The following is a 57227-nucleotide window of genomic DNA, read 5'->3' on the forward strand; positions in this document are numbered from 1 at the left end:
TTTTTTTACGTCTGGCGCTTGGATACGCCGCTGGTGCTGTCGGCTTACGCTGCGCTAAGCCGACCTACGCCGGCCTGCGCCGACCTACGCCGACGGACATCGGCCCACATCGGCCAACATCAACCAAGCCGGGTAGGTCGGATTAGCGCGCAGCGCGTAATCCGACAACACTGTTGGCGTCCGAGGGGAGACTTATGCGCTTGCGCGCCAAGCTGACCTACGGTATAATTCGCCTCCTCAGATCAGATGGTTTGCTGCCCCGTTGGGAGCAGGCTGTTGAAAAAGTTATGCCTGATGACCATAGCAAGTTGGTCCCACCCCTTCCCATCCCGAACAGGACCGTGAAACAACTTTGCGCCGATGATAGTGCTGCAACCAGTGTGAAAGTAGGTTATCGTCAGGCTTGTTATATGAAAAAACCCCGCATCAGCGGGGTTTTTTTTCGTCTGCAGCATTCATCGAATCAGATGCCCCAGGTGATGCTTTCATTTTCCGCCTTGGCCGAGCGCAGCATCTCCATCAAGGGATAGGCGCGCTGCGAGAAATGCACTTTTTGCGCGCGCGCATGGGCGCCCGTTTCACCATCTTCCAGCGTTTCCGGCGTATGCGCATCGTGTTCGACGTCATTTTCCGGATGTAGTTTGCTTTCCGCGACTTCTTTTTCTAGCAGGGCCAGGGCATCGCCCGCTTCGGCTGGCGTGATGACGCCGCGTGTGGGGTTCTTGTGCAGGATGTCGAGGATGCGCTGGGCATGTTCCTGGTACATCAGCACTTCAGGGGAGGATTTGGATTTGAATGAGATCAACATAAGCGCTTTCTGAAACTTGTTGTTAGTGTCGAAACAATATCACGACTTGAAATGTCGCACAGGCCGTCCGATTGCCCGGATTGCACATTTGCAAGCCGGATAGGGCCATCTGTTGGACAACGCACGCATTTACAAGAGCTTGCTTGCGGTGAAAACACCCGTTTAAGCGATCGTTAAGTCTCAATCCAGTTTCGCCGAGTCCATGAAAGTGTCGATGGTGTCACGCGACAGCTTGCTTTCTTCACCGAGGATGATGATCTGGAAAATCCGTTTATCCTGCGCCACAAAACGGCCGACCAGCAAGACAGGCTTGCCTTGCTGCGTGCCTTTGGCCTCGATGCTGAGCGAACTGCGCTGGTGTGTCCCGGCCGCCGTGCTGCTGGCCGTCGATGCCGATTTTTCGCTGCGCACGGTGCCGTTAATATTTTTTAACAGGGCAGTCTGCATGGCGGGCAGGGCCGCTTGCGCCTGTTCTGCGCTGTCGAGCAAGGCGCTGCCGATGGCGAAGGTATTGCCATCGACCTCGCTGGCCGTCATGGTCAGGCTGATTTTCTTGCCATCGAGATCGATCTCGCGCGTCAGCACGGCCGGTTTGCCTGGAAACAAGGCCGTGAACTGGGCGTCGGGGCTGCGGTAGTCGCGCCAGTCGAACTTCGGACTGCAGGCCGACAAGATGCCGGCGGCCGCGAGCGTAGCCAGAAAGAGGGCAAGTGATGGTTTTTTCATCAGCAGATGGTAGCAGCGCCGCCAGTCGTGCGCAATCGTGCACGTGCGGCACTTACGGGCCGCCTTATATTTCACGCAGCACGCGCCGGTACTGGATCGCTTCGGCGACGTGCGGCTGCGTGATGCCGGGGCTAGCCTCCAGGTCCGCGATGCTGCGCGCCACGCGCAGTACGCGGTGGTAGGTACGCGCCGACCAGTGCAATCGCGCCATGGCGCCATGCAGCAGCTGTTCGCCATGGGCTTCCAGGCGACAATGCTGTTCGATTTCCGTGCTGCTCAGGCGCTGATTCGCCTTTCCCTGGCGTGCCAGCTGCAGGGCAAAGGCTGCCGCTACCCGCGTGGCGATGGCTTGCGTGCTTTCTCCGGCGCCGGCGTGCCGGCCCAGCGCCGTCGGCGCCATGGCGGCTACTTCAATCTGCAGGTCGATACGGTCGAGCAGCGGGCCGGACAGGCGGCTGTGATAACGGAGCACGGCGTCCGGCGTGCAGCGGCAACGTCCCGAAGCGTGGCCCAGATAGCCGCACGGGCAGGGATTCATGGCGGCGATCAGCTGGAAGCGGGCGGGAAACTCGGCCTGACGGGCCGCGCGTGAAATGTTGATCACGCCCGATTCCATGGGCTGGCGCAGCACATCGAGCACCCGGCGCTGGAATTCGGCGATTTCATCGAGAAACAGCACGCCGCAGTGCGCGAGCGAGATTTCTCCGGGGCGCGGCACGTTGCCGCTGTGATATCCTTAAATAAGTGCGACAGATACTCGTGTAAATCAACTACTTACATGCGATTTTCTGAAATTGATGCGATAGAAATACGCAAAATAGCTGCGACCAGACTAAGAATAATTGATAATAGGTGCGACAAGACCATGCTGCAGCAAACACGAAAAATCAAGCCTACCCGACGTAGCGTGTCGGGCGTCTATCCTTTCCGCAACGACACGTCTGTACCTTACGAATCGACTCTTGAACGAGACTTTCTGATACGGACAGAGTTTTTTCTAGACGTATTGGACGTCATAGCTCAGCCTGTACAAATATCATTCGTCGGCTCGAATGGAAACACGTACACCTATACACCGGACTACTTGGTCTACTACAGGTTAGGTACCCAAAGCTATAACGAATACCCACGACCGTTGCTCGTGGAAGTGAAGCCTGAAGCGGCTTGGCGAGAAAATTGGCGCGATTGGTTGCCGAAGTGGAAGGCCGCTAGACGCTACGCGCATATTCAAGGATGGCAGTTTCATATCTGCGATGAGTCGCGCATACGCGACAGCGTGTTCATGAGCGTTAACTTTCTTGAACAATACAAACGAATGAACTTCTCCAATGAAGAAAGCCAGTGTGTGATTGACAGCGTGCAGGAGATGGGCTCGGCACCTATTCACTATCTTCTCGCGCGACATTTCATGGGCCTATATCGTGCACAAGGCATTGCCCATATCTGGCACTTAATCGCAACACGGCGTCTCGATTGCGACGTTAGCAAGGGTCTCAACGAATTTTCTGAAGTCTGGATCCCCACTTATGTCTATTGAAGAGTACGAGCCGCCCAATGATGCTTTTGAGCCTGTGCGTGAGCGCATCAATGTCTCCGTCGGGGCGCTGGTTCAACGTGAGACGACGATATTCCGTATTGTGCAGGTTCTCGATTTTGAGACCCTTATCGGCATTGACGTTGATACCGGCAAGAGCGCCGCTTTACGTATCGGGGATTTGCGCGTTTTAAGTCGGGCTGCTGACTATGCGCCCAGCGCTCCTCAAGACTTAGCGGACATTGCCGACGAGGACTGGCGCATAGCCCAAGAGCGCCTTGCTGCAATCAAGCCACTTCTTGAGGTAAGTCGCATTGGGCGCGACATCGTTGAGGCCAGAGCACGCGAACTCAATATTAATGCAGCTACGCTATACCGTTGGCTTCAACGGTATAAAGCTTGTGGTGTGATATCAGCGCTTATTCCTCAAAAGCGTGGCTGGAGGCCGGGCAATGGTCGTATAGATGAGGACGCAGAAGCTGTGATCGAGCAGGTCATCCGGGAATTTTACTTGACGCCACAGCGGCCCACAGCGCAAAAAGCGATAACGGAAGTGCTGCGTGCGTGTCAGTCAAAGGGCATTGCTGCTCCTAGCGCTACAGCCATCCGGGCGAGAATATCTCGCATCGCTGAAAAAACACAGCTCCGGGGCCGAGGTCAGAAAGAGAAGGCGAAGAACAAGTTTCTTCCAGCCGCGGGCAGTTTTCCGAATGCGACGTTCCCGTTGGCAGTGATGCAGATCGATCACACTCCAGCCGATATCATTCTGGTTGATGATGTCTATCGTAAGCCGATTGGACGCCCTTGGATTACGTTGGCTATGGATGTGCACACTCGCATGGTCACTGGCTACTACCTCTCCTTCGATCCGCCTTCCGAGACGTCTGTGGCAATGTGTGTTGCTCATTCCATGTTGCCTAAAGAGGAGTGGATGCTCTTGCATAAGGTCGATGCTGAGTGGCCCGTGTGGGGTGTACCAAGAACCATTTATGTCGATAACGGGGCAGATTTCCGGTCGAACAACTTTAAACAGTCCTGTCTGATGTATGGGATCAGGTTAGAGTTTCGGCCAGTAAAACAGCCGCGTTACGGTGGCCACATCGAGCGCATGCTTGGCACGTTGCTGCGGGAAATTCATGACCTGCCTGGCACCACATTTTCGTCGATCAAAGAGCGTGACGGGTATGACTCGGAAAAGCACGCAGCACTGACAAAAACGGAGTTTGAAGAGTGGCTTGTGACATTGATCACGAAACTCTACCATCGCCGCCTCCATTCTGCGATTGGCTTGACGCCGACACGTAAATGGGAAATCGGGATCTTTGGTAATGCTGAAGTCGCTGGCATTGGTGTGCCACCACGGCCAGCCGATCGCCTCACGATTTTGCTCGATTTTCTTCCCTTTTTCCGGCGAACAGTACAAACCTTTGGCGTTACGATCGAAGGTCTCACCTACTATGCAGAAGCCTTGCGGCCTTGGATTAATGCCCAAGATGAGGAAACAAAAAAGAAAAAGGATTTGATCTTCCGACGTGATCCGCGCGATGTGAGCACGATCTGGTTTTTCGATCCCAAGCTTGAGCACTATTTTAAGATACCGTTGGCGGACCTGGCTTTGCCATCGATGAGCATTTGGGAGTACCGTCAGGCGAAGGAGCAATTAAAGCGAGCCGGCATTGCGAGCGTCAATGAGCATCAGATATTGGGCGCTATTACCGAGCTGAGAAGCCGGGTCGATGAAGCCTCGCAGAAGACTAAGGCGGCACGACGGCAGGCGCAGCGCAGAAAGGAGCATGCCAAGAACGTGTCTCCCGCCCAGCCGCTCGCAAAGCCGGCCGCTCCACCTCCGCCAGTAGCGCCCCACGCAGCTGGGTTGCTCGACACGGAAATTAATGATTTTGGGGATATTGCATGAGTACGTACGAGCACATTCATCCCGACTTTCGCCACGTTATGGCGCTCAGTGCTGAGGAACGAATCGAGTTTTTGGATCAGCCTCGGTGGATAGGCTATACAGTCGCCCAAAACATCTTGGATACCTTGCAAGGTCTGCTCCACAAGCCGAAGCGGCCGCGTATGCCAAATTTACTGATCGTTGGCGATTCCAATAATGGTAAAACTACTGTCATCGAGCGGTTTCGTCATCTATGCGGTGTGTCGTATGTCAATGCTGATTCGGAGCCGGTAAAGCCAGTCATCGTCGCCGAGGCGCCGCCTAGCGCTGATGAAAAAGGCCTGTACATCTCCATCCTAGAACAGTTTTTCTCGCCATACCGGGCAACGGATCCAACCTCGAAACTTCGGTACCAAGCAATCCATCTGTTCAGGGCGTGCCATGTGCGCATGCTGGTGATCGATGAATTTCACTCGCTGTTGACAGGGTCACCAGTGAAGCAGCGAGAAGTGATGAATGCCATCAAGTTGATGTGCAACGAACTGGCCATCCCAATTGTCGGGGTCGGCACCCGTGAAGCAGTACGTGTACTGCACACTGATCCACAACATGCGAGTCGATTCGACGTCATGACACTGCCGTTGTGGGAGCTCAATGTAGATTTCCAGCGGCTTCTTGCTGGCTTTGAAAAGGTCTTGCCGCTCAAAACTCGGTCTAACATCCACTCACCTGATTTGGCTTCACTTTTTTACACCATCTCAGAAGGGAACACCGGAAACTTGCATCGCCTTTTGATCGCGTGCGCCCAAGAGGCGATTCGTTCTGGCAAAGAACAGATTGATCGAGCCATTATAGAAAAAAAAGCATGGTTACGTCCCACTCGCGGTATTCGAGAACTGATTGGGTAACGCCTAGTTGGCCAGTTCCAGTACGCCTGGAAACAGATGAGCTGTTTTCAACCTGGTTAATTCGTGTGGCGTTCGCTCAAGGCTGCGAGCCGTTAGTGCTCACGGGAGCTTTGTGGCCTGCGTGGCGGGCGTGGACAATTGATCTTGATAGACGCATTACCCTAGATCGATTGTCTGTTTTGGCGAAAAGGACCGGGGAAGAGGTTGCGACGTTGGACGCCGCAACGCTCAGGCCGATCGCTATGGCGATGGGAAATGGATCGGACAAGGCGGCTATCCTGCCATGGATTCTCGCACTTGGCTCCCGCAATCGGCGCCGCTGCGGCGGCCTTCAATTTTGCCCTATCTGCCTTCAGGGAGATCGGTTTCCTTACTACCGGCGCCATTGGCGCTTGGCGTGGCACACTGCTTGTAGCCGGCATGGTATCGAGCTCCTCGACCGGTGCCGCCAATGTGGGGCAATTCTCGAACCTCACCGCTTGTCATTGTCCCAAGCCATTTTGAGCACCTGTGCTACATGCGGCAATGATTTGCGAACTTGTTCTGCAGCGTTGGCAGGCGCATCTCTTATGGCATTCCAGTACAGTGCTGATGATGTAATAAAATGTGGGTATGGAAAAGTTCACGATACCTTGCTGCCCGCAGCTGAGTGGTTTGCCCTCAGCCGATATTTCCTGATGTTGGTGCGGACTGCGACACGCTTCCAGTCGGGTAAGCTCGCCGGCTGGCTAACTGCATTAGGTATTGACATCGCTGCGATGCAACCTGCTGCCACCGGCCTAGCTTTTGAACTATTGCCACCTCACGAGCGAGCCGTGATTTTGCCGGCCGTCAGCAAACTGCTGTCAACAGACCCGCAGCGTTTGCTGGAATTCGCATGCGCACTCGCCGTTGCCGCAGAGGCATTTCAACAAGGTCGTCAGGATTTGCCGTTCCCGATGTGTGATGTAGTCGCTTCGCTGCCTCTGCATCATCGGCGCCGTCGAGCCAAGACCAGCAGCCAAAAGAACATGCCGCTGCCACCAATATCTGTTTTACGCAAATGGGCTCGGCTTCAACGGAAAATGGGACGTATTTTATGATCCCATCCCTCTCCCTCGGTCAATTCTGCGACCAGTGCGCCCAAGACATGCAAAAGGCCCAACGGCTTTATCGCGGGAAGCGTTATTGCTCGCATTGTTACTTCAAACTATTTAGGCCTCGCCAATGCCCGCAGTGCGATCAAACTGCACGCCTCCTTATCACCGACCTGACCTCAGTTTGCTCAGCATGCGAGAAGAGCATGCCTTGCACCAGGTGCGGCAAGATCAATTATGCTGTTGGGAAGATGACGGCTTACGGGCCTGTTTGTAACGGCTGCGCGATCTATTTTCGCATTCCATCAACGGCGAACCATGCCGCCAGGCCGGCCCAAGAACTGGCCGTCTCCACTACCGGCAGTAATACCAGTTACGCTACATGTAGATCCTGTCGGCGCCACCGACGCATTGCCAGCCAAATCGATGGTTTTCCTTTGTGCAAGGCCTGCAGCGAGAACGGTTTCATACCCTGTCCATGTTGCGGTAGCGAAATGCCTGCTGGGCGCGGCGAACGTTGCGAAACCTGTTACTGGTCCGCCACTTTCTTCAAGCGACTGGCAATTGATAAGGCAGGAATATCGTCGTCTGGAATGGAGTCTATCTTTCACGCGTTTGGGGATTGGTTACTACAGCAGGTCCCCGCGAAAAAAGCCGCTCAGTCGATTCATCGATATTTTCTATTTTTTTACGAGATGGATAAGCGGTGGGGTGCTGTCCCAAGCTATGACGATTTGTTAAGATACTTCACCGCTGAGGGTCTTCGCCGGGTGCGTCTGCCAATGCGCTGGTTGAGCGAGGCTGAGCTAGTGGCTGTGAACGCGGTCAGTCGAGAGCAAGCATCCGAGAATCGACGTATTGAAGCGATTGCGTCGCTACTTCAGCCTGGCAAAGCCACAACCGCTATTTTTTTTGCATACAAAGAAGCGCTATTCTCTCGCAAGGCTTCAGATAAAACTACCTTGCGCACCGTTCGCCTTCTGTTGCAGCCAGCGGCTGCGTTGCTGGACCAATGTAGTAGCCATGGGTTGCTCACCCCAGACCAGACGTCAATTGACCGCTATCTCGCAGCGGTACCAGGTCAGCGCAATAATATGTCAGGCTTTGTTTCATTTCTTAACAGCACGTATGCACTTTGCTTGCGGATTGATCACGGCGGCAAGCAAGCAGCTGCGCGTAGAGCTAAAAAACTTGAAATGGATATCATCCACCTACTCAGTGAAGATGATCGTGATGATAAGTTCATACGTCAGTGGCTATCACTCACGCTTGCGTATTTCCATGGATTACCGCGCAAAGCCGGGGTCGAGCTTGACCAAAAAAAAGTACTTTTTTTTGGTGCCGAAGGCTTTAACATTACAGTCAACACGAAAGAGTACTGGGTACCGCATTGGGATACTCGCGCTATATCTGATAACTTGAGTCACCACGACAAAACGCGATTGATCAAGAAAGAAACACTCATTCGTTGATTCGGACCTTAATCAAATCACGCGCCACGCATACTCCCTCCTTGACAACGTAAGCTTCCACAAAATGGTCACCGTGGAAATCGGTTTTCTCGTATTTCTGCTTTTTTCCACCATCAGGCTCGATTTGCCTGCGGATCATGTTGCGGCGCTCTGCCTCGAACCCAACATTGCGAACTTTCCACATGATGTCGTATGGCAAAGGGACGTCGCAATGCTCCATGTGGAAGCGAAGCGACCTTGCTGCCCTTCGCCAGACTGGCTGAGACGGGTCGTTCGACGCTAAAGCCCAGGTGTCGCATCCCGAGCTGAAGCCTCGTCCCAATCACTCGGCCGCTCCAGGCTAAGGGTCGTCTACAGCGAGTACGAACGTCTACGCTGCAATCGCCAGATCCTGCTTCCAGTCTCTGACTGTAGTATTTGCCACCGACTCGCCATTTGCCGTGCGCCCTAGCTCTACTGTGATCAGTCGGTCACCATCGAACGCTGGGCTGAGTTCCAGGCACAGGTAGTCGAAGAGCGGCTTCTCGTGCACGGCGATGATGACCTGACGGCCATGCTGCTTCGAGAGTGTTCGCAACAAAGCAGCGAACTGCGAAATGTGAACCTCATCCATGCTTTGCACCGGGTCGTCGATGATCAGCCATGGCAGCTGCGGCTTCATGGACAGATGGAGTGCGAAGAACAGCGTTAGCGCGGCCGTGTTGAGATTCCCGGCACTGAGCATGGCCCTTGGATTTCCGCCTTTACTGCCATCTCGGTAGAGGGTCTCCAGCCTCGCTTCGACTCCACCCTTTGTCGTCTGGGGCAAAGCAAAGGCGGGGATAAAAGGCTCGTCCGGTGCCAAGCGAACGAATAGGTCTCGCCATGCCGCATTCAACGAATCATTAAACACCTGGCCCACAACGCGGGAACGCTCGAGCTGAGCAAGCTTGAGAAGCTCGCGCGCCTGTTCGATAGTGCGCTCCCCCGCTTCCTTCGCAGCTTGTAGGCCTTGACGAGTAGTTCTCCGCTCCAACTGCCGCGCCTTGATAGCTTCAATGTTTTGCTGCTTCAGCAGAAGTTCCCTAAGCGCTGCTTGGCCATCGCGGCGTGCCGACTCTTTCGCCGTCAGCAGCTCCAACCGAGCAGTCACCTCAGCCAGGAACCGCTGCAGAGCCGCTTGCAAAGACTCGCTGTCACCGATGGGATCGACGGAGAGCACCGTGGCGTACCGACCAGCAGTGTCGCGAATGGCCGTTGATTGCTGATCGACAGCGCGAATTGATGCCAGCGCTTGCGCGGCGTTGGCAGCTTGCCCAAACAGGGTTTCGCCAGCCTTAGCTTCCCCTTCCAGGGACGCCAAATCCTGCAAGGCCTGCTCAAGGGTTGCAAGCCTTTGCTCGTACTCCGTTCTCACTTCGGCCGTGTGGACTTGCGCCTGAGCGACACCGATCTCTCGGTCTCGGGCCGCGACCGCGCTCCCAGTGTTCGCCCGCTCTTGCGACAACGCTGAGAGCAGGCCAGCCGACTGAGTTAGGGACGCGATTCGAGCCGTGAGATGACCCAGCAGCGGCGAAGACGAAACCTCACGGAAGTCCCGACTACAGACGGGACATTCTTCGGTGTGCATATGCGGCACCAAGGCGGAAAGCGTCTGAGCAAACTGGCCGGCCTCGCGCGAATGCTGCACGATCTGTTTGTCGATATCTTCCAGCCGCGTGGCGAGGCCTTGCCGGTCAGTCTGAAGCTTCGAAACCTGCTGTTGCGCTGTTTGATCCTTAGCTTGAACCTGTTGGCATCGCGCCACCTCATTGGAAACAGCCCGATGGGCATAGGCACGAGCGTACTCAGGGCGGTTCTGAATGGGGGACGGCAGATCAGAGAAGTAGCCACCGAGATTTTCGAACAGCTCGGTCATGCGCTGGCCGCTTGTACCCAGCCAACTGTGTAGTGCCGCATCTGCGGCGACGGCCGCCGTTTCGATGGTAGAGCGCCGGTCGGCTGCCACGGCGGATACCGCCTTCTGGCTCTGCGAGACCGTGTCGTTGAGCTCTCGCCGGAGCTGAGTCAAACGTTGTTGCTCCGGCTCATGTGACTGCTCCTTCAACAGGTCAAGCATCGCCTGCGCCGAGAGACTGGCAACGTCTGGCCAATGTGGTATTAGTCGCTCCCGTGCCGACTGTGTGAGCTGCATTGCCTGCCCCTCGGCGGAGGTGAGCTCTTTGGCCAGGCGGCTCAATTCGTCATCCAAACTCGGGAGTTGCTCACGCATGTCCCAGAAGCTCACGGCATGACCACGAAGCCGGCGAACATCGCCAGCGTCGTGCAGGCCGTCAATGAGGGCATCCAGTGCATCCAGCCCGAGCAGCTCCTTGACGAATCGCGTCAGTTCCGTGCCATTCGTTGATTTGTCCTCGTAGAACTCCAGCAGCCTCGTCAGTGTGGATTGCGCGAGGTAGCAGCGCTCCGAGAAGTGCTTTGTCAGGACAGGATCGAGCGCCGCCTTGCCGGTGAACTCGCTTCCATGAATGTCGAAATTCCCTGCAGGAAACTCGGCGCCAAGCCCGTGAACGCCGATCGACACCGATGCCGTCTTGGACACCGCTTCCTTATGAACCAGATGCTCCCGAAGCTGCGGGTCCAGCCGAGATAACGATGCCAGATGGCCGGTCAGGCCAAGTTCCATCGCCGTCAACAAGCTGGTTTTGCCAGCGCCATTGCGGCCATGGATCAGCACGATAGGGCTGTCCATTGGGATCGTGACGGTCCCACGAAGACTGCGAAAGTCGGTAGCTATTAGGGACGTGATGCGCGGCGTCATATGGTCTTCTCCTTGGCCTGAACGGCAGCGGCGTCGATGATCGAGTACAGTTCCTTGCTGACGGCGCCTTTCCCTAAAGACGCAACATCGATCAGCCTCCTGATGGTCTCGTCCAGGTTTTGTGCGGCGACGTGGATGCGGGCCAAGGAGTTACCCGCCACGGACTCAGGCTTAGGTAACGATAGGGGCAACAGCACAGCCAGCCAGTTCTTCAGGACTTTGTCGCCGTCGTCCCCCGCGATGGTACCTGTGGGGAGGACTCGGCAGACCCGGCCCAAAGCTTCCAGGGCAGAAGCACTGGGACGGGGGCCGGTCACCACCAAGGTAAGCGACCGTGTAGAGGATGCGATGTCCAACGCGCGCGCCACGCCGTCGACCTTACGTGTCAACTGCGTCTCGCTCTCGCTTGCGATGTCGGCGACTACGATCAGTTCGGCCGAACTATTCGCCTTTACGAACGCGGCTGGAAACTGGAACTTTAGCTCGCCGACCCGGAGTCCATTAGCGATTCGCTGGTACCCAGCATCCTCGAGCACTGCCGCGACCCGGCCCACCGGTGTTGAATCAGTCATAGCGCAAGCTCCTGTCTGAATGCTTCATAGAGGTCATCAGCGGTAGCGTAGGTTTGCAGCAGCGTCGATATGCTTACCTCGCGTGCTTTCGGGAGTCCAGTCCGCCCGGTGGCCCCCCTTGGAGATCGGGACATTGGCACTGCTAGCTTCTGCGACTGAATCAAGATGGGGTTTTCTGTCTCCACCAAGTGGCCCTCGCTGTGAAGCAGCGCCGCGCCGGACGCGCTTGCTGTCAGGTAAACCTTGGTGCGGGCCGCTGCTGCACCTTTTCCTGTGACCGCCAGTACGCCTGATGCCCTGTCAAGAGACTCGGCTTCCACTACCCAGTGATTGCGGCTCAAACCCATCCCCACCAGGCCGAGTGCTACGGCGGCCTCGCGCAATCCGAGAGCCCCCAAGGCGGGGTTGCCAGTGAGGGCTGTCACGACGTCACTTGAGATCGGCTCAAACTTGACATTCGGGTGTTCGATTTGGCCGTCTCGCAGCAGCTTGCAGGCACGGCCGAATCGATCAAGGAGCGCATCAATGAAGTCGAGCTCAGGCTTCGCCACATCTGCTAGGTGGTTGCGAAGCGACACGATACCGGTGCACAGGTGTTGACGCTCCGCAAGCTGAAGCGTACCTGGAGCGAGAGAAATCAACGCCTGCAGCTTTCTCGACCACACATCCAGCAGCAGCGCGGTGAGCAACCGCTTTGCGTATGCTTGGATTCGCCCCGCCTCAAAGACCGACGTCAGGTTCGCAGGGGTAATCTGGTCACGATAAACATTTTTCAGGAGCGATCGTTGGTCCATGCCCAGCTCTTGCTCTGAGAACACGTAGCTAGGTGGAGGATTGCCAAGCTGCCACGTCAATTCGTTGGCCGCCTTGTTGAAGATGCCCTGAATATTGGCGTCCTGGGCCGAAAGGCCCAGCATAAGCGTGCGCTTGCTCCCGACGATGTGCGTCAATGCTGTCACAAGCCCTTGATTGTTCGCCTGGGTGCAAAACGCGGCGACCTGATCGTTTGAAGCCACTAACCATTGGCGGTACTGGCCGGGGTCATCTTGAGCCTTGACAGCACAGCCGTGGAACTTGATGAGGCGGGTCTTATTGCGGGGCAGTTGAAGGTCGGCGGGACGCGCGACAACCGTCGGGCTGAGCGCGGCATTACCGTCCGTAAGGGTTTCCACTGCTCTTTCGATCAGTGGGTCCCAGTTGGCGGAGAGCATTTCAGGGGTTGTACCCTCCAGACTCAATGCCGCCAGGCACAGATGCTCCACGTCGGGCGTCATGGAGGAATCGGCGAACGTCGCGCCGACGTCGATGACAGTCCACAACAGATAATCCATGTCCTCGCCATCGACCGTGAGGCCAAGCAGCTTAGAATAGTTGTTGACCAAGCGCCAAGACATGGCATCCTGATCCGGCCAGCTGGCAAAGGGCTCATCGAACTTCGAGCGTGCACGTTCGTCCGCTGAAGCGCTGGCCAAGCTGAGAATCTCTCGCAGCGTGCGGATGAACTTGCAGTTCGGATCCGTATGGTCAATTCGCGAGCGTACGAACTCGACAACTTTGCCGACGAGGATGCGCAGACTCGGCGCGCGTCCGAATGAAATCCCGGACCCCAACCAGAATGCGTAGAGCCCGTTCGACACGCCAGCCGCGAAGGGCTCGAACGGGCCATCAAGCAGATTCAGCGTGTCACGCACGCTGATGTCAAATGCGGCCATGGGTAGCCTCTCCTCTTCCTGTTTTCATCTCGTTATAGAGCGCTCGTTTGGTGATCAACTCGCGCTTAGAGCGGGAGAAGTCGAATCGACGCCTCCTTGCACCTCGCAGCACAGCTTTCTGATATACAGCATATTTCGCGAACCGGTCAATCAGTTACTCGTCCATGCCCTAAAAGTCGCTTGAAGTGACCACAATCGACTGCCTGATAGTCGCGCAGCTCGAATTAGTAAAGCTGCGGGAAGGGCGATTTTCAACTCACTTTTCAAATCAATACGTCTACTCTTGGCCGAACCCGGCAGGTCGAACCGGCATAGCATGTTGCTCGGCCGAAAGCTCACAGGCGATCACGACAGGCAGGAAACGCTCCATTGCAGCCTGTCGGTTAATCACTCCTAAATGACTTCTATGTAGAGAAGCGCGTTGCCGCCAATGGCACAATCGATCTGACTATATTAGCTGCTCAGCTTTGCGTCGCTTCTTCGTGGCTACAGTCGCTTGATTAAGCTCTTTACCCAAGACATGCAGAATTCGATGGTTTGGTCTATCTGCTGTGAGGTAAAATTTGGCATGTCTTTACTGCCGGGCCCATGTCCCAGATCATTGCGCACGTCGCTGTAGAATCGCTGCATTGATTGCCGTTCCCAACCGTCGATGAATGCACCATTCATCTTGGACTCAAGATGATTCAGAAAGTCTGACACACCTTTTTCAGTACCTGTAGTCCATTTTTTTACTTCGCAAACGATCTTGATCGTGCTCTCCAGTGCCTTAGCAGCATAAAACGATGGATCCCTGCCGCCGGTATCTCTGCGATCAATCGCCTCAGCCATGTCTATGCTCACATTCTTCCATTGAATGTCCTTCACCAATAGCCAGAATGGCTGCTCAACTTGTTCTTGCATCCGTTCGTCCTGAGTAATCTGCAAGTACCCATTGTGATAATGCAGTGGCATACCAGCTTGCCTTAGACGTTCGTTCAACTCTCGAACATTTTCCATGAATTTCAGGTTTATCGCCTCATTGAAGACTTGAACGCTATTCGAGCGTTTTCCAGGAATAGTCATGGATGTTCGGGGCATCCTATCTTGCATTTCCGCCTCGGCCAACCGTTTTGGCAACTCAGAATTCAGCTTAGTTATCTGTTCCTCTCGCGTACGGAAGGCTAATTCGACGAAGCTTAGGCGACGCTTAACGAACATGTCTGGATCAAGACTATCTACGAATTTGAAGTTAAGCCACTGCTCGACCACGGAGTTCATGTTGTTCCAACCCGAGCTCGTGTAAGGCTTGCCCATATACTCGGCTTGATAAGAGTAGTATTTCGGTGACAGTTCTTTGACCCCAATCTCCATTGCCATACGGTCATGAATATCAGTCCAGATTGCCTTTATGCTGTCGTCGATCTTTTGGTCTTGCCCATAGTACTTCCAAATTTGATCGTTGACGATTTTGTATGCCTGAACAAAGAGTGCACACTCCTGTTGTCCGACTCTCTCGAACATGGGGCGATTCGCATACCTGCGAAAAAAGACATCAGTAAGGGGTCGTCTCAGAAAACGGAAAAAATCGTACGCTAAGCGTGCGTTGTTGCCGCGCACCAGCAGTACAGCGTAGGAGGCGGACGCGCCACCGCCCTCCGTCCTAACTGACAGGTTCGTACCGTTGTCATGCCATCAATTCCAATAGGTACAGAGAGACAAAGCCTGCAAAGAAAGCAACGGTGATGAGCGGGGTTTCCTGGACTTCGTGCGCCTCGGTCAGTAGTTCTTCCACTACCAAATACATTAGGGCGGCGGCACCGAATGACAACATGATTTCCAGTGCGACGCCTGAAAGTCCGCCCAGCAACGCACTGCCCAACGAAGCTCCCGCGACGACCAAGCCGCTCAGGCTTGCGATGCAGAGCAAGTTGCGTCCTCGCCCCCAGTTGGCCTGAGCAAGGCTCGTAGCCACGGAGAGACCAAGGAACAGTAACTCAAGCGTGAGCGCGATCACAAGCAGCGTTCCAACTCGGGCACCTGCGGCGAATCCCACGCCGATCAGCAAGCCGTCGATAAAGATATCGATGGCTACGGCAGCCAGCAAGCCGACCTTGCCGCCCGATGTTGCCTCATCGCGTGCCTCAACACGTTCCGCAACAAGCTTGACGCACAGCATCAACGCAACACCCAAGATAAAGCCGATCACGACGCCGAGTGGTTGGTGCTCCCTGGTCATCTCTGGCAACAACTCGCCGGCAACAGCCGCCAGCACGACACCGGCGGCGAAGTGCTGGATCACGCTGCGTACGGTCTCGCTGGGTGTTCGCCACACAGCGATTGCGCCGCCGAAGATGGTGGCAGCCGCCGGAATGAGGGTCAGCGCGAGGATTTGCTCATGCGGGGTAGCCATGCGGTCTGCGCGGTTCTGTGTTTAGCCTACGGTTTTGCCGCATTGCCCGCAGAATTTGGCCCCAGCCTGCAAGGTCGTACCACACTGCGCACAAACTGAGGGGGTCAAAGAAGTGCCGCACTGCTGGCAAAACCGAGCCCCGACTGCATTGATGGCTCGACAGCTAGGACACGCAACCGTGCCGCCTGCGGACGGCGGCGGAACATTGCCATAGCCTCCCGGAGGAACGCCATAGCCGCCGCCATGACCACCGCCATGACCACCGCCATGACCACCGCCATGACCACTAAACAACCGATCAAGAATACCCATTTTCAATTCTCCTTTTGCACATTAAAACTCTGCCGATGAGACGTGGGTTGTAGCCGGCACCCAGCGGTAGAGGGTTGGAACGGAAACACCGAGGTTCTTGGCCACATCCCTGGCCGGAACACCGCCGGCCAGCAACTTCTTGGCCGAAGCAATCTTGCTATCGGTCATCTTGGGCTTACGCCCACCCTTGCGACCCAATTGGCGTGCCACGTCCAACCCGGCGCGGGTGCGCTCGATGATTAGCTCACGCTCCATTTCGGCGAGGCTGGCCATGACGTGAAAGAAGAAGCGGCCAGATGGTGTGCCGGTGTCGATGCCATCGGTCAGGCTATTGAACTGAACACCCTGTTTGTGCAGTTCGGCAACCAGATCCACTAGTTGTTTGACGCTGCGTCCCAGGCGATCGAGTTTCCACACCACAAGAACATCGCCGCTACGCACCATTTCCAACGCCTTGTCCAAGCCAGGTCGTTTGGCGCGGGTGCCGCTCACTTTGTCCTCAAAGACCTTTTGGCACCCAGCCTTGGTCAAAGCTTCACGCTGAAGCTCAAGGTTCTGATCCTGCGTCGAGACACGCGCATAGCCGATCAGCATGACTACTGCTCCTTGCCTTGGAAAATTACGCCATCCATTCTTATCGAAACTCATTGCAATGGTAAGGGATCGAGAATAACATTTCAAGAACTATTTTCGAGAATCGCAACGCCTTGATTTCGCGTGTCACGTCGGTGGTCTGGTGCGGCCTCTCACAATCCCTCGTTTTCAAGAAGAAGGAGACTGCATGCCACGCCGTTCGATTCTGTCCGCCGCCGAGCGGGCAAGCCTACTATTGCCACCCGACACCGAAGATGAACTCATCCGGCACTATGCCTTCGGTGAAACCGACCTGTCGCTGATTCGCCAGCGGCGCGGCGACGCCAATCGGCTGGGCGTCGCCGCGCAGTTGTGCTTGCTGCGCCTCCCCGGTCAAGGCTTGCTGCCCGATGCCTCCATGCCAATGTCCCTGCTGCAATGGATCGGACGACAACTGCGCATCGACCCATCGTGCTGGCCGCAGTATGCAGAGAGGGAAGAAACCCGGCGCGAGCATCTGCTTGAGCTGCGTGCATATTTGGGCGTGGAGCCATTCGGCTTGGCGCACTACCGGCAGGCCGTCCATGCCACCACCGAATTGGCATTGCAGACGGACAAGGGCATCGTGTTGGCTGTCAGTGTCCTCGACACGCTGCGCCACCGGCACATCATCATCCCGGCGCTGGATGTCATTGAGCGTGTCTGCGCCGAGGCCATTACCCGCGCCAACCGGCGCATCTACGAAGCCCTGTCCGAATCACTGGCGGACACGCATCGCCGCCGACTCGACGATCTGCTGAAACGCCGAGACAACGGCAAGACGACCTGGCTGGCCTGGCTGCGACAGTCGCCTGTCAAACCGAACTCCCGCCACATGCTTGAACACATCGAACGCCTCAAAGCCTGGCAGGCGCTCGACCTGCCTACCGGCATCGAGCGGCTGGTTCACCAGAATCGGCTTCTCAAGATAGCCCGCGAGGGTGGACAGATGACGCCCGCCGACCTGGCCAAGTTCGAGCCGCAACGGCGCTACGCCACCCTCGTGGCGCTGGCCATCGAGGGCATGGCCACCGTCACCGACGAAATCATCGACCTGCACGACCGTATCCTGGGCAAGCTGTTCAACGCCGCCAAAAACAAGCATCAGCAGCAGTTCCAGGCATCGGGCAAAGCCATCAACGCCAAGGTGCGCCTGTACGGGCGCATCGGCCAGGCGCTGATCGACGCCAAACAATTGGGCGGCGACCCATTCGCCGCCATCGAGGCCGTCATGTCCTGGGATGCCTTCGCCGAAAGTGTCACCGAGGCGCAAAAGCTCGCGCAGCCCGATGACTTCGATTTCCTGCACCGCATCGGCGAGAGTTACGCCACCTTGCGCCGCTACGCGCCGGAATTCCTCGACGTGCTCAAGCTGCGGGCCGCGCCCGCAGCCAAGGACGTTCTCGACGCCATTGAGGTGCTGCGCGGCATGAACACCGACAATGCCCGCAAGGTGCCCGCCGATGCGCCGACCGGCTTCATCAAGCCGCGCTGGCAGAAACTGGTGATGACCGATGCCGGTATAGACCGGCGCTACTACGAACTATGCGCGCTGTCCGAGTTGAAGAACTCCCTGCGCTCGGGCGACATCTGGGTGCAAGGGTCACGCCAATTCAAGGACTTCGAGGACTACCTGGTGCCGCCCGAGAAGTTCGCCAGCCTCAAGCAGTCCAGCGAGTTGCCGTTGGCCGTGGCCACCGATTGCGACCAGTACCTGAGCGAGCGCTTGGAGCTGCTGGATGCGCAGCTCGCCACGGTCAACCGCATGGCGGCGACGAACGATCTGCCGGACGCCATCATCACGGAGTCGGGCTTGAAGATCACGCCGCTGGATGCGGCGGTGCCCGACACCGCGCAGGCGTTGATCGACCAAACGGCCATGATCCTGCCGCACGTCAAGATCACCGAACTGCTGCTCGAAGTCGATGAATGGACAGGCTTCACCCGGCACTTTGCGCACCTGAAATCGGGCGAGTTGGCCAAGGACAAGAACCTATTGCTGACCACGATCCTGGCCGACGCGATCAACCTGGGCCTGACCAAGATGGCCGAGTCGTGCCCTGGCACGACCTACGCCAAGCTCGCCTGGCTGCAAGCCTGGCATACCCGCGACGAAACCTACGGGGCGGCGCTGGCCGAATTGGTCAACGCCCAGTTCCAGCATCCGTTCGCCGGGCATTGGGGCGACGGCACCACGTCATCGTCGGACGGCCAGAATTTCCGAACCGGCAGCAAGGCCGAGAGCACGGGGCACATCAACCCGAAGTACGGCAGCAGCCCAGGACGGACGTTCTACACCCACATCTCCGACCAGTACGCGCCGTTCCACACCAAGGTGGTCAATGTCGGTGTGCGCGACTCGACCTATGTGCTCGACGGCCTGCTGTACCACGAGTCCGACTTGCGTATCGAGGAGCACTACACCGACACGGCGGGCTTCACCGATCACGTTTTTGCGCTGATGCATCTGCTGGGCTTTCGATTCGCACCTCGCATCCGCGACTTGGGCGACATCAAGCTCTACATCCCCAAGGGCGAAACCGTCTATGACGCCCTCAAGCCGATGATTGGCGGCACGCTCAACATCAAGCATGTCCGCGCCCATTGGGACGAAATCCTGCGACTGGCCACCTCGATCAAGCAGGGCACCGTCACGGCCTCGCTGATGCTGCGCAAGCTCGGCAGCTACCCACGCCAAAACGGCCTGGCCGTGGCACTGCGCGAGCTGGGCCGCATCGAGCGCACGCTGTTCATCCTGGACTGGCTGCAAAGCGTCGAACTGCGTCGTCGCGTGCATGCCGGGTTGAACAAGGGCGAAGCGCGCAACGCGCTGGCCAGGGCGGTGTTCTTCAACCGGCTGGGCGAAATCCGCGACCGCAGTTTCGAGCAGCAGCGCTATCGGGCCAGTGGACTCAACCTGGTGACGGCGGCTGTCGTGTTGTGGAACACAGTCTACCTGGAGCGCGCAGCGCATGCCTTGCGTGGCAACGGCCATGCCGTCGATGAGGCGCTGTTGCAGTACCTGTCGCCGCTGGGCTGGGAACACATCAACTTGACCGGCGATTACCTCTGGCGCAGCAGCGCCAAGGTAGACGCGGGCAAGTTCAGGCCACTACGTCCGTTCTCCGGGTCTTAGCGTACGATTTTTTCCGTTTTCTGAAGCGACCCCAGTAAGCATGACCAAATATTCTCATAGAGTTAACTTTCGGGGTGGGGAAGGCAGGTCAAGTCTATATTGCGAAGTTGTTGAAAGTATAGGTGTACAAGCCTCTATGGCCGGACCGACCGTTCGGCCCGGCATAGCAGGTTAAGAGCGTGAAAATCTAGCGGCTGCATCGGCAGGCTGCATTCGCCCCATATCAGCCATTCCCGATCATAGTTGCGAAAAGGCGCTTGGCACACGTGTTACCGTACGACCTCATTCATGTCTTTGGTAATTCGGACCGTTTCAACACTCACATTTGTAAGACGAGCAAGTAGATCGATAACGCTATCTTTGTAGTCCGCGAACTCAAAAGCGTTAAATTTTTCTCGAATAGTTTCATCCTTGGGTTTTTTTTCTTTATACTGATCCAAAATCCATTCCAACGCGGAGCGGTTTCCTAGTCGATATTCCCATGCTTCATCCGGAATGCCAGACAGTGTCGTTTCGGTATCAAGTATAATTTTTCCGGATTTTTGGTCCGCTTTGAGAATGGCTTTGGGCTTCATGCCAGCGGCTCGTGCCTTCAGATCTGGAACGTCTACTCGGCCAAGTGTATAAAGGGCCGAATTTTCGTAATCAATATGAAGTTTCGAAAGACACGCGCCCCATTCTTCCCACATCCAAAAGTTAGAATAAAATGGAATGCGTGGAAATTCTCGATTCAGATTAGTCGCATATTTTTTTCGATATTGCGGATCGTGGAGAACGGCATAACAATAGTTGAATATTGCATCTTTAGTAATAATTCGGCGCTGCGCCTTACTTACTTTCTCAGTGCCAGCTAAAATCTGTTTATAATGAGCATTGAACTGCCTAACGGCCCAGTCTGTCACGTTGTCCGCAATGATCCCATCCGAACTGAAGTGGTACCTTGGGAATGTCTGCGATCCCCCCGATGCGGGGCTTACATAGTTAAGGTCCAGAATGTTATTAATCGCGTTGACGAAGAAAGGCTTCCCGCTAGAGTCTCCCATAATCACAATTGCAGGGTTCTGGCGGTCGCCATTGCCAAAAATTCTTGGCGTAAGATTAGGCATTTCGTTTAGTCCGTTATCTCTATACATCCACAACTTAACGAATGGGCGATAATTGGCAATGACCATCTTAGACGGTTCGAATTGAAAACAAACCCCTTTTGTCAGACTTCGCTTTACGCTTCGCGTCCATTTTATCGTATAGTTCAGTTCGTCTACAATTTTTTTATCTCCACCTTTTAATCCCAGGCGATTAACATCCGCGTTATACACACCGATCAGATGTTGGACCTTTTTTCCTAAATTATCTTTCGAAAAGTCATATACCCAATCATCCCGATTGGTCGCTACACCCAACGAATATATTTTAAATATAGAACGCTCTTTTGCCGCCGTTTTCGCGGCCTTGGTTTCCTTATTGCCCAGTGGAAGAAGTGTCTCAAAATCATTGTGGGTAAGGTTCACCCAATTTCCGTTTGTGTCAGGTTCTACCTCGTCAAAATCCATATCCCGTATACGATTGTTGCTAAGAAAAACCAGCTTCTCCTCAGCTGTTTCAAGTTCCGGGCGCCTTGCGTAGAAGACGCGTGCGCTAGGCTTTCGCTTCGCTCCTTTTGCAGTTGAAGCAGCCCGTTTAACAAGAAAACTTATCGCGACCCCAGTTTGAATTCCAAAAACGTTATGTTTGCTTCCACTTAGTCGAGGATTAGCCCTTACATCTCCTCCAAGATCAACGACATATATATCAGAAAATTCATCACAAACGGTTTTCCGGAACCCGTCAAAGGTACGGCTTTCAATAAAACTTCTATTGCTCACAAACGTAAGAATTCCGTTTTCATCTAACCGATCACTTGCCCAACGAAAGAACCGAGCATACATATCATAAAGTTTGGTTTTCTGCGCCGAACTTCTTTCGATATAGGTATTCTTGATGCGTGCATCAATGTTCGGGTATTGGCGATTCTTATTGTTATCATTTTCGCTTGCTTGGTTTGCATTATATGGGGGATTGCCGATAATAACGCTAATTCTTCTGCTATTTTGACGTTTAATGCGGGCAACATTTTCATCACTTACGCTACCGAACAAGTCGCCTGTTGTGCCTTTTGCAGCAGTGTGCAACCCTACATTATCTAAAGTGTCCACAAAACAAAGATTTGGAAACTCATCGTATGTCCCGGTGATAGCGGCGTATGTCAACTCAATGTTCAGATTGGCTACATAGTAAGGCAAGATCCCTACTTCGTTGGCATACAGCTCATTCTCGTATTTGTATTTCATCTTTGCAGGCTGACCTCGGAAGTGCTCCATTAACTCGCAAATAAACGTGCCAGTTCCCGTAGCAGGATCTAAAATATCGACATCCTTATCGATTAAGCTTTTCCCGAAATTTTTCTCAGTCAGCCAGTCAGTGCCGTCGATCATGAATCGAACAATTTCATTCGGCGTATAAACTACACCTAACCGATCTGCTGCCTTTGGATTGTAAACTTTGTAAAAATTCTCATAAATTACTTTCAGAAAGGTTTGCTTCTCGTTATGGCTGCTAATACTGGCAGCAGCAGATCGAATAGCAGAATAGTATGCCTCCAATGCTTTTAACGTTTCACGCTTCAATGTTCCAGTAAAGAACTTTTTTTCTAGTGCATACAATTCTCTAGCGACGTTGTTGTGCTGATGAAATTCGCTATCGTCAAATACCTTAGCAAATATATCTTCAGTAAGAATATGCTGGATAAGCATTTCTCGAACGTCTGCATCAGTTAGAACTGGATTAATAACCTCTTTCGCATGCAAAAGAAATTTCTCTTGCTCACTCCTAAATCCCTCGTTCGTTTCGTGCTCGCGTTCAATCATTTCGCGCAAGGCTTTTAATACAGCCGGCAAGTCAATCTTAAATTGTTGGACCGCAGTTCTGAAGCTCGCTATCTCTTGACGTTCATATCCAAAGAACAGCTTCAGTAACTTTTCCAAGGCCCCGACGTCAGCCATTTCACATCGAAAAACCTCTTTTCGATTTTGCCACAACACAGCATTGACGTCATCTGAAAATACGATATTATCCTGAGGGTATCCTCTTCTGAATTTTTTTTCAATTTCCTCCGCCAAATCATCGGAGTCGTCCTTAGCCTCCCAATAGCCTAAGGGAAGCCGCAACTCGTGCAGGAGCGCACCGTCAACCGTAATGTTTGTCTTCGTCGCAGTTTTCATCGGATATTCAGCAAGAAACACAAGGCCCTGCTGTTTCCCCCACGCTTTCAGAAGATCCTTAAACGCTTCTCTAATGATCGTCTCACGATGGCTACCGCTGACTTTCTTAATAACATCCAATTGATTTAGATAACTATTTATAAGTAATTTGCTCATGCTTACAGGTTATTTCTTTATAATTTAGAAAATCACAATCGCTTAATAGCGAGGCCTTTGCTTCCGCAGAGTATACGAATTAGCTAATCTTTTAGATGTACCACCTCTTGATGGTTTGGGAGAGTCCGCTCATGGCCGAATGCAGCTGGTCGGCTCAGCATAGCATGTTACCAATGCGAAAATCGTTGGTCGGTCGCGACCGGGTGGAAACGACCCGTTGCAGATGGTCGAGCTGTATCGCACGATGGCGCTGTTCGTGTTTGAAACCGATCGTTAGCGCGGATAGGCGTGTACAGTTCTGTTGCGCGGGCCTGATTCTGAGTTTTTACACGGCGTGGGCCGAAAGTGGAAGTTGCCCGTACGGTGATTGTATCGTACAGGTATATACAGTATCGAATGGCGCTGCATACAGCAACGTTTCGCTAATTTTTCCGTTTGACCTTTTCGATTGCTTTGAGGACGGTTACTTCACACGGCATGCAATCCTCTTTTATCGTAGTGGGAGGCCGGTGCGAGAACGAGTCTGCTTTTCCAGGGCACTGGACAACGAGCTTCCGAACAACACCATACACATGGCGCACGTGCGTCCTAAAGTAGCGTACCCATTGATCTAACATCCGGTCATTATCCAGCCTGAACACCATGCCTTGAAACTGGTCTTCTCCTTTTTTGATTTCTCCGTCTTTATCTTTTAGCAACTTTGGTCGTCGCTGAAGCTCGATTATGTAGACCGGCCCGTCAGGCAGAATAAGTCTGGCGAGAAGGAACCCACGAGGATCGGGCTTTGGTGGATCCACATGCGTGAACCGCCTCGCTCTCGTTGGAACATTGTCCTCACTCTCAAAATGTATAAATGGAATTAACCTGTACTCTGGCGACGAGCTGAATTTGCCTTCAAGGCTAAACCAAGACAGCGAACGGATAAGCTCTGGCTGTTTGCGGTGCAAACTGCCCATTGCCTCCCACATATCATGCAAAATTCCATTGGACTCATAAGTCTGAGGAGCGTGTATCGAGGCATATCCGACACCTTTGCCACTGCCATACTCTTCGCCGGCTGAGTACATCGTTGGATCGTCGGCTGATGAATGTTTCCCAGCCGTGGTCTTCGCTTGGGCAACTCTAATATCGATGATAGATCGCGCAATTCCTAGTGTGACAAAATCGGGATCTTGTACTTCCACTGGAGGCGAGTCGCCGTCTGGCTCGCCATCACCAGTGAGGTCGATAATTTTAGTGTTGTTGAGAACGCGCTCTGGCGCTCCCGCCCAAGCCTCGGGGCTGCCATCTGGCGCGGGCAAATCTGCCTTGTTACTATTCTCTCTACCCCGGTATATCTGTTCACCTGATGGATCGCTCATGCCGACCACATTGAGGGATAAAAACGACTTGCCGCCATCAATGCTGTGACCTGTAACAGAAAGTTCAGCAGGACCTTGGAACCAAGGGCCAATCTGTATAAATGCGGGTTTCTCGCGCTTGGGATCAAAATGTTGTTGTAGCTGGGCATTGATCTTCTTTGCTACATCTCTGGTGTAGGTCTCGTACTTTGCATGAGCCAGGAACACGACATCTCCGTTCAGCATCCTTCTACGCAACCGGACTTTCCAATTCGGCGGGTCTTCGTCTTCACCCAGTGGCGCATAGAGCCTTCGTACAGCGGAATCGGGGACGCCACTCCACGGGTAGGTAGCCAGAATACGTTTGAGCTCGCCTGAGCGCCCGTAGCAACGTGAAAAGAATTCAATGCATGGAACCAAGAGTTTGCCGCCAGCGGGAAGGTCGAACTCTATCAGCCAGTTCGCATCGTTCTCGCGTTGTAGTGGATAGTCTCGCTGGGAAAATGGCGGCGCCCGCCTTTCTTGTCGCATCTGGCTTAAAGAGATAAAGCGCCATTTCCCCTCATCAAAACTCACCATGAATTTTTTGGGGATTGCGTCGAGCTCAGCTTTGCACACGTCATGTTTCCAGACGGTCCCAACTCGTGCTTGACCAAGGCTGGTCAGCGGAAGTGTTCGACACACGACTGGTCCGAAAACCCCTGGTGAAATGTATTTCCGAAAATGCACCAACACGAGCGGCTGTGATTCAGCGGTCATATTTTTGAAAAAGCCGGAATACCACCATACAACCATCGCATTGTCACCGAAGGCCAAGGAATTTTTAATCCGGATAAGCGACTTAACTTTTTTGAAATTTTGCGTAAACGTAATTTGCATGCTAGTCACGTCGCGCAGTTCGCCTGTGCATTAACAGGTTCGCGTTAACGACGTAGAAATGTTGGTCTGTGGAATTATTATCGCATTTATTTCGAAAATGTCGCAGTTATTTGAGAAAGTCACAGCCGCCGCCCACCAGGGCCACGCCGGACGCCGTCTGGTGCGGGGCGCGATAGGGGCGGCGTTTCCAGTGTTCCACCTTGAAGTGGCCGCCCAGCGAATGCACGGCAGCCGATTCCAGCGCCTCTTCGTCGCTCATGGGCGGCAGCACGCCGGGAAAACGGCTGGCCAGCATGGTCTTGCCCGCGCCCGGCGGCCCGACCATCAGGACGTTATGGCCGCCCGCGGCCGCCACTTCCAGCGCCCGCCGCGCCTGCTGCTGCCCTTGCACGTCGGCAAAGTCAGGATACGGAAAGACGTGCGCTGCCAGCATGGGCTGATGGCGTTGCAGGGCGGTCTGGCTGCCGTGCGCGGCAAAATGCGCGCAGACTTCGAGCAGGCTGTGGGCGGGATAGATGCAGGCATCGCGGACGAGCGCCGCCTCGTCCGCATTCGCCTGCGGCAGGATGAAGGCGCGTGGCGCGCCCGCCGGGCAGCGCTGCATGGCAAAGGTCATGGCCAGGGCGCCGCGAATGGGACGCAACTGGCCAGAGAGCGACAGTTCGCCCGCGAATTCGTAGTGATGTAATTGGTCGCCCGGCAACTGGCCCGAGGCGGCCAGGATACCCAAGGCAATAGGCAGGTCGAAGCGCCCCGATTCCTTGGGCAAGTCCGCCGGCGCCAGGTTGGCCGTGATGCGCCGCGCCGGCATCTCAAAGCCGCAGTTTTGCAGCGCGGCACGGACGCGGTCGCGCGATTCCTTCACTTCCGTATCCGGCAGGCCGACTATCGTAAACGAAGGCAAACCGTTGGCAAGGTGGACTTCGACACTTACCTCGGGCGCTTCCATGCCGGCCAGGGCGCGGCTTTTCAGGACGGCCAGACTCATCAAACTCCCCTGTGGCGCGGGCGCGGGCAGTCTCAGTCTAGCGCGTGAAACGCCGTCAGGCTTGAGCTATGCCAGCAAGGCCGTCAATAACGTGGTCTGGCTGGCGTCACCTTACAACCTTACACCTTGGCCTTGGGTTCGTTCAGACGGGTTTCCAGTTCGATCAGGCGCAATTCCAGTGCGTCGAGCTTGGCGCGGGTCTTGGCCAGCACTTGCGCCTGGATATCGAATTCCTCGCGCGTGACGAGATCGAGGCGGGCGAAGCCTTGGGTCATCATCGATTTCACGTTTTTCTCGATATCCTTGGCCGGCGAGTTCTCGATGGCCTGGTGGATCTTGCCTTGCAAGTCGTTAAAGAAGGTATTCATGTCCATGTTCAGTCCTTTTATGGTGCGGCATGTGCATCGCACCATTGCGGTGCACAGCGGTGTTAATCTGGTGCGAAAATAGGCAAATCCACAACGCTTCAGCAACGTATTTCCGCATGCCCAGCGGCTTGCACGGTATGTATGGCCGGAAAGGCACCTGTCAAGGTGGCAAGAGAGCTGGCACGTATTCTGCTAAAGAAGGTATGAACGCTTTGTGATCTCCAGCCAAGATTTTAAACCTCAACCGCTTTAAAAGTTCAATAAAAGGGAATCGCCATGAAGAATCTGTCCAAGAACATGACTTTAGCTGCAGCGTTGACGCTGGCCATGACCGCCTTGTGCGGCAGCGCCATGGCCCAGGATGCAGTGGCGGCGCCTGCTGCGGCCGAAGCCGTACCTGATAACGTGGTGAGCTACAACGTGGCGCTGACCAGCGACTACCGCTACCGTGGCGTGTCGCAAAGCCGTCTCGACCCTGCCATCAGCGGCGGCGCCGACTATACCCACAATCCGACGGGTTTGTACGTGGGGACCTGGCTGTCGAGCATCAAATGGATCAAAGACGGCGGCGGCGATACCAACCTGGAATGGGATATCTACGGCGGCAAACGTGGCGAGATCAGCAAGGATTTCACCTACGATGTGGGCGGCCTGTACTACTTCTATCCCTCGAATGGGCTGAGCACCAACGCGAACACCTTCGAACTGTACGGCCAGCTCGGCTATGGCCCGGCCTACATCAAGTACTCGCATTCGACCAGTAATCTGTTCGGCGTGCCTGACAGCAAGAACAGCGGCTACCTCGATGTGGGTGCCAACGTCGATGTGCACGATGGCTACATGCTGAACCTGCATGCCGGACGCCAGAAGGTCGCGCACAACGATGCCCTCAGCTATAACGATTACAAGATCGGCGTGACCAAGGATTTCGGCGTGGTGACCGTGGCTCTGGCCGCCGTCAAGGCCAACATCACGTCGCTGGCACCGAATGGCAAGAATCTGGCGAAATCCGGTCTCGTGCTGACCGTATCCAAAACCTTTTAAGCGAGACTGCCATGAAAATGATTACTGCAATCATTAAACCGTTCAAACTGGACGAAGTACGCGAAGCCTTGTCGGCTATCAATGTGCAAGGCATTACCGTCACCGAAGTCAAAGGTTTCGGCCGCCAGAAAGGCCATACGGAACTCTACCGTGGCGCCGAGTATGTCGTTGATTTTTTGCCAAAAACCAAGATTGAAGCAGCCGTCGATGACGCCATTGTCGACCAGGCCATCGAAGCGATCGAAGGCGCCGCGCGTACCGGTAAAATCGGCGACGGCAAGATTTTCGTCTACAACCTGGAACAAGTCATCCGCATCCGTACCGGTGAAACCGGCAACGAAGCGCTCTAAGGGGAATATTGATGCGTAAAAATATAACAAAATTGCTCGCTGGGATAGCCTGTCTGTGTGCGTTTGGCGTCGCCACGCCGAGCTTTGCCGATGCCCCTGCCAAGACGGAGGCGGCCACGACCACGGCCGTTGCCGCCCCCGCCGTCACGCCCGTGCCTGACGCCGCGCCCGCTGCCGCCGCCCCGGCCCCGGCCGCTGCCGCACCGGCTGCCGCCCCTGTCGCCAACAAGGGCGATACCAGTTTCATGATGATTTCCACTTTGCTGGTGATTTTGATGACCATCCCCGGCCTGGCCCTGTTCTACGGCGGCCTGGTGCGCTCGAAGAACATGCTGTCGGTGCTGATGCAAGTGTTCATGGTGTTCGCGCTGGTCATCGTGCTGTGGTGTATCTACGGCTACTCGATCGCCTTTACGGAAAAAACCGCCTTCTTCGGTGGCTTCGACCGCCTGTTCCTGAACGGTATCTGGGATCCGGCCAAGGGCACGTTTGCCGCCGCCGCCACCTTCAGCAAGGGCGTCGTCATTCCCGAGTTCGTCTTCGTCGCTTTCCAGGGCACGTTTGCCGCCATCACCTGCGCACTGATCGTCGGCGCCTTCGCCGAGCGCGCCAAGTTTGCCGCCGTGCTGGCCTTCGTCGTGCTGTGGTTCACGTTCGCCTACCTGCCAGCGGCCCACATGGTGTGGTTCTGGACCGGTCCTGACCTGATCACCAATGCCGCCACCTCGGCCAGCGAAGCCCTGAAAGCGGGCTGGATCTGGCAAAAAGGCGCGCTGGACTTCGCCGGCGGCACCGTGGTGCACATCAATGCCGCCGTCGCCGGCCTAGTGGGCGCGATCATGATCGGCAAGCGCGTCGGCTACGGCCGCGAATCGATGGCGCCGCACTCGCTGACGATGACCATGATCGGCGCCTCGCTGCTGTGGGTGGGCTGGTTCGGTTTCAATGCCGGTTCCTCGCTGGAAGCGGGCGACGTGGCGGCCCTGGCCTTCGTCAACACCTTGCTGGCCACTGCCGCCGCCACCCTGTCGTGGGTATTTGGCGAGTGGATCAGCAAAGGCAAGCCATCCATGCTCGGTGGCGCGTCCGGCGCCGTGGCCGGCCTGGTGGCGATCACCCCGGCGGCCGGCTTTGTCGGCCCGATGGGCGGCCTGGTCATCGGCCTGCTGGCCGGTATCGTCTGCCTGTGGGGCGTGAATGGCCTGAAACGCCTGATCGGCGCCGACGATTCGCTCGACGTGTTCGGCGTGCATGGCGTGGGCGGTATCCTCGGTGCCTTGCTGACGGGCGTGTTTGCTGCACCACAATTGGGCGGCCAGGGCATCTTCGACTATGTCACCAACAAGATGTCGGCCGATCCGTATTCGATCGGTCATCAGGTGTGGGTGCAGGCGCAAGCGGTCGGCACCACCATCCTGTGGTCGGCCGTCGTCTCCGTCGTCGCCTATAAACTGGTCGACATCGTCATCGGCTTGCGCGTACCGGAAGAAGAAGAGCGCGAAGGCCTCGACATCACCAGCCATGGCGAGCAAGCGTATCATGGTTAAATAACAAGGATCTGGCATGCCAGCGCCCCGGCGCGGCATGTCCGGCCAGAAAGGCGCCTCATTGAGGTGCCTTTTTTTCGTTGTGGGAATGGAAAAGGTCTTTAAAACAAGGGTTTTGCCCCGATTTGGGGTACTTACACGGTAATATAGTCGGCAGTTCTGTGTGCTTTTTTGAATACTGCACATAATTTAAGGATGTAACTATGGTTCCCCATCTCGTCACGGCCCTGACCGGACCGCTGCTCGACCTCGAAAAAAAGATTCTGGCCGCGACGCCGGCCATTGAGCGCTGGTTTCGCATGGAGTGGCAAGAACACACGCCGCCCTTCTATTGCTCGGTAGACTTGCGTAACGCCGGCTACAAACTGGCGCCCGTCGATACCAATCTGTTCCCTGGCGGTTTCCATAACCTGGCCACGGAAATGCTGCCCCTGTCCGTGCAGGCCGCCATGGCTGCCATCGACAAGTATTGCCCGGACGCCCGCAACCTGCTGATCGTGCCGGAATTGCACAACACCACGCCGCAATACCTGCAGAACGTGGCGCGCCTGATGCAAATCTTCCGCCAGACGGGACTGCACGTGCGCTTCGGTTCGTGGTCGCCCGAGATCACCCAGCCGACACCGCTGGCCCTGCCGGACGGCAACATGCTCGTCATCGAGCCCCTCGTGCGCCTGAACAACGGCCGCCGCCTGGGCTTGAAGGATTTCGACCCGTGCACGATTCTGCTGAATAACGACTTGTCGGACGGCATCCCCGATATCTTGCAAAATATTCATGAACAAAGCTTGCTGCCGCCCTTGCACGCGGGCTGGGCCTTGCGCCGCAAGAGCAACCACTACACGGCCTACGATGAAGTGGTGAAAAAATTCGGCAAGATGATCGATGTCGACCCGTGGATGCTCAATCCCTTCCACGCCAAGTGCAGCGACGTCAATTTCCAGGAAGGCGAGGGCGAAGATGCGCTGGCCGCCAGCGTCGACGTGCTGCTGGCCAAGATCCGCAAGAAATACAAGGAATACGGCATCAAGGAAAAGCCGTTTGTCATCGTCAAGCCCGATGCGGGCACGTATGGCACGGGCATCATGACGGTGCGCGACGCCAGCGAAGTGCGCGACCTGTCGCGCAAGCAGCGCGACAAGATGTCCATCGTCAAGGACGGCAAGGTCGTCACCGACGTCATCATCCAGGAAGGCGTGCCCACGTTTGAAAGCATCAAGGATGCCGTGGCGGAACCGGTCGTCTACATGATCGACCGCTATGTGGTGGGCGGTTTCTACCGCGTGCACGCGGAAAAGGGCGTCGACCAGAACCTGAACGCGCCCGGCTCGCAGTACGTGCCGCTGGCGTTTGCCCAGCAGCATGCCGTGCCGGACTTGAAGGCCAAGCCGGGCACGGCCGCGCCGAACCGCTTCTATGTGTATGGCGTGGTGGCGCGCCTGGCCTTGCTGGCCGCGTCGCTGGAAATGGAGCGCACGGACCCGAATCCCGAGGTGTATTGATCGCTCCCCGCAGCTTGCCGGGCGCGGTGACTACCGCACCTGGCGATCTCGGCTAGAATCAAGCATTCCTTATCCAGGCTCCCCGATTGGACGCACCATGAAAATTGCATTCCTTGCCGACCCGCTGGCAGGCTTCAAGACTTACAAAGATTCCACCTTCGCCATGATGCGCGAGGCGGCCAAGCGCGGCCACGCCGTGTACGCGTTCGAACAGAAGGACATGGCGCTGGAAGAGGGCATCGTCACGGCACGGGTAAAACACATCGCGCTGACGGGCGACGAACACGACTGGTACAAGGTCGTCTCGACCGAGGAAGTGCGCCTGTCGGCCCTGGACGCCATCATCGAGCGCAAGGACCCGCCGTTCGACATGGAATACGTGTACGGCACGTATTTGCTGGAACTGGCGGAAAAGCAGGGCGCGCACGTCTTCAACAAGCCGTCCGCCATCCGCGACAACAATGAAAAGCTGGCCATTGCCCAGTTTTCCGAATTCACGTCGCCGACCCTGGTGACGTCGGATGAAGCGCGCCTGCGCGCCTTCCACGCCAAGCACCAGGACGTCATCTTCAAGCCGCTCGACGGCATGGGCGGCACGGGCATCTTCCGCGTCAAGGCCGATGGCCTGAACCTGGGCGCCATCATCGAGACCTTGAGCGAGAACGGCGCGCAGACCATCATGGCGCAGCGTTTTATCGCCGACATCGTCAAGGGCGACAAGCGCATCCTCGTCATCGGCGGCAAGCCGGTGCCGTTTTCGCTGGCGCGCATCCCGCAGGCGGGCGAAGTGCGGGGCAACCTGGCGGCCGGCGGCACGGGCGTGGCGCAGCCATTGACGGCGCGCGACCTGGAAATCGCAGAAAAGCTGGGCCCGATCCTGGCCGCGCGTGGCCTGATGCTGGTAGGATTGGACGTGATCGGCGACTATCTGACGGAAGTCAATGTCACCAGCCCGACCTGCTTCCAGGAAATCATGCAGCAAACGGGTTTTGACGTGGCTGCCATGTTTGTCGACGCCGTCGAGCATGGCGTTGCGCAAGCGCAGCAGCGCTAGAGGGTATTGACTATGGTAGGGATTTTGCTCATGACACATGCACCGCTGGGACAGGCTTTCATCGCTGCCTGCGCGCATGTGTTTCGCGGTCCAACGGAGCGGTTTGAAGCCATCGACGTCGTCGCCGACCAGGACCTGGCGGAAGTGCAAAAGCTGGCGTCGGACGCCATCTGCCGCCTCGACGACGGTTCCGGCGTGCTGGTGATTACCGACGTGAAGGGCGGCACGCCGTCGAACTGCTGCAACAAGCTGGCCGATGCGGGCAGGGTGGAAGTCATCGCCGGCATCAGCCTGCCGATGCTGCTGCGCGCCATCACGTATCGCCGCGACACGCTCGACGTGGTGGTGGAGATGGCGCTGGCCGGCGCGCAAAGCGGCGCCGTGCGCGTCGATAACCGCATTCGCGTGGGCGAGTAAGGAAGTACATGGCCGCCGCCCTGAAGGCGGCGGGTTTTATAGGCCAAGATTGTCATCAGCGTAGTGCATTCAGGGATAGAGACCATACAAAAATGATTCAAAAAGAACTCGAAATCATCAACAAGCTGGGACTGCACGCACGCGCCTCCGCCAAATTTACCCAGCTCGCCGCCAAGTTCAAGAGCGACGTCTGGCTGACCCGCAACGCGCGCCGCATCAACGCCAAGTCCATCATGGGCGTGATGATGCTGGCCGCCGGCAAGGGCGCGAAAGTGACCCTGGAAGCCGAGGGCGATGATGAGCAGGCATGTGTCGATGCGCTCACCGCCCTGATTAATGACAGGTTTGGCGAAGGCGAGTAATGCCCGCCGAACGCAGCCGCAGCCGCATTCCGACAGGTCAACCCATGGCATCTTTCACGCTCCACGGCATCCCGGTTTCCCGCGGCATCGCCATCGGCCGCGCACATCTGCTGGCGCCGGCCGCCCTTGACGTCAAACATTACCTGGTCGCCCAGGAACAGATCGAAGCCGAAGTCCAGCGCCTGCAAAGCGCCATCGCCACCGTCCACAAGGAACTGCAGACCCTGTGGAACGAGCTGCCCAAGGATGCGCCCACGGAGCTGGGCGCGTTCATCGACGTGCATGCGCTGATCCTCTCCGACCCGATGATTTCCGAAGCGCCGCTCGACATCATCCGCAAGCGCCATTACAACGCCGAATGGGCGCTGTTGACGCAGATCGATGAGTTGTCGGCGCAGTTCGATGAAATCGAAGACCCGTACCTGCGCGAACGCAAGGCCGACATCCAGCAGGTGGCCGAGCGCGTATTGAAAGTCTTGCTGGGCACGGAGCAGCTGCTGCCCAAGGCCGCGGCCGAAGACGAATTGATGGCGCAGATGATCGTCGTCGCGCACGACATTTCTCCGGCCGACATGCTGCAGTTCCGCGACCGCTCCTTCATCGGTTTCATCACCGACGTGGGCGGGCAGAACTCGCACACGGCCATCGTCGCGCGCAGCCTCGACATCCCGGCCGCCGTCGGCATGTCGCAGGCGTCGATGCTGATCGACCAGGATGACTGGCTGATCATCGACGGCGACGCCGGCGTCGTCATCGCCAACCCCAGCGCGCTGGTGCTGGAACAGTACCGCGAGCGCCAGGTGGCCATGCAGCGCGCGCGCAAGAAGCTGGGCAAGCTGAAAAAGACGCCGGCCGTCACCAAATGCGGCACGCCCGTCACCCTGCTGGCGAATATCGAGTTGCCCGAGGATTGCGCGTTTGCGCTGGAGTCGGGGGCCAGCGGCGTGGGCCTGTTCCGCTCCGAATTCCTGTTCATGGGCCGCGCCCACAAGATTCCCACCGAGGACGAGCAGTTCGAGGCTTACCGCAACACGGTGCAGTCGATGAAGGGAAAAGTCGTCACCATCCGCACGCTCGACATCGGCGCCGACAAGCCGCTCGACCAGTCCGACCATACGGCCTTGAATCCCGCCCTGGGCCTGCGCGCCATCCGCTACTGCCTGGCCGAGCCGCAATTGTTCCTGACGCAGCTGCGCGCCATCCTGCGCGCCTCCGCCTTCGGCAAGGTGCGCATCCTGATCCCGATGCTCGCGCATGCGTTCGAGATCGACCAGTCGCTGGCCATGATCGCGCAGGCGAAGGCCAGCCTGCGCGAGGAGGGCGTCAAGTTCGACGACGAGGTCGAAGTGGGCGCCATGATCGAGATTCCGGCCGCCGCGCTGGCCCTGCCCATGTTCGTCAAGCGCATGGATTTCCTGTCGATCGGCACGAACGATCTGATCCAGTACACCCTGGCCATCGACCGGGTCGACTACGAAGTGGCGCATTTGTACAATCCGCTGCACCCGGCCGTGCTGCAGCTGATCTCGATGACGATCGCGGCCGGCCACAAGGCGGGCATCGACGTGGCCGTGTGCGGCGAGATGGCGGGCGACGTGAAGCTCACGCGCTTGCTGCTGGGCATGGGCTTGCGCGAGTTTTCCATGCATCCGGCGCAGCTGTTAGCGGTCAAGCAAGAGATCCTCAACAGCGACCTGGGCCTGATTGCGCCACAAATGCGCAAAATTATGCGTTCGATGGAACCAAATGTGATCGCGGAAGCCGTCCAGCAACTGCAGCTCATGTAAACTGTCACCTTAAGCATCAGGACACATCGCGCGCGGCAAGAGGTGTCCTGATGTTAAAGTTGCAGCACCTATCATCGCGGTGCTGCATCGACCATGGCCCGTGGGGCCGCCCCCCTTTTATAAACCGACACACATGTCATCCATTGGAATCGTTTCGCCGCAAACCATGTATTTTGCGCAACCCCTGCAGCTGCAAAGCGGCGCATCGCTGCGGGACTATATGTTGATGTATGAAACCTACGGCACCCTGAACGCCGACAAATCGAACGCGGTGCTGGTCTGCCACGCCCTGAACGCCTCGCACCACGTGGCCGGCGTCTATGCGGACGAGCCGAAAAGCACGGGCTGGTGGGACAATATGGTCGGCCCCGGCAAGCCGCTCGACACGGACAAGTTCTTCGTCATCGGCGTCAACAACCTCGGCTCCTGCTTCGGCTCGACGGGCCCCATGCACACCAATCCCGCCACCGGCAAGCCGTATGGCGCCAGCTTCCCCGTCGTGACGGTGGAAGACTGGGTCAGCGCGCAGGCGCGCCTGGCCGATGAACTGGGCATCACCCAGTTCGCCGCCGTGATGGGCGGATCGCTGGGCGGCATGCAGGCGCTGGCGTGGAGCATCATGTTCCCCGAGCGGCTGCGCCACTGCGTGGTGATCGCCTCGACGGCCAAGCTGTCGGCGCAAAACATCGCCTTCAACGACGTGGCGCGCCAGGCCATCCTGTCCGACCCCGATTACCATGGCGGCGACTTCTATGCGCACGGCGTGGTGCCGAAGAACGGCTTGCGCGTGGCGCGCATGGTGGGCCACATCACGTATCTGTCGAATGACGACATGGCCGAGAAATTCGGCCGCAAGCTGCGCGACGCGGCGCAGACGGGCGACTACAAATTCGGCTTCGGCATCGACTTCGAGATCGAATCGTATCTGCGCTACCAGGGAGACAAGTTCTCCGAGTACTTCGACGCGAACACGTATTTATTGATCACCAAGGCGCTCGACTATTTCGATCCGGCGCGCGCGCATGGCGGCGACCTGGCCAAAGCCCTGTCGGGTACCAAGGCCAGGTTCTTCCTCGCCTCGTTTTCCACCGACTGGCGCTTCTCGCCAGAACGCAGCCGCGAGATCGTCGAAGCGCTGGTGTGCAACCGCCGCCAGGTCACGTATGCCGAAATCGACGCGCCGCACGGCCACGACGCCTTCCTGCTGGAAGACGCGCGCTATATGAACATGGTGCGCGCCTATTATGGCCAGGTTTGGAACGACATCGGGGCGGGCTTGCCCGCTCCTGCACCGCACACCGCCGTCCGCCAGGGCGCCAAGGAGACCGCATGACTTTTGACGAATTGAGCGCGCTGCGCCCCGACCTGGCCTTCATCGCCCATTGGGTGCCGAACAACGCGCATGTGCTGGACGTGGGCTGCGGCGAAGGCGTGATGCTGCAGTATCTGCAAAGCGACAAGGAGTGCAGCGGCTATGGCATCGAGATCGCCGACGACAAGGTGCTGGCCAGCACCCTGCGCGGCGTGAACGTGATCCAGCAGGACATGGAAAAGGGCCTGGCCATCTTTGGCGACAACAGTTTCGATACGGTGCTGTGCCTGTCGTCCTTGCAGATGATGAAGCAGGTCGAGCCGCTGCTGCGCGACATCGTGCGCGTGGGCGCCGAGGCTATCGTCTCGTTCCCCAACTTCGCCTACTGGCCGCACCGCGTGGCCTTGCTGAAAGGCCGCATGCCCGTGTCGAAGTCGCTGCCCTACCAGTGGTACGACACGCCCAACGTGCGCTGCGCCACCATCAACGACTTCCGCGAGCTGGCCGAGGAATGCGGCCTGGAAGTGATCGAATGCGTGGCCCTGGCCGAAGGCAAGATGGTTTCCGTGCTGCCGAACCTGCGTGGCGACCTGGCCGTCTTCCGCCTGCGTAAAAAAGCGGTGCATTGATGAGCACAAGCCCGGCGCCCGGCTGGCGTTCCTATGCCAATGGCCGCATGCTGGCCGTGCTGGTGCTGGGCTTCAGTTCCGGCCTGCCCCTGTTCATCCTGCTGTACCTGCTGCAGGCATGGCTGGCCAAGTCGGGCTTGAACGTCAAGGCGCTGGGGCTGTTCGCCCTGGTGCAGTTCCCGTACATCTGGAAATTCCTGTGGGCGCCCCTGATGGACCGCTACCGCATCCTGGGACTGGGACGCCGGCGCGGCTGGATGGCGCTCACGCAAGTGGCGCTGTTCTTTTCCATCGGCGCCATGGGCATGCTCGATCCGCTCACGCAGATCGGCCTGATCGCGGCCGCCGCCGGCGGCGTGGCCTTTCTGTCGGCCAGCCAGGACATCGTCATCGACGCCTACCGGCGTGAAATCCTTGCCGACAACGAGCAGGGCCTGGGCGCGGCCGTCATCGTCAACGCGTATAAAGTGGCGGGCATGGTGCCGGGCGCGCTGTCGCTGATCCTGGCCGACCGCATGCCATGGCAGCCCGTGTTCTGGATCACGGCCGCCTTCATGCTGCCGGGCCTCATGTGCACCTTGCTGATCAGGGAACCCACCGTGTACGGCTCGCCGCCAAAGACCATGCGCGAAGCGATCATCCTGCCGTTCCAGGAATTCATCGCACGCGATGGTTGGCGTAACGCAATGTGGATACTTGCCTTCGTATTACTCTACAAAATCGGCGACAGCATGGCCACGGCGCTGGCGACGAAGTTCTATCTGGACCTGGGTTTTTCCATGACGCAGATCGGCCTGGCCGCCAACACCACGGGTTTCTGGGCCAGCCTGGCCGGTGGCGTGGTCGGTGGCGTGTGGATGCTCAAGCTGGGCATCAACCGGGGCCTGTGGGTGTTTGGCGCGCTGCAGGCGATCGCGATTCTGGGTTTCGCCTGGCTGGCGCAGGTGGGGCCGAATACCATGCTGCTCAGCGCCGTGATCGGTTTTGAAGCCTTCGCCAGCCTGGGCCTGGGCGCGGCCGCCTTTGTCGCGTTCCTGTCGCGCACCACGGACCCGCGCTATACGGCCACGCAATATGCCTTGTTTTCCAGCCTGAGCGCCGTGCCGCGCACCCTGATCAATGCCTCGGTGGGCTTTCTGGTCGCGGAATTGGGCTGGTTCTCGTTTTTCATCGTGTGCTTCTTCCTGGCCTTTCCGGCCATGATGATGCTGCCTAAAATTGCTCCATGGAGGTCTGCCAATGGCACCAATATCCCTTAAACGTTACGCCATCCTGGCCAGCCTGTGCGCGGCCACCGCGCTGGCGCCCCTGTCCGCCCATGCCCAGCAGGCGACGGTCCAGGACGGCATCAAGGTGCGTCCCCTGTCGACGTCGCGCATCTTTGCCGGCGGCGCCGATTTCAATGCACAATCGAAGCAGCAATATGCGCAGCTGGTCAACGAGGCGAAGGAAAAAAATGCGCTGGTGCCCGACAGCGATCCGCAAGTGAAACGCCTGCGCGCCATCGCCCAGCGCATCATCCCGTTTGCCACGCGCTGGAACGAGGCGGCGGCCGACTGGAACTGGCAGGTCAACCTGCTCAATTCCGACCAGGTCAATGCATTCTGCATGCCGGGCGGGCAGATCGCTTTTTACAGCGGCATCATCACCAAGCTGAATCTGACCGACGACGAAGTGGCCATCGTCATGGGCCATGAGATTTCGCACGCCTTGCGCGAACACTCGCAGGCGCAGGCGGGCAAGGGCAACCTGGCCGCCGTCGGCGCCAAGCTGGCCGGCGCCGGACTGTCGGCCTGGCTCGGTGTCGATCCGAGCATCACCAGTACCGCCACGAATATGGCGGCGCAGGGCGTGATGCTGAAGTTTTCGCGCGACGATGAACGCGAAGCGGACTTGATCGGCATGGACCTGGCCGCGCGCGCCGGTTTCGACCCGCGCGCCGGTGTCATCCTGTGGCAGAAAATGGCGGCCGTGAGCAAGGGCGCGCCGCCGGAATTCCTCTCGACGCACCCGTCGGGCAAGGACCGTATCTCGCAGATGAACAGCCACATGGCGCAAGTGCTGCCCCTGTACGCGCGCAGCAAGGGCGTCAGCGTGGACGCCTTGCCGCCATACCGCAGCAACGCCATCGCGCAGCGCTAGGATGACCAAGCGTCACGCCGCCGCACCTTTGCCCATGCGCGACGGCGTGGCGGCCAGCTACCTGTGGCTGCCGGAAGGGCAGTGGCCGGACATGCTGTCCTTTCTGGTCGAGCGCTATCCGCAGATCAGCGCCGCGCAATGGAGGGACCGCATGGCGCGCGGTGAAGTGGTCGATGGCGACGGCGCCGTGCTGGCGCCCGGCAGCGGATACAAGCGCGGCATGCGCATTTTTTACTACCGCGAGCTGGAGCGGGAAACGCCGATTCCCTTCCAGGAAGATATCCTGTTTCAGGACGAGCATCTGATCGTGGTCGACAAGCCGCATTTCCTGCCCATGACGCCGGGCGGGCGCTTCGTGCAGGAGACCTTGCTGACGCGCCTGAAGAAACGGCTCGATAGCGCCGACCTCACGCCGATCCACCGCCTCGACCGCGAGACGGCCGGCGTGGTGATTTTTTCGCGCCAGATCGCCAGCCGTGGCGCCTATCAGTCGCTGTTCCAGCGCCGCGAGGTGCGCAAGACGTACGAGGCGCTGGCGCCCGTGCTGGCGGGACGCGATTTTCCATTTACCTACCACAGCCGCATGGTCGAGGGCGCGCAGTTTTTCCTCATGCGCGAGGAAGCGGGCGAGCCGAACTCGGAAACCGTCATCGACGTGATCGAAGAGCGCGGCGGCGTGAATCTGTACCGGCTGCAGCCGCATACGGGGCGCAAGCACCAGCTGCGCGTGCACCTGGCCTCGCTGGGCATCCCCATCGTCAACGATGCGTTTTACCCGGTGGCCCTGCCGTGCAAGGAAGACGACATGTCGCAGCCCTTGCAGCTGCTGGCGCGGGCCATCGATTTCACGGACCCTTTGAGCGGCGAGCCGCGCCATTTCGAAAGCCGGCGCGTGCTGGCGTGGCATGCTTAATCCGCCACCATCACTGACGTGCCAACAATGCTGTCGGATTACGGTCCTGCGGACCTAATCCGACCTACGGCAGATTCAGCGTAGGTCGGGTTAGCGCGCAGCGCGTAAGCCGACACTACCACGGACGTATCAGATCAGCCCTTGACCGTGTAATCGATGATCAACGGTGCGTGATCGGAAAACCGCTCGTCCTTGTAGACGCTGACCGTATGCGCCTGGGCTGCGATGCCGGGCGTGGCGACGTGGTAATCGATGCGCCAGCCCACGTTCTTCGCGTAGGCTTGTCCGCGGTTGCTCCACCACGTGTACTGGTCTTCGCGCTTGTCCAGGCCGCGGTGCACGTCGACAAAGCCCACTTCGTCGAAGACGCGCGTCAGCCACGCACGCTCTTCCGGCAGGAAGCCGGAATTCTTTTTGTTGCCCTTCCAGTTCTTCAGGTCGATTTCATGGTGGGCGATGTTCCAGTCGCCGCAGATGACCACTTCGCGGCCCAGCGCCTTCAATTCCAGCAGGTGCGGCAGGAACAGTTCCATGAAGCGAAACTTGGCTTCCTGGCGTTCCGGCCCGGACGAGCCGGACGGGCAGTACACGGAAATGACGGACAGGTTGCCAAAATCGCAGCGCACGTAGCGGCCTTCGGCATCGAATTCAGGGCTGCCGAAACCGATATGCACGGCGTCCGGTTCCACCTTGCTGTATACGCCCGTGCCGGAGTAGCCCTTTTTCTCGGCATAGTGGAAATGGCCATGGTAGCCGTGCGGGTTGAGGAATTCCGGCGTCATGTCGGGCAGCTGCGCCTTCAATTCCTGCACGCAGATGAAATCGGCCGTCTGCGTGCCCATCCAGTTGAAAAAGCCTTTTTTGGCGGCGGAACGGATGCCGTTCAGGTTGGCGGAGATAATTTTTGGCATAGAGTGAGAATGAAAAGGGCGCTGGACGGGGCCGGCGGGCGCGGCATGGCGATTGTCTCGCCGCTGCGCGCGGATTAAAATACAGGCACTTTTAAAAAATGAGGCTAATGTGAATAATTTACGCCAGCAGTTTATCGCGTTTTCAGTATCCAAGGGAGTCTTGCGGTTTGGCGAGTTCACCACCAAGGCCGGGCGATCATCGCCGTACTTCTTCAATGCGGGCCTGTTCCATGACGGCGCCACCCTGGCCGAACTGGCGCAGTTCTACGCGCAGACCCTGCTCGACTCGGGCGTGGAATTCGACATGCTGTTCGGCCCCGCCTACAAGGGCATCACCCTGGCGTCGGCCACCGCCGTGGCGCTGGCCGGCAAGGGCCGCAACACCTCGTTCGCCTTCAACCGCAAGGAAGCCAAGGACCATGGCGAAGGCGGCACCATCGTCGGCGCCAAGCTGCATGGTAAAGTCGTCATCATTGACGATGTGATCTCGGCCGGCACTTCGGTGCGCGAATCGGTGGACATGATCCGCGCCGCCGGTGCCGAACCATGCGCCGTGCTGATCGCCCTGGACCGCATGGAGCGTTCGGGCCCGGACGGCCAGCTGTCGCCAAGTTCGGCGGTGCAGGAAGTGTCGAAACAGTACGGCATTCCCGTCATCTCGATCGGCAACCTGGACGACTTGTTCGGCTACCTGAACGGCGCGGGCGCCGATCCGGAACTGCTCCAATACAAGGATGCCGTTTCCGCGTACCGCACGCGCTACGGTATTTAAGTCGTCTTTTCCAGCAGCGCCCGCAGCCGCGGGTCGCTGCAGGCGGCGCCAGCTTGCGGATGGCATTGCAGCAGCCGCTGCAGCAGCGCGCCGCCGATGCCGCGCCGGCGGAACGGCGGTTTCACGAACAGCATGTTCACCGTCACTTCATCGGCCTCTCTGCTGATATCGAGCATGGCCACCTGCTGGCCGTCGATCCACGCGCACAGCGCGCTGTCCCCTTGCCAGTCTATCCGCATCACGCCAGCCATGGTTTGACCGCCGCATGCAGGCCCAGGGCGAACAGGCCGATAAAAAAGCAGCGCTTGAATACCTGCTGCGCGATGCGCCCGCGCAGCCATTGGCCGGCCAGCATGCCGGCCAGCGCCGGCAGCAGCGCATACGCGGATGCGCCGGCCGCGCCGAGGCTGAAGTCGCCGTGCAGGGCCAGGCTGGCCGCCAGCGCCACGGTCGAAGCCGTAAACGCCAGGCCCAGCGCCTGCACCAGCGCGTCGCGCGCCAGCCCCAGTCCCTGCAGATACGGCACGGCGGGGATCACGAATACGCCCGTGGCGGCCGTCACCAGTCCCGTCGCCGCGCCCGCCAATGGCCCCAGCCACGCTTCGTGCCGCGCCGGCACGCGCAGCTGCAGCGAGAACAGGCCCGCCAGCGCATACAGCATCAGCGCCACGCCCAGCGCGACGACGGCCCAGGCGCCGCTGTCGGCCGGCAGCAGGGCGCCGCCCGCCACGGTAGCGGCCATGACGGCGGCCAGCATGGGCCACAGGCGCCGCAGCAGGGCGCGCAGGCCGGGGCCGGCCGCCAGCTGCCAGACATTCGTCACCATCGACGGCACGATCAAGAGGGCCGCCGCCTGCACGGGCGGCATGACGAGGCTGAGCGTGCCCATGGCCACCGTCGGCAAGCCCAATCCGACTACGCCCTTGACGAAGCCAGCGACGAGGAAGCTGGCGCCGACGGCCAGCAGAAATGACGTCTCCATTTTTTCTGTTCCACAGTGAATTGCGTGGATTCTGCGCGTGCTGGGCGGTTTCGCCAAGGTGGATTATTTTGAGTCAGCCTCAGTAAAATACGAAGGCTGGTAAGATGGTGAAAAGGGGAGCCCTCATGCGCTTTGATCTGGTCGATTTGCAGCTGTTCGTCAACGTCGTGGAAGCGGGCAGCCTGACGGCGGGCGCCGCGCGCAGCCATCTCGCATTGGCCTCCAGCAGTGCGCGCGTGCGCGGCATGGAAGAGATGCTGGGCATGCCCTTGCTGCTGCGCGGACGGCGCGGCGTGGAGCCGACGCCCGTGGGCCAGACCTTGCTGCATCACGCGCGCCTCGTCTTGCTGCAAATGGAGAAAATGCGTGGCGAGCTTGGCGAGTTTGCGCGCGGCTTGAAAGGGCAGTTGCGCCTGCTGTGCAATACGGCCGCGCTCAGCGAATTTTTGCCCGAGGCGCTAGGCGCTTTTCTCGACCGCCATCCGAACCTGACCATCGACCTGGAAGAGCGCCTCAGTTACGATATCGTCAAGGCCGTCTCGGAAGGGCTGGCCGACATGGGCATCGTGTCCGACTCGGTCGACATGCGCGGCTTGCAGACGTTTCTGTTCCGCCCCGACCGGCTGGTGGTGATCGCCGCGGCCGACGGCGTGCATCACCGCGCCCTGGGCCAGGATGGCGTCGTCGCGTTCTCCACGCTGCTGGATCACGATTTCATCGGCCTGGCCGACGACAGCGCGATGCAGCAGTATCTGGGCATGCATGCGGCACGCCTGGGCCGCCCCTTGAAGGTGCGCGTGCGCCTGCGCAGCTTCGATGCCGTGTGCCGCATGGTGGCCAGCGGCGTGGGCATCAGCGTGGTGCCGCTGGCGGCGGCCAGCCGCTGCCAGCAGACGATGGCGCTGCGCTGCCTGGAATTATCCGATCCCTGGTCGGTACGCAATCTGACGATCTGCGTGCGCCAGTTCAGTGAATTACCCCTGTATGCGCGCCAGTTGATCGATCATCTGAAGGCGTGACAGGGCATGACAGGAGCAGCGATGCGTTTTTCAGAAGACAAGATGGCCAGCCTGCTGTGCAGCGACCGGGTCGAGCGGCCCATCCACATCTGGCAGCCGGAGCATCCCCGCGCCGTGATCCTGGCCATCCACGGCGGCATGGCGCATGCGGGCGACTACGTCACGCCGGCGCTATACTTCCGCCAGCACGGCATCGCCACCGTCAGCTTCGACATGGTGGGCCACGATGGCAAGCGCAAGGTGGACATCCCCTCGTTCGACGCCTTCCTTGACGACGAAGAGCTGTTCCTCGCCTGGGTCAAGCAGGCGTATCCGGGCGTGCCGATCTTCGTCATGGGCCACTCCATGGGCGGCCTGATCGCCACCCACCTGGGGCTGCGCCGCTTTGCGGGCGATCCGGCCATCAAGGGATTTGTGATTTCATCGCCGTATTACGTGAATGCGATTCCCGTGCCGAAGGTGCTGCAGATGCTGTCGGGCTGGCTGGCGCGGCGCTTCCCCACGATGAAGGTGCCGCTGGGTAACCTGACCATGCTGCTCACGCACGATCAAACCATCACCGCGCGTCATTTCCAGGACGAGCGCGACGGCATCCGCGCCAGTGCGGCGTCGGTGCGGTTTGCCCATGCGCTGACGTCGGCGCAAAAGGAACTGGCGGGCGGCCTGTCGGACTGGCGCTTCCCCCTGTTCGCCGCAGTGGCGGGCGACGACAAGCTGGCCGACAGCCGCGCCACGGAAAGCCTGCTGCGCAGCGTGCCCGATGGCTTGCTCGACTATCATTTTTATCCGGCCAACTATCACGAGAATTTCAATGAGGTGAACCGCGAGGCGATCTTTGCCGCCATCCTGGCCTGGATGGAAAAACTGCTGGCACCCGTGCAGGCGTGAGGGCCGGGTATCGTTATAATCGGCTTGACTGCATTTACCGCCGGCGCATGCCGGCCCGGTCCCCGCGGCACAGGGGAATACTCAAGGAACGAACGATGCGCTTGCTGATTGCCCTGTTACTCCCATGGCTGACCTTTTTCACGATCGGCCGCCCGATCGCCGGCATCATTTGCCTGATCCTGCAAATCACCTTGATCGGCTGGCTGCCGGCCACGATCTGGGCCGTGTATGCGCTGAGCCAGTACAAGACGGACCAGAAGATCGCCGACGCCATGCGCCGGCGCTAACCTTCTAAGACTGGCCTAAGCTGCGCTTCCTATCTTGATTCAACCGACATGAGGAGAGTGAGATGGCATTAAACAGACGCGGTACCCTGGGCCTGGCGGCGGCGATGCTGGCCGCCGGGCTGTTGCTGGGAAGTGCGGCGCAGGCGCAAACCGACGGCGCACTGCCGCCCGTGCAGAAGAACGGGGCGGTGGAGTACCTGAGTGGCGGCATCGGCCTCGATGAGTCGACGGCCATCAAGAGCGCCAGCCGGCATTGGCCTTTGAGCCTGGTGTTTTCCGTGCAGGCAGCGGGCAAGGCGGAATTTGCTTCCGACGTGAAGCTGGAAATACGCGATGCCAAGGGCGCTCCGGTGCTCGATACGACGGCCAGCGGACCGTTCCTGCTGGCGAAACTGGCGCCGGGCAGCTACAGCCTGCGCGCCACCCTGGCCGGCAAGTCGCTGGAACGCAAGGTGCAGATCAAGGCGGGCAGTTCCGCGCGCGTGGAGCTGGTCTGGCCAGCGGGAACGAACCAGGGCCGGCCTTGATGCCTGGCGACGGCAAGGCGTCCGAACGGGACTTGTCGGCGCGGGGCTTGTCGGCGCATATCCTGCCCACGTCGGCGACGATGGTCGGCGTGTGCATGACGGTGCTGTCGATCGGGCATTTGGCGCCGCGCGGCGAAGTGCGCGTGGCCATCGACAAGCTGCTCGCCGTCGATGCCATCGTCTTTCTCGTCAGCGCCGTGCTCTCGTTCATGTCGCTGCGCCCCGGCCAGTCGCGCTTGAGCTACGAATCGTGGGGCGAACTGCTGTTCATCTGCGGCCTGGCCCTGCTGGCGCTGGGCGCCGTGGTGCTTGCCTTCGTCATCAACTGACCGCGAGCACGCGCCCTTCGGCGGCGCTTTGCAGCGCCAGTTCGATCAGGCGTATCGTCGCTGCCGCATCCTCGGCCGCCACGGGCGCCGGTGCGCCGTGGCGGATGGCGTCGGCCATGCTCTGGTAAAAGTCCTGGTAGCGGCCCGCCTGCATTTCGAGGTGTTCGCAATGGCCGTCCGGCTGCGTGCCCAGGTGCAGCGCGCCGCGCACGGGGTCGACGCCCCAGCCGGGCTGGCACGGCCTGCCGCCCGCCTTCAGGGCATCTTCCTGCGGGTCGAGGCCGAATTTCACGAAACTGCCCTTGTCGCCATGCACGGCGAAGCGCGCCGTCGGCGCCTTCACCAGGCAGCCCGCTTGCAGCACCACGCGCAGCCGGTCGTAGTACAAAACGATGTGCATGTAGTCGACGGCTTGCGCGCCATCGCGCTGCAGGACGATATCGGCATACAGCTTTTCCGGCTTGCCGAACAGCTGCATGGCCTGGTCCAGCATGTGCGGGCCCAGGTCGTACAGCAAGCCGCCGCCCGGTGCGCCGGACTCGCGCCAGCGCTGGCGGATCTCGGGGCGGAAACGGTCGAAGTGCGATTCGACGCTGGCGATGCGCCCCAGCGTGCCCTGCGCCAGCAGCGCTTTCAAGGTCAGGAAGTCGCCATCCCAGCGCCGGTTGTGATACACGCTGAGCACCAGCTGGCGCTCTTTCGCCAGCGCGATCAGGCTCTGCGCCTCGGTGCTGGAAATGGTGAAGGGCTTGTCGACCACCACGTGTTTGCCCGCTTGCAGGGCCGCCTGCGCCAGGCTGAAGTGCGCCTCGTTGGGGGCGGCGATGACGACCAGCTCGATGGACGGATCGGCAAACAGCTGCGCGGGTTCCGCATACACGGTCGCGTGCGGCCAATCCTTGTGCACGAGCTCGGGCTTGCTGGAGGCGACGGCCGCCAGTTCCAGGGCATCGATGGCGGACAGGACGGGAGCGTGGAAGGTGGAGCCGGCAAAGCCGTAGCCGACCAGGCCGGTTTTGATCTTGTTCATGGCGGGTTCACAGGTGCGTGGAAGAATCCATGATCATACCCGCAAGCGGGCGGCGGCACCGCTGCAGCAATGCTGCCACGATGCCGCCGCGCATGCTTTAGAGCCTATCCCAGTAGGGAGCGTCTTTTGCAAGCAGCACATCAGGAGCGCGGACAAGGCGCGAGGAGGACGCGTGGCGAGCCACGCGACGACTCCCCGCTTCTGAGGGGCGCTTGCAAGAGATGTATTCATCTACTGGGATAGGATCTTAGTTCAGGCTCCAGACGTATTGCACCTTGACGCTGGCGCTGACCGGCTTGCCGCCAGCGAGGGCCGGCTTGAACGTGCACTTGGCAATGCCAGTGCGCGCCGCCTCGTCGAGGGCAGGATGGCCGCTGCTCTTGACCACGCTTGACCCTTGGACCTTGCCGGTGGCGTCGACATCAAAGGACAGGTTGACCGTGCCCGTTTCCTTCGCCTGCAGCGATGCGGGCGGGTAGACCGGTTTGCCGCACACGCCAAAGTCGATGACGGGGCGGCGCTCCAGCACGGGTGCGCTGTCGGCGGCGACGGCCTGGCCGTAGATGCCGAGGCAGGCGCCGGCCAATGCCAGCAGCGGCACGGCCGCCTTCCAGTTCAGGGCTTGTGGTGCGGGGCGCAGCAATCGTTTGATACGTGACATAAGATCTCCTCCGTTGGCCGCCTGGGCCAGGTGGTGGGTTGAGAACTGGAGACGTTCCAGTTCCGAGAGTGCAAGAGCCAGACGCCGCGGTTCGCCCAGTTGTCTTGCTGCGAAATCATCTGCAATATGTTCGCGTTCGAGGCGCACGCTGCGTGAAATCCACCAGACGGCGGGGTGGAAGAACAGCAGCGCCTCGATGGCGTTTTGCAGCAGGTTGATCAGATAATCGTGGCGCCGGATGTGCGCCAGTTCATGCGCCAGCAGCGCATCGAGCAGGTGCGGCGGCATGCCGGTGAGCAGCGCCGCGGGCACCAGCACCATGGGGCGCCAGATGCCGGCCGTGAGCGGACTGGCGATGTTGTCGAGCACGCGCAGCCGCACCGGCCGCGCCACGCCGGCATCGTGCGCCATGCGCGACAGCCTTGTCTGCAGTTGTCCATGCGTGGTGCCCGTGTTCCTGGCGCTGCGCTCTATCCACAGCATGCCCAGCGCCATGCGCACGGCCAGCACGGCGGCGCACAGGGCCCACACGCCGACGACGGCGCGCAGCAGCAGGTCCAGGTCGGGCAGGCTGTCGGGCGCCAGCAGCGCGGCGGGCAGCAAGGCGCTGGAGTACAGCGCGCCCGTGGCATCGGCCCCGGCCAGGCGCAGATACAAGCCCGCCGCCGGCCACGCCAGGCAGGCCAGCAGGGCGCCGCAACCGACGGCGTAGCGCGCCTCGGGACGCGCATTGCGCAGGGCCGCCCACGCCAGCGCCGTGGCGCAGCCGATCAGCAGCCCTTGCCACAGGAAGTGCAGCAGGGTCCAGCCCAGCGCCGGCACGAAGCCGCTCATGACTGATCGTCCTTGAGCATTTTTTCGATTTCCTCGCGTTCGGCGCGCGACACGCCCGTGCGCAGCGCCGCCAGCACCAGCGCCTTGGCCGAACCGGCAAAGGCCTTCTGCATCAATTCCTTCAGCAGATTCGTCTGCAGGCTGTCCTGCGCCTGGGCCGGCGCATACACGTGCGAGCGCTGGCTTTCGTCGCGGATCAGCAAGCCCTTGCCATGCATGATCTGCATCAGGCGCAGCACGGTGCCATAGGTGATGGCCGGCTTGGCCAGCGCCATCGCCTCGTGCACCTGCTTGGCCGTGGCCGCACCCAGCGGCCACAGCGCCTGCAGCAGATCGAGCTCGGCTGCCGTCGGTTTCGGGGTGTCGTGCGTCTTGGCCATGCGGTTTTCCTCTTGCCTGAAATTCAATATGGCTAGATTAAACCTTGTAGACAAAAATGTATACTTTAATTTTCAGTGGCGTATAAACGCCTGTCAGACGTGACATAAAACGTAGACAAGCTTGTTTATAAGGAGATCCGACAGGCAAAAAAAAAGACGCCGCAGCGTCTTTTTTTGGGGGCGAGTGAAAATTATCCCGCCAGCTTGGCCTTCAGCAGTTCCGTCAGCTGGGCCGGGTTGGCCTTGCCCTTGGACGCTTTCATGGCCTGGCCGATCAGCGCGTTGATCGCCGCTTCCTTGCCGGCGCGGTACTGCTCCACCGATTTGGCATTGGCCGCCAGTACTTCATCGACGATGGCTTCCAGCGCGCCCGAGTCCGAGATCTGCTTCAAGCCCTTGGCGTCGATGATGGCGTCGACCAGGTGCTCGTCGTCCGATTTCGCTTCCCACATGCCGGCGAAGACTTCCTTTGCCGCCTTGTTCGAGATCGTGCCGTCGGCGATGCGCTTGAGCATGGCCGCCAGCTGGGCGGCGGAGACGGGCGCGTCGTCCAGGTCCACGCCTTCGCGGTTCAGGGTCGACGAGACGTCGCCCATCAGCCAGTTGGCGGCGGCCTTGGCGTTTTCCTTGCCGGCCTTCTCGACCACGGCGACGAAGTAGGTGGCCATGGCTTTCGATTGCGTCAGCACCAGCGCATCGTAGTCCGGCAGTGCGTATTCGCTGATGAAGCGGGCGCGCATGGCGGCCGGCAGTTCCGGCATCGAGGCCTTGACCGTGTCGATCCACGCTTGCGAGATGACCAGCGGCGGCAGGTCAGGGTCCGGGAAGTAGCGGTAATCCTGGGCGTCTTCCTTGCTGCGCATTTCGCGCGTTTCCTTGCGGTCCGGATCGTACAAACGCGTCGCCTGCACGACCTTGCCGCCGTCTTCGATCAGTTCGATCTGGCGGCGCACTTCGACGTGCACGGCTTCCTCGATGAAGCGGAAGGAGTTCAGGTTCTTGATCTCGCAGCGGGTGCCGAATTCCTTCTGGCCGACGGGACGCACGGAAACGTTGACGTCGCAGCGGAACGAACCTTCCTGCATGTTGCCGTCGCAAACGCCCAGCCACATGACCAGCGAGTGCAGGGCCTTGGCGTAGGCCACGGCTTCGGCGGCGCTGCGGATTTCCGGTTCCGAGACGATTTCCAGCAGCGGCGTGCCGGCGCGGTTCAAGTCGATGCCGCTCATGCCGGCATAGTCTTCATGCAAGGACTTCCCGGCGTCTTCTTCCAGGTGGGCGCGCGTCAGGTTCACCGTCTTGGTGACGAATTCGCCATCCTTTTCGTAGCCGAAGGTCAGTGCGCCGCCGATGACGACGGGGTCTTCGAACTGGCTGATCTGGTAGCCCTTGGGCGAATCGGGATAAAAATAGTTTTTGCGGGCAAAGACCGAGTGCGGCGCGACGGTGGCGCCCACGGCCAGGCCGAAGCGGATCGCGCGGTCGACGGCCTGCTTGTTCATCACCGGCAGCACGCCCGGCAGCGCCAGGTCGACGGGGCTGGCCTGCGTGTTGGCTTCGGCGCCGTACTTGATCGGCGAACCGCTGAAAATTTTGGATTCGGTCGTGAGCTGCACGTGGTTCTCAAGACCGATGACGACTTCCCATTGCATAGTGTTCTCGCTTATTTTTTGGTGGCGCCGCCTGGGCGGCGCGAATTTTTTCTTAATTTTCTTAAATGCCGTCAGGGCTGCGCGTATGCCAGTCCGTCACTTGCTGGAATTGGTGGGCCACGTTCAGCAGTTTGGCTTCGCCAAAATAATTGCCGATGATTTGCAGGCCGACGGGGCGCTTGCCATTCTTCTCTCCTGCGCCGAAGCCGCACGGTATCGACATGCCGGGCAGGCCGGCCAGGCTGGTCGACAGGGTGTAGATGTCGGCCAGGTAGTTCGCCACCGGGTCGTCCGTCTTGTCGCCCAGGTCCCAGGCGACGGTCGGCGCGACGGGGCCCATGATGACGTCGCAGACGGCGTTCGGGCCATTCAGGACGGCGTCGAAATCCTGCGCGATCAGGCGGCGGATCTTTTGCGCCTTCAGATAGTAGGCGTCGTAGTAGCCATGGCACAGCACGTAGGTGCCGACCATGATGCGGCGCTGCACTTCCGGACCGAAGCCCTGGGCGCGCGACTTCTTGTACATGTCCTGCAAGTCCTTGTACTCGGCCGCGCGGTGGCCGTAGCGCACGCCGTCGTAGCGCGACAGGTTCGACGATGCTTCGGCCGGGGCGATCATGTAATAGGCGGGAATCGACAGGGCCGTATTCGGCAGCGAGATGTCGACCAGGGTGGCGCCCAGCTTTTCATACTGCGCCAGCGCGCCGCGCACGGCCGCTTCCACGTCCTTGGCCAGGCCCTCGCCGAAGTACTCGCGCGGCACGCCGATGCGCAAGCCCGTCAACGGCTGGCCCAGTTCACGTGAAAAATCTTCCGCCACGCCGCCCTGTTCCGGGGACAGACTGGTCGAGTCGCGTTCGTCGAAGCCGGCCATGGCGGTGAGCAGCAGGGCGCAGTCTTCGGCCGAGCGGGCCATCGGGCCGCCCTGGTCCAGCGACGAGGCAAAGGCGATCATGCCGAAGCGCGAGACGCGGCCATACGTCGGCTTGATGCCGGTGATGCCGCAGAAGGCGGCCGGCTGGCGGATCGAGCCGCCCGTATCGGTGCCGGTAGCCGCTGGCGTGAGGCCGGCGGCGACGGCGGCGGCCGAGCCGCCGGACGAGCCGCCCGGCACGGCTGTTTTATCCCACGGGTTCTGCACGGCGCCGAAGGCCGAGTTCTCGTTGCCGGAACCCATGGCGAATTCATCGCAGTTGACCTTGCCCAAAGTGACCATGCCGGCCGCCTGGAATTTTTCCACCACGGTGGCGTCAAACGGGCTGGCGTAGTTGGCCAGCATTTTCGAGCCGGCCGTCGTGCGCCAGCCTTTCGTGACGAACAAGTCCTTGTGCGCGATCGGCACGCCCGTCAATGGCGTGGCCGTGCCGGCGGCGATGCGCGCGTCGGCGTCGGCTGCTTGCGCCAGGGTCAGCGCACGGTCGACGTGCAGGAAGGCGTTCGAGTTGTCCGCTTCGATGCGGTCGAGGAAATGCGTCGCCAGTGCAACGGCGGAAATTTCCTTGTTCTGCAAAAGCGTGGACAGCTGTTTGATGGATTTTGTATGCATGGCGTTTCTATTGTGATATTCGGCAAGAAGGCGGGAACGGCGCAACGGCGTGTTTATTCGATAACCTTGGGCACCAGGTACAGGCCATCCTGTACCTTCGGCGCCACGGCCTGGTAGGCGTCGCGGCGATTCTGTTCCGTGGCGACGTCTTCGCGCAGGCGCAGGGCGATATTGTCCATGTGGGCGGCCAGCGGGTGGCTCAGGGGCGCCACGCCATCGGTATTGACGGCTTGCATTTGTTCCGCCAGTGCGAAAATCTTGTTCAATTGGGCCAAAGACGTGACGGCCTGGTCGTCAGCCATTTCAAGTTGGGCCAGGTGGGCGATGCGTTTTACGTCGGAGAGTGTCAGGGACATGGCGAATGGCGCGGAGTGCCGCGCATTAGTATTAAGTTGGCGTTTTGATAAAACGCGGGTATTTACTGCTATTTTGCTCACAAAAATCGAGGAATGCCGCGTAACTCGCGGCTGCAAGAGTCGCACTTTTCCATGGTTTTTGAGCAAATCGCATTCAAATTATAAGGTAGAATGGCGGGTTAATGCGTTGCCGGCGCTGATGGACCGCTGCCGCAGCATAGAAAAGATTGCGCAAGCGCCAAGCGAAACCCGAAAAAATCGCCTCCACGGATTTTCAGGGTGCCTGAAAGCGCCCGCTTTGAAACTCCCCATAAACAGCTTTTGCGCAGCTCGATGCGCTACAGGACACTCATGTTTGGTTTTTTACGCAGGTATATCTCCACCGATCTGGCCATTGACTTGGGCACGGCCAACACCCTTATTTATGTACGCGGCCTCGGTATCGTCCTGGACGAGCCATCCGTCGTCGCCATCCGCCAGGAAGGCGGTCCGAATGGCAAGAAGACCATTCAGGCAGTCGGCAAGGAAGCCAAGCAGATGCTGGGCAAAGTGCCGGGCAATATCGAAGCGATTCGTCCGATGAAAGATGGCGTGATCGCCGACTTCACCGTGACCGAACAGATGCTCAAGCAATTCATCCGCATGGTGCATGACTCGAAATTCTTCCGTCCATCGCCGCGCATCATCATTTGCGTGCCGTGCGGTTCGACCCAGGTCGAACGCCGCGCGATCCGCGAATCGGCTCTGGGCGCCGGCGCCTCGCAGGTGTACCTGATCGAGGAACCGATGGCAGCGGCCATCGGCGCGGGCTTGCCCGTGTCGGAAGCGACCGGCTCGATGGTGGTCGACATCGGCGGCGGCACGACGGAAGTGGGCATCATCTCGCTCGGCGGCATGGTCTACAAGGGTTCCGTGCGCGTGGGCGGCGACAAGTTCGATGAAGCCATCGTCAACTACATCCGCCGCAACTACGGCATGCTGATCGGCGAACAGACGGCCGAAGCCATCAAGAAGGCCATCGGTTCGGCTTTCCCTGGTTCGGAAGTGAAGGAAATGGAAGTCAAGGGCCGCAACCTGTCCGAAGGCATTCCGCGTTCGTTCACCATTTCCAGCAACGAGATCCTCGAAGCGCTGACCGACCCGCTGAACAACATCGTCTCGGCCGTGAAAAACGCGCTGGAACAGACGCCGCCGGAACTGGGTGCCGACATCGCCGAAAAAGGCATGATGCTGACGGGCGGCGGTGCACTGCTGCGCGACCTGGACCGCCTGCTGATGGAGGAAACCGGCCTGCCGGTGCTGGTGGCCGAGGACCCGCTCACCTGCGTGGTGCGTGGTTCCGGGATGGCACTGGAACGTATGGACAAGCTCGGCTCGATCTTCTCCTACGAATAATCTGACAGAAGGGCCGGAAACCATTCCGGCCTTTTTTTGGTTTTGGCGCCGGCGTCTGACCGGGGCCTGCACGTTGGCGCACTGCGCCTGGCCTGATTATTGGAAGTCATGGAATACAGTCCTCCGCCACTTTTCAAACAAGGCGCTTCCGCCCGCGTCAAGATGATGGTGTTCGCCGGCATTTCTATCGCTCTGCTGCTGGTCGATTCGCGCATGCACGCGCTGACGGCCGTGCGTCAGGCGGTCGGCACCGTGCTGTATCCGGTGCAGATGGCGGCCCTGGTGCCGCGCGACGTGGCGCTGGGCGTCGGCAATTACTTTTCTTCGCTGTCCGCCCTGGAAAAACAGGTGCGCGACCTGAAGCACGAACAGATCGCCTCGGCGCAGATCCTGCAGCAGGCGCAGCTCAACATCGTTGAAAACAACCACCTGCGCAAGCTGATGGAAGCGCGCGAGCGCGTGCCCGTCAAGACCATGATGGCCGAAGTGCTGTACGACACGCGCGATTCGGCCTCGCGCAAGATCGTGCTCGATCGCGGCATCCAGAACGGCGTGGAACTGGGCCGCCCCGTGATCGACAACCTGGGTGTGGTGGGGCAGGTCACGCGCGTGTTCCCGTTCACCTCCGAAGTAACGCTCTTGACCGATGAAGAGCAGGCCATTCCCGTGCAGCTGCTGCGCAACGGTGTGCGCAGCGTGGCCATCGGCCGCGGCAAGTCGGGCACCATGGAGCTGCGCTTCACGGCCCCCAGCGCCGACATCCAGATCGGCGACATCGTCATCACCTCGGGCCTCGACGGCCTGTACCCGGCCGGCCTGGCCGTGGCGCGCGTGACCCTGGTCGAGCGCAATGCGCATGGCCCGTTCGGCCGCGTCGTGTGCCAGCCGCTGGCCGGCATCGAACGCAACACCCAGCTGCTCATCCTGATGACGTCGCCCGATATTCCGCCGCGCCCGCCCGCCGAAGATGTCAAGACGGGCCGCAAGATCGCCGGCAAGATGGCGCCGATCAAGGACCCGGCCAAGGAGCCTGCCGCCGCCGCGACAGCCCCCGCCGCGAAGCCGCCCGCCAGCGCCGCGCCGAAACCGGCGGCGCCGGCAGGACCTGCCGCAACGCCTGTAACAACGCCAGCACCTGCCGCCGTGCCACCGAAGGAAGCGACACGATGAACCGCCCGCATTACATCCTGCTGCCGGTCAGCCCCCTGTTCATCGGTTTTTCCCTGCTGTGCGCTTTTTTGCTGAATCTGCTGCCATGGGGCCAGTTTGTCGGCGTGCCCGATTTCGTCGCGCTGGTGCTGGTCTTCTGGGGCATCCACCAGCCGCGCAAGGTCGGCATCGGCGTCGCGTTCTTCATGGGCCTGATGATGGACGTGCACGATTCGACCCTGCTGGGCGAGAATGCCTTGGCGTATACCTTGCTGTCGTATTTCGCCATCATGATGCACCGGCGCGTGCTGTGGTTCCCCATCCTGACGCAGGCACTGCACGTGCTGCCGCTGCTGCTGCTGACGCAGGCGCTGCAATTGCTGACGCGGCTGATCGTCTCGGGCCGTTTCCCCGGCTGGCTCAATTTCATCGAGAGCTTCGTCGCCGTCGCCCTCTGGCCTTTCGTGACGTGGATCCTGCTGGCGCCGCAGCGCCGCGCCGTGGACCGCGACCATAACCGGCCGATCTGACGGGCGCCTGCCATGACCGAACTGAAAAATACCGAGCGCGAACTGCATTTTTTCCGCATGCGCCTGACCATCCTGGGCGCGCTCGTCTTCGTCTGCTTTTCGCTGCTGCTGGCGCGCTTCATCTGGCTGCAGGTGATCAAGCACGAGGACTACGCGACCAAGGCTGAGGACAACCGCATCGCCGTGGTGCCCATCGTGCCCACGCGCGGCCTGATCCTCGACCGCAACGGCGTGGTCCTGGCGCGCAATTACTCGGCCTACACGCTGGAAATCACGCCGTCGAAATTGAGCGCCAGCCTCGATTCCGTGATCGACGAGCTGTCGACCCTGGTGCAGATCGACGTCAAGGACCGCCGCCGCTTCAAGAAGCTGCTGGAAGAATCGAAGAACTTCGTCAGCGTGCCGCTGCGCACGCGCCTGACGGACGAGGAAGTGGCGCGCTTCACGGCGCAGCGTTTCCGTTTCCCCGGCGTGGAAGTGCAGGCGCGCCTGTTCCGCCAGTATCCGATGGGCGAGGTGGCCTCGCACGTGGTGGGCTTCATCGGCCGCATCAACCGCAATGAAGCCAAGGCGCTGGAAGAGGGCGAGGACGCGGCCAACTACAACGGCACCGACCATATCGGCAAGGAAGGCCTGGAAAAAAGCTACGAAAAGCAGCTGCATGGCACCACCGGCTACGAAGAAGTGGAAGTGTCGGCCGGCGGGCGCGCCATGCGCACCCTGTCGCGCACGGCGGCCACCCCCGGCAACAACCTGATCCTGTCGATCGACATCGAACTGCAGAAGGTGGTAGAGGAAGCGTTCGGCGAATGGCGCGGCGCGGCCGTGGCCATCGACCCGGCTACGGGCGACATCCTCGCCTACGTCTCCAAGCCAGGCTATGACCCCAACCTGTTCGTCGACGGCATCGACCAGCAAAGCTGGAACGAACTCAATACCTCGCTGGACCGGCCGATGGTCAACCGTCCCCTGTCCGGTACCTACGCGCCCGGTTCGACCTTCAAGCCCTTCATGGCGCTGGCCGCGCTGGAACTGGGCAAGCGTACGCCGAGCCAGTCGATTTCCGATCCCGGCTTCTTCATCCTCGGCGGCCACACCTTCCGCGACGACAAGGTGGGCGGCCATGGCACGGTGGACATGCACAAGTCCATCGTCGTCTCGTGCAACACCTATTACTATCAGCTGGGCCGTGACATGGGCATCGACGCCATCCACGACTTCATGAAGCCGTTCGGCTTCGGCCAGCTGACGGGCATCGACCTGAATAATGAAAAGACGGGCGTGCTGCCGTCGACGGAGTGGAAGCGCAACCGCTTCAAGACGCCGCAGCAGAAAAAATGGGTGGGCGGCGACACGATTTCGGTGAGTAACGGCTCCGGCTACAACTCCTACACGCCGCTGCAGATCGCCCACGCGACGGCCAACCTGGCCAATAACGGCGTGGTGATGAAGCCGCATCTGGTGAAGATCATCGAAGACGCGAGCACGCGTGCGCGCACCCTGACGGTACCGAAGGAAAGCTACCGCATCGCGCTCAAGCAGGAAAACATCGACATCATCAAGCGCGCCATGGTGGGCGTGACCAGCGAGCAGGGCGGTACGGCCGCGCGCATCTTCACCGGCGTGCAGTACACGGTGGGCGGCAAGACGGGCACGGCGCAGGTGGTCGGCATCAAGAAAAACGAGAAGTACAATGCCAAGCTGCTGGCCGAGCGCCTGCGCGACAACGCCCTGTTTACGGCCTTCGCGCCGGCCGACAAGCCGCGCATCGCGATCGCCATCGTGGTGGAAAACGCGGGCTTCGGCGCCGGCGTGGCCGCGCCGATCGCGCGCAAGGCGCTCGACTACTACCTGCTGGGCAAGCGCCCGAGCGACAAGGAAAAGGACACCACCAAGGTGCCCAAGGAAGATGTCGACGAAGTGCGCACCCTGGAAGAAATCACGGACGAGCAGGCCGCCCCGGCGGCGCCTGCCAGAC

At 59.2% G+C, this 57227-nt stretch carries 51 protein-coding genes, 1 rRNA gene and 2 pseudogenes (1 of these 54 running past the window's edge); 30 read left to right on the plus strand and 24 right to left on the minus strand.

Annotated elements, in window-relative coordinates:
- Window positions 1-290 precede the first annotated feature (290 nt).
- Window positions 291-403: ribosomal RNA gene (gene rrf, locus JAB8_RS13000) — 5S ribosomal RNA — on the plus strand.
- A 60-nt stretch (window positions 404-463) separates the two neighbouring features.
- On the opposite strand, the gene JAB8_RS13005 is transcribed toward rrf, so the two are convergent.
- The 3 genes and pseudogenes from JAB8_RS13005 to JAB8_RS13015 all read right to left on the minus strand — a co-directional run.
- On the minus strand, window positions 464-808 hold the full coding sequence (locus JAB8_RS13005) for a DUF1840 domain-containing protein (RefSeq protein WP_070224486.1): 345 nt from the start codon (window positions 806-808) through the stop codon (window positions 464-466).
- Between the two features lie 180 nt (window positions 809-988).
- Window positions 989-1534 (minus strand): hypothetical protein, encoded by a 546-nt coding sequence (locus JAB8_RS13010; protein WP_070289900.1) that lies wholly within the window; start codon window positions 1532-1534, stop codon window positions 989-991.
- A gap of 64 nt (window positions 1535-1598) precedes the next feature.
- A pseudogene (locus JAB8_RS13015) lies at window positions 1599-2285 on the minus strand (ATP-binding protein); the annotation flags it as partial.
- Window positions 2286-2399: 114 nt separating this feature from the next.
- Here JAB8_RS13015 and JAB8_RS13020 point away from each other — a divergent pair.
- From JAB8_RS13020 to JAB8_RS13035, 5 genes are all read left to right on the plus strand, one after another.
- Complete coding sequence (locus JAB8_RS13020) at window positions 2400-3071, plus strand: heteromeric transposase endonuclease subunit TnsA (RefSeq protein ID WP_071654410.1); 672 nt, start codon at window positions 2400-2402, stop codon at window positions 3069-3071.
- The gene (locus JAB8_RS13025) at window positions 3061-4983 is read left to right on the plus strand and encodes a Mu transposase C-terminal domain-containing protein (RefSeq protein WP_070289902.1); all 1923 of its coding nucleotides are present in this window, start codon (window positions 3061-3063) and stop codon (window positions 4981-4983) included. Before JAB8_RS13020 ends, JAB8_RS13025 begins: the two co-directional genes overlap by 11 nt.
- Complete coding sequence (locus tag JAB8_RS13030; RefSeq protein WP_070289904.1) at window positions 4980-5870, plus strand: TniB family NTP-binding protein; 891 nt, start codon at window positions 4980-4982, stop codon at window positions 5868-5870. Before JAB8_RS13025 ends, JAB8_RS13030 begins: the two co-directional genes overlap by 4 nt.
- A gap of 569 nt (window positions 5871-6439) precedes the next feature.
- Window positions 6440-6952 carry a hypothetical protein gene (locus JAB8_RS29920; protein ID WP_254679514.1) on the plus strand — a complete coding sequence of 171 codons (513 nt, stop codon included), beginning with the start codon at window positions 6440-6442 and terminating at the stop codon, window positions 6950-6952.
- A 587-nt stretch (window positions 6953-7539) separates the two neighbouring features.
- A complete protein-coding gene (locus JAB8_RS13035) occupies window positions 7540-8418 on the plus strand; it encodes a hypothetical protein (RefSeq protein WP_070289906.1) in 879 nt (292 codons plus the stop codon).
- On the opposite strand, the gene JAB8_RS13040 is transcribed toward JAB8_RS13035, so the two are convergent.
- From JAB8_RS13040 to JAB8_RS13070, 8 genes are all read right to left on the minus strand, one after another.
- Window positions 8408-8602: a hypothetical protein gene (locus JAB8_RS13040; RefSeq protein WP_139143040.1), complete on the minus strand. Its 195-nt coding sequence runs from the start codon at window positions 8600-8602 to the stop codon at window positions 8408-8410. The genes JAB8_RS13035 and JAB8_RS13040 overlap by 11 nt on opposite strands.
- 186 nt (window positions 8603-8788) lie before the next feature.
- Window positions 8789-11218: an AAA family ATPase gene (locus JAB8_RS13045; RefSeq protein WP_070289911.1), complete on the minus strand. Its 2430-nt coding sequence runs from the start codon at window positions 11216-11218 to the stop codon at window positions 8789-8791.
- The gene (locus tag JAB8_RS13050; RefSeq protein WP_070289913.1) at window positions 11215-11790 is read right to left on the minus strand and encodes a hypothetical protein; all 576 of its coding nucleotides are present in this window, start codon (window positions 11788-11790) and stop codon (window positions 11215-11217) included. The genes JAB8_RS13045 and JAB8_RS13050 overlap by 4 nt, the downstream gene beginning before the upstream one ends.
- On the minus strand, window positions 11787-13502 hold the full coding sequence (locus tag JAB8_RS13055) for an SIR2 family protein (RefSeq protein WP_070289915.1): 1716 nt from the start codon (window positions 13500-13502) through the stop codon (window positions 11787-11789). Before JAB8_RS13055 ends, JAB8_RS13050 begins: the two co-directional genes overlap by 4 nt.
- 486 nt (window positions 13503-13988) lie before the next feature.
- Complete coding sequence (locus JAB8_RS29515) at window positions 13989-15101, minus strand: hypothetical protein (RefSeq protein WP_275528100.1); 1113 nt, start codon at window positions 15099-15101, stop codon at window positions 13989-13991.
- Window positions 15102-15168: 67 nt separating this feature from the next.
- A complete protein-coding gene (locus JAB8_RS13065) occupies window positions 15169-15894 on the minus strand; it encodes a ZIP family metal transporter (protein WP_031942924.1) in 726 nt (241 codons plus the stop codon).
- Between the two features lie 21 nt (window positions 15895-15915).
- Window positions 15916-16206, minus strand: coding sequence for a zinc ribbon domain-containing protein (locus JAB8_RS28185; protein WP_071654412.1), 291 nt, complete (start codon window positions 16204-16206; stop codon window positions 15916-15918).
- Window positions 16207-16227: 21 nt separating this feature from the next.
- A complete protein-coding gene (locus tag JAB8_RS13070; RefSeq protein ID WP_070289921.1) occupies window positions 16228-16800 on the minus strand; it encodes a recombinase family protein in 573 nt (190 codons plus the stop codon).
- Window positions 16801-16987: 187 nt separating this feature from the next.
- Between JAB8_RS13070 and JAB8_RS13075 the strand changes: the two genes are divergently transcribed.
- Window positions 16988-19954 carry a Tn3 family transposase gene (locus JAB8_RS13075; RefSeq protein ID WP_046983514.1) on the plus strand — a complete coding sequence of 989 codons (2967 nt, stop codon included), beginning with the start codon at window positions 16988-16990 and terminating at the stop codon, window positions 19952-19954.
- Between the two features lie 269 nt (window positions 19955-20223).
- Here JAB8_RS13075 and JAB8_RS13080 read toward each other — a convergent pair whose 3' ends face one another.
- The 4 genes and pseudogenes from JAB8_RS13080 to JAB8_RS13095 form a co-directional block, all read right to left on the minus strand.
- On the minus strand, window positions 20224-23367 hold the full coding sequence (locus tag JAB8_RS13080) for a type ISP restriction/modification enzyme (RefSeq protein WP_070289922.1): 3144 nt from the start codon (window positions 23365-23367) through the stop codon (window positions 20224-20226).
- Between the two features lie 422 nt (window positions 23368-23789).
- Window positions 23790-25586, minus strand: a complete 1797-nt coding sequence (locus JAB8_RS29085) for a hypothetical protein (RefSeq protein WP_139143041.1) — start codon at window positions 25584-25586, stop codon at window positions 23790-23792.
- Window positions 25587-25710: 124 nt separating this feature from the next.
- Window positions 25711-26574: pseudogene (locus JAB8_RS13090) on the minus strand (magnesium chelatase domain-containing protein); the annotation flags it as partial.
- 119 nt (window positions 26575-26693) lie between these two features.
- The gene (locus tag JAB8_RS13095; RefSeq protein WP_070289926.1) at window positions 26694-26948 is read right to left on the minus strand and encodes an accessory factor UbiK family protein; all 255 of its coding nucleotides are present in this window, start codon (window positions 26946-26948) and stop codon (window positions 26694-26696) included.
- Window positions 26949-27218: 270 nt separating this feature from the next.
- Here JAB8_RS13095 and JAB8_RS13100 point away from each other — a divergent pair, with 270 nt between their 5' ends.
- The 13 genes from JAB8_RS13100 to JAB8_RS13160 all read left to right on the plus strand — a co-directional run bounded on the left by JAB8_RS13100 (window position 27219) and on the right by JAB8_RS13160 (window position 40001).
- On the plus strand, window positions 27219-27986 hold the full coding sequence (locus JAB8_RS13100) for a TorF family putative porin (protein ID WP_070289927.1): 768 nt from the start codon (window positions 27219-27221) through the stop codon (window positions 27984-27986).
- 11 nt (window positions 27987-27997) lie between these two features.
- Window positions 27998-28336 (plus strand): P-II family nitrogen regulator, encoded by a 339-nt coding sequence (locus tag JAB8_RS13105; protein WP_010393464.1) that lies wholly within the window; start codon window positions 27998-28000, stop codon window positions 28334-28336.
- Window positions 28337-28347: 11 nt separating this feature from the next.
- Complete coding sequence (gene amt, locus JAB8_RS13110) at window positions 28348-29883, plus strand: ammonium transporter (protein WP_070289930.1); 1536 nt, start codon at window positions 28348-28350, stop codon at window positions 29881-29883.
- Between the two features lie 203 nt (window positions 29884-30086).
- Window positions 30087-31385, plus strand: coding sequence for a glutamate--cysteine ligase (gene gshA, locus JAB8_RS13115; protein WP_070222828.1), 1299 nt, complete (start codon window positions 30087-30089; stop codon window positions 31383-31385).
- Between the two features lie 97 nt (window positions 31386-31482).
- Window positions 31483-32439 carry a glutathione synthase gene (gshB, locus tag JAB8_RS13120; protein WP_070289932.1) on the plus strand — a complete coding sequence of 319 codons (957 nt, stop codon included), beginning with the start codon at window positions 31483-31485 and terminating at the stop codon, window positions 32437-32439.
- A gap of 12 nt (window positions 32440-32451) precedes the next feature.
- Window positions 32452-32856 carry a PTS fructose transporter subunit IIA gene (locus JAB8_RS13125; protein ID WP_035824452.1) on the plus strand — a complete coding sequence of 135 codons (405 nt, stop codon included), beginning with the start codon at window positions 32452-32454 and terminating at the stop codon, window positions 32854-32856.
- A gap of 92 nt (window positions 32857-32948) precedes the next feature.
- Window positions 32949-33218 carry an HPr family phosphocarrier protein gene (locus JAB8_RS13130; protein ID WP_010393142.1) on the plus strand — a complete coding sequence of 90 codons (270 nt, stop codon included), beginning with the start codon at window positions 32949-32951 and terminating at the stop codon, window positions 33216-33218.
- A gap of 44 nt (window positions 33219-33262) precedes the next feature.
- Window positions 33263-35005, plus strand: a complete 1743-nt coding sequence (ptsP, locus tag JAB8_RS13135; RefSeq protein WP_070222880.1) for a phosphoenolpyruvate--protein phosphotransferase — start codon at window positions 33263-33265, stop codon at window positions 35003-35005.
- A 133-nt stretch (window positions 35006-35138) separates the two neighbouring features.
- Window positions 35139-36338, plus strand: a complete 1200-nt coding sequence (locus JAB8_RS13140) for a homoserine O-acetyltransferase (protein ID WP_071650235.1) — start codon at window positions 35139-35141, stop codon at window positions 36336-36338.
- Entirely contained in the window at window positions 36335-36946 is a 612-nt protein-coding gene (metW, locus tag JAB8_RS13145; RefSeq protein ID WP_070222822.1) for a methionine biosynthesis protein MetW, read from the plus strand. Before JAB8_RS13140 ends, metW begins: the two co-directional genes overlap by 4 nt.
- Window positions 36946-38205, plus strand: a complete 1260-nt coding sequence (locus JAB8_RS13150) for an AmpG family muropeptide MFS transporter (protein ID WP_070289934.1) — start codon at window positions 36946-36948, stop codon at window positions 38203-38205. The genes metW and JAB8_RS13150 overlap by 1 nt, the downstream gene beginning before the upstream one ends.
- Complete coding sequence (locus JAB8_RS13155; RefSeq protein WP_070289936.1) at window positions 38186-39088, plus strand: M48 family metallopeptidase; 903 nt, start codon at window positions 38186-38188, stop codon at window positions 39086-39088. Before JAB8_RS13150 ends, JAB8_RS13155 begins: the two co-directional genes overlap by 20 nt.
- A gap of 1 nt (window position 39089) precedes the next feature.
- The gene (locus JAB8_RS13160) at window positions 39090-40001 is read left to right on the plus strand and encodes a pseudouridine synthase (protein WP_070289938.1); all 912 of its coding nucleotides are present in this window, start codon (window positions 39090-39092) and stop codon (window positions 39999-40001) included.
- Window positions 40002-40135: 134 nt separating this feature from the next.
- Here the strand turns inward: JAB8_RS13160 and JAB8_RS13165 are convergent, their stop codons facing one another.
- Window positions 40136-40912 (minus strand): exodeoxyribonuclease III, encoded by a 777-nt coding sequence (locus JAB8_RS13165; RefSeq protein WP_070222814.1) that lies wholly within the window; start codon window positions 40910-40912, stop codon window positions 40136-40138.
- A gap of 109 nt (window positions 40913-41021) precedes the next feature.
- Between JAB8_RS13165 and pyrE the strand changes: the two genes are divergently transcribed.
- Window positions 41022-41684 carry an orotate phosphoribosyltransferase gene (gene pyrE / locus JAB8_RS13170; RefSeq protein WP_070222812.1) on the plus strand — a complete coding sequence of 221 codons (663 nt, stop codon included), beginning with the start codon at window positions 41022-41024 and terminating at the stop codon, window positions 41682-41684.
- Here pyrE and JAB8_RS13175 read toward each other — a convergent pair.
- Window positions 41681-41935 carry a GNAT family N-acetyltransferase gene (locus JAB8_RS13175; RefSeq protein ID WP_070289940.1) on the minus strand — a complete coding sequence of 85 codons (255 nt, stop codon included), beginning with the start codon at window positions 41933-41935 and terminating at the stop codon, window positions 41681-41683. The genes pyrE and JAB8_RS13175 overlap by 4 nt on opposite strands.
- Window positions 41923-42666 (minus strand): sulfite exporter TauE/SafE family protein, encoded by a 744-nt coding sequence (locus JAB8_RS13180; protein WP_070289942.1) that lies wholly within the window; start codon window positions 42664-42666, stop codon window positions 41923-41925. The genes JAB8_RS13175 and JAB8_RS13180 overlap by 13 nt, the downstream gene beginning before the upstream one ends.
- A gap of 125 nt (window positions 42667-42791) precedes the next feature.
- Between JAB8_RS13180 and JAB8_RS13185 the strand changes: the two genes are divergently transcribed.
- The 5 genes from JAB8_RS13185 to JAB8_RS13205 all read left to right on the plus strand — a co-directional run bounded on the left by JAB8_RS13185 (window position 42792) and on the right by JAB8_RS13205 (window position 45716).
- Window positions 42792-43685 carry a LysR substrate-binding domain-containing protein gene (locus JAB8_RS13185; RefSeq protein ID WP_070222806.1) on the plus strand — a complete coding sequence of 298 codons (894 nt, stop codon included), beginning with the start codon at window positions 42792-42794 and terminating at the stop codon, window positions 43683-43685.
- 21 nt (window positions 43686-43706) lie between these two features.
- Entirely contained in the window at window positions 43707-44573 is an 867-nt protein-coding gene (locus JAB8_RS13190; protein ID WP_070289944.1) for an alpha/beta fold hydrolase, read from the plus strand.
- Window positions 44574-44668: 95 nt separating this feature from the next.
- On the plus strand, window positions 44669-44860 hold the full coding sequence (locus tag JAB8_RS13195; protein WP_070222801.1) for a YqaE/Pmp3 family membrane protein: 192 nt from the start codon (window positions 44669-44671) through the stop codon (window positions 44858-44860).
- Between the two features lie 62 nt (window positions 44861-44922).
- Window positions 44923-45387 (plus strand): carboxypeptidase regulatory-like domain-containing protein, encoded by a 465-nt coding sequence (locus tag JAB8_RS13200; protein ID WP_070289945.1) that lies wholly within the window; start codon window positions 44923-44925, stop codon window positions 45385-45387.
- Window positions 45387-45716: a hypothetical protein gene (locus tag JAB8_RS13205; protein WP_070289947.1), complete on the plus strand. Its 330-nt coding sequence runs from the start codon at window positions 45387-45389 to the stop codon at window positions 45714-45716. Before JAB8_RS13200 ends, JAB8_RS13205 begins: the two co-directional genes overlap by 1 nt.
- On the opposite strand, the gene JAB8_RS13210 is transcribed toward JAB8_RS13205, so the two are convergent.
- The 6 genes from JAB8_RS13210 to gatC form a co-directional block, all read right to left on the minus strand.
- Complete coding sequence (locus JAB8_RS13210; protein WP_070289949.1) at window positions 45709-46746, minus strand: oxidoreductase; 1038 nt, start codon at window positions 46744-46746, stop codon at window positions 45709-45711. The genes JAB8_RS13205 and JAB8_RS13210 overlap by 8 nt on opposite strands.
- Window positions 46747-46993: 247 nt before the next feature.
- Window positions 46994-48241 carry a M56 family metallopeptidase gene (locus JAB8_RS13215; RefSeq protein WP_070289951.1) on the minus strand — a complete coding sequence of 416 codons (1248 nt, stop codon included), beginning with the start codon at window positions 48239-48241 and terminating at the stop codon, window positions 46994-46996.
- The gene (locus JAB8_RS13220; protein ID WP_070289952.1) at window positions 48238-48621 is read right to left on the minus strand and encodes a BlaI/MecI/CopY family transcriptional regulator; all 384 of its coding nucleotides are present in this window, start codon (window positions 48619-48621) and stop codon (window positions 48238-48240) included. Before JAB8_RS13220 ends, JAB8_RS13215 begins: the two co-directional genes overlap by 4 nt.
- 191 nt (window positions 48622-48812) lie before the next feature.
- Window positions 48813-50288, minus strand: a complete 1476-nt coding sequence (gatB, locus tag JAB8_RS13225) for an Asp-tRNA(Asn)/Glu-tRNA(Gln) amidotransferase subunit GatB (RefSeq protein WP_275528101.1) — start codon at window positions 50286-50288, stop codon at window positions 48813-48815.
- Between the two features lie 46 nt (window positions 50289-50334).
- Window positions 50335-51819 (minus strand): Asp-tRNA(Asn)/Glu-tRNA(Gln) amidotransferase subunit GatA, encoded by a 1485-nt coding sequence (gene gatA, locus JAB8_RS13230; protein ID WP_070289956.1) that lies wholly within the window; start codon window positions 51817-51819, stop codon window positions 50335-50337.
- Between the two features lie 53 nt (window positions 51820-51872).
- The gene (gene gatC / locus JAB8_RS13235) at window positions 51873-52175 is read right to left on the minus strand and encodes an Asp-tRNA(Asn)/Glu-tRNA(Gln) amidotransferase subunit GatC (protein ID WP_070222787.1); all 303 of its coding nucleotides are present in this window, start codon (window positions 52173-52175) and stop codon (window positions 51873-51875) included.
- A gap of 351 nt (window positions 52176-52526) precedes the next feature.
- On the opposite strand from gatC, the gene JAB8_RS13240 reads away from it, so the two are divergent.
- The 4 genes from JAB8_RS13240 to mrdA form a co-directional block, all read left to right on the plus strand.
- On the plus strand, window positions 52527-53570 hold the full coding sequence (locus JAB8_RS13240; protein ID WP_010393186.1) for a rod shape-determining protein: 1044 nt from the start codon (window positions 52527-52529) through the stop codon (window positions 53568-53570).
- A gap of 108 nt (window positions 53571-53678) precedes the next feature.
- Entirely contained in the window at window positions 53679-54740 is a 1062-nt protein-coding gene (gene mreC, locus JAB8_RS13245; RefSeq protein ID WP_070222785.1) for a rod shape-determining protein MreC, read from the plus strand.
- Entirely contained in the window at window positions 54737-55249 is a 513-nt protein-coding gene (gene mreD, locus JAB8_RS13250; protein ID WP_035824494.1) for a rod shape-determining protein MreD, read from the plus strand. Before mreC ends, mreD begins: the two co-directional genes overlap by 4 nt.
- Window positions 55250-55261: 12 nt before the next feature.
- Window positions 55262-57227, plus strand: the 5' portion of a protein-coding gene (gene mrdA / locus JAB8_RS13255; protein WP_070289957.1) for a penicillin-binding protein 2. 8 nt of this gene lie beyond the right edge of the window; only the first 1966 of its 1974 coding nucleotides appear in the window; it begins with the start codon at window positions 55262-55264; the stop codon falls past the right edge of the window.

The sequence above is a fragment of the Janthinobacterium sp. HH106 genome (assembly GCF_001758725.1).
GTDB lineage: Bacteria > Pseudomonadota > Gammaproteobacteria > Burkholderiales > Burkholderiaceae_D > Janthinobacterium.

Bases quoted from the DNA above. Each gene is read 5' to 3' on its own strand.
- JAB8_RS13040 (WP_139143040.1), bottom strand. From the start codon at position 8,602: ATGTGGAAAGTTCGCAATGTTGGGTTCGAGGCAGAGCGCCGCAACATG.
- JAB8_RS13155 (WP_070289936.1), top strand. From the start codon at position 38,186: ATGGCACCAATATCCCTTAAACGTTACGCCATCCTGGCCAGCCTGTGC.
- JAB8_RS13215 (WP_070289951.1), bottom strand. From the start codon at position 48,241: ATGAGCGGCTTCGTGCCGGCGCTGGGCTGGACCCTGCTGCACTTCCTG.
- JAB8_RS28185 (WP_071654412.1), bottom strand. From the start codon at position 16,206: ATGGGTATTCTTGATCGGTTGTTTAGTGGTCATGGCGGTGGTCATGGC.
- JAB8_RS29085 (WP_139143041.1), bottom strand. From the start codon at position 25,586: ATGCAAATTACGTTTACGCAAAATTTCAAAAAAGTTAAGTCGCTTATC.
- JAB8_RS13165 (WP_070222814.1), bottom strand. From the start codon at position 40,912: ATGCCAAAAATTATCTCCGCCAACCTGAACGGCATCCGTTCCGCCGCC.
- JAB8_RS13035 (WP_070289906.1), top strand. From the start codon at position 7,540: ATGGAGTCTATCTTTCACGCGTTTGGGGATTGGTTACTACAGCAGGTC.
- JAB8_RS13220 (WP_070289952.1), bottom strand. From the start codon at position 48,621: ATGGCCAAGACGCACGACACCCCGAAACCGACGGCAGCCGAGCTCGAT.
- gatA (WP_070289956.1), bottom strand. From the start codon at position 51,819: ATGCATACAAAATCCATCAAACAGCTGTCCACGCTTTTGCAGAACAAG.
- JAB8_RS13080 (WP_070289922.1), bottom strand. From the start codon at position 23,367: ATGAGCAAATTACTTATAAATAGTTATCTAAATCAATTGGATGTTATT.
- JAB8_RS13070 (WP_070289921.1), bottom strand. From the start codon at position 16,800: ATGCTGATCGGCTATGCGCGTGTCTCGACGCAGGATCAGAACCTTGAG.
- JAB8_RS13010 (WP_070289900.1), bottom strand. From the start codon at position 1,534: ATGAAAAAACCATCACTTGCCCTCTTTCTGGCTACGCTCGCGGCCGCC.
- JAB8_RS13030 (WP_070289904.1), top strand. From the start codon at position 4,980: ATGAGTACGTACGAGCACATTCATCCCGACTTTCGCCACGTTATGGCG.
- gshA (WP_070222828.1), top strand. From the start codon at position 30,087: ATGGTTCCCCATCTCGTCACGGCCCTGACCGGACCGCTGCTCGACCTC.
- JAB8_RS13095 (WP_070289926.1), bottom strand. From the start codon at position 26,948: ATGGACATGAATACCTTCTTTAACGACTTGCAAGGCAAGATCCACCAG.
- JAB8_RS29920 (WP_254679514.1), top strand. From the start codon at position 6,440: ATGGCATTCCAGTACAGTGCTGATGATGTAATAAAATGTGGGTATGGA.
- ptsP (WP_070222880.1), top strand. From the start codon at position 33,263: ATGGCATCTTTCACGCTCCACGGCATCCCGGTTTCCCGCGGCATCGCC.
- JAB8_RS13240 (WP_010393186.1), top strand. From the start codon at position 52,527: ATGTTTGGTTTTTTACGCAGGTATATCTCCACCGATCTGGCCATTGAC.
- mreD (WP_035824494.1), top strand. From the start codon at position 54,737: ATGAACCGCCCGCATTACATCCTGCTGCCGGTCAGCCCCCTGTTCATC.
- JAB8_RS13045 (WP_070289911.1), bottom strand. From the start codon at position 11,218: ATGACGCCGCGCATCACGTCCCTAATAGCTACCGACTTTCGCAGTCTT.
- JAB8_RS13100 (WP_070289927.1), top strand. From the start codon at position 27,219: ATGAAGAATCTGTCCAAGAACATGACTTTAGCTGCAGCGTTGACGCTG.
- JAB8_RS13210 (WP_070289949.1), bottom strand. From the start codon at position 46,746: ATGAACAAGATCAAAACCGGCCTGGTCGGCTACGGCTTTGCCGGCTCC.
- JAB8_RS13140 (WP_071650235.1), top strand. From the start codon at position 35,139: ATGTCATCCATTGGAATCGTTTCGCCGCAAACCATGTATTTTGCGCAA.
- metW (WP_070222822.1), top strand. From the start codon at position 36,335: ATGACTTTTGACGAATTGAGCGCGCTGCGCCCCGACCTGGCCTTCATC.
- amt (WP_070289930.1), top strand. From the start codon at position 28,348: ATGCGTAAAAATATAACAAAATTGCTCGCTGGGATAGCCTGTCTGTGT.
- JAB8_RS13205 (WP_070289947.1), top strand. From the start codon at position 45,387: ATGCCTGGCGACGGCAAGGCGTCCGAACGGGACTTGTCGGCGCGGGGC.
- JAB8_RS13160 (WP_070289938.1), top strand. From the start codon at position 39,090: ATGACCAAGCGTCACGCCGCCGCACCTTTGCCCATGCGCGACGGCGTG.
- gatC (WP_070222787.1), bottom strand. From the start codon at position 52,175: ATGTCCCTGACACTCTCCGACGTAAAACGCATCGCCCACCTGGCCCAA.
- JAB8_RS13055 (WP_070289915.1), bottom strand. From the start codon at position 13,502: ATGGCCGCATTTGACATCAGCGTGCGTGACACGCTGAATCTGCTTGAT.
- JAB8_RS13050 (WP_070289913.1), bottom strand. From the start codon at position 11,790: ATGACTGATTCAACACCGGTGGGCCGGGTCGCGGCAGTGCTCGAGGAT.
- JAB8_RS13180 (WP_070289942.1), bottom strand. From the start codon at position 42,666: ATGGAGACGTCATTTCTGCTGGCCGTCGGCGCCAGCTTCCTCGTCGCT.
- JAB8_RS13185 (WP_070222806.1), top strand. From the start codon at position 42,792: ATGCGCTTTGATCTGGTCGATTTGCAGCTGTTCGTCAACGTCGTGGAA.
- JAB8_RS13195 (WP_070222801.1), top strand. From the start codon at position 44,669: ATGCGCTTGCTGATTGCCCTGTTACTCCCATGGCTGACCTTTTTCACG.
- JAB8_RS13065 (WP_031942924.1), bottom strand. From the start codon at position 15,894: ATGGCTACCCCGCATGAGCAAATCCTCGCGCTGACCCTCATTCCGGCG.
- mreC (WP_070222785.1), top strand. From the start codon at position 53,679: ATGGAATACAGTCCTCCGCCACTTTTCAAACAAGGCGCTTCCGCCCGC.
- JAB8_RS13125 (WP_035824452.1), top strand. From the start codon at position 32,452: ATGGTAGGGATTTTGCTCATGACACATGCACCGCTGGGACAGGCTTTC.
- JAB8_RS13200 (WP_070289945.1), top strand. From the start codon at position 44,923: ATGGCATTAAACAGACGCGGTACCCTGGGCCTGGCGGCGGCGATGCTG.
- JAB8_RS13175 (WP_070289940.1), bottom strand. From the start codon at position 41,935: ATGGCTGGCGTGATGCGGATAGACTGGCAAGGGGACAGCGCGCTGTGC.
- JAB8_RS13105 (WP_010393464.1), top strand. From the start codon at position 27,998: ATGAAAATGATTACTGCAATCATTAAACCGTTCAAACTGGACGAAGTA.
- JAB8_RS13025 (WP_070289902.1), top strand. From the start codon at position 3,061: ATGTCTATTGAAGAGTACGAGCCGCCCAATGATGCTTTTGAGCCTGTG.
- JAB8_RS13130 (WP_010393142.1), top strand. From the start codon at position 32,949: ATGATTCAAAAAGAACTCGAAATCATCAACAAGCTGGGACTGCACGCA.
- JAB8_RS13190 (WP_070289944.1), top strand. From the start codon at position 43,707: ATGCGTTTTTCAGAAGACAAGATGGCCAGCCTGCTGTGCAGCGACCGG.
- JAB8_RS13005 (WP_070224486.1), bottom strand. From the start codon at position 808: ATGTTGATCTCATTCAAATCCAAATCCTCCCCTGAAGTGCTGATGTAC.
- JAB8_RS13075 (WP_046983514.1), top strand. From the start codon at position 16,988: ATGCCACGCCGTTCGATTCTGTCCGCCGCCGAGCGGGCAAGCCTACTA.
- JAB8_RS13020 (WP_071654410.1), top strand. From the start codon at position 2,400: ATGCTGCAGCAAACACGAAAAATCAAGCCTACCCGACGTAGCGTGTCG.
- gshB (WP_070289932.1), top strand. From the start codon at position 31,483: ATGAAAATTGCATTCCTTGCCGACCCGCTGGCAGGCTTCAAGACTTAC.
- JAB8_RS13150 (WP_070289934.1), top strand. From the start codon at position 36,946: ATGAGCACAAGCCCGGCGCCCGGCTGGCGTTCCTATGCCAATGGCCGC.